Raw genomic sequence first — 41,631 nt, 5'->3', positions numbered from 1 at the left:
CTTGATGTCCGCTTTCGAACCAAGCCCTGGGGTCGCCACCCCGAGCCGGCACGCTGCGATCAGCATTGCCATTCTGGCGTTTTCAGCCTTTTTGATCGTGACCACTGAATTTCTGATCGTCGGCTTGCTGCCCGCGCTTAGCCAGGACCTGGGTATTTCCATATCGCTGGCGGGGCAGTTGGTCACCCTGTTCGCATTCACCGTGATGCTGGCCGGCCCGCTATTGACGGCGGCGTTGGCGCACCTGGACCGCAAGCGCCTGTTCATCGGCATTTTGCTGGTCTTCGCCGCAGCCAATGCGCTGGCTGCTGCCTCCGGCAGTTTCTGGGTGCTGGCCGTCGCCAGGGTGATACCGGCACTGGCGCTGCCGGTGTTCTGGGGCACCGCCAGTGAAACCGCCGGCCACCTGGCTGGGCGCGACAGGGCTGGGCAGGCCATTGCCAAGGTCTACCTGGGTATCTCGGCGGCGATGTTGCTGGGTATCCCGTTGGGGACCGTGGCAGCAACGGCGGTGGGGTGGCGCGGTGCATTCTGGATCCTGGCTGCGTTGTCGCTGCTGATGGCGCTGGCGATGTGGGTATGGATGCCGCACGTGGCGCGCACGGCGAAAGTCGACTTCACGCAGCAGGCGCGCATTTTCAAAGAGCGTTTTTTCCTGGCCAATGTGCTGCTGTCGGTGGTGGTGTTCACGGCCATGTTCACGGGCTACACCTACCTGGCCGACCTGCTGCAGCGGGTAGCGGGCGTGGCCCCGGCGCATACCGGCTGGTGGCTGATGGGCTTTGGCGCGGTCGGCTTGCTTGGCAAATGGATCGGCGGGCGGGCCGTGGACCGCTCACCGCTCAGGGCCAGCGCGCTGTTCCTGGTGCTGTTGGCCATTGGCATGACGGCGCTGGTGCCGCTGGCCCAGGGGGCCGTGCTGTTCTGCCTGGCGCTGGCGCTGTGGGGCATTGCCAACACGGCACTGTACCCAGTAAGCCAGGTACGGGTGATGAGTTCGGTCACCCATGCCCAAGCCCTGGCGGGTACCACCAATGTGTCGGCGGCCAACGCCGGTATCGGCCTGGGGGCCGTGCTGGGTGGCATGACCATCTCCCACCTGGGGGTCGGCTACGTGGGCTACGTGGCGGCTGGCATCGCCTTGCTGGCGATGGCGCTGGTGCCCGTGGTGGGCCGGCTGGCGCCTCAGCCCGGTGCGCAGGCCCGGCTGCCGTGAGGCGCCAGGCGCGGTAGCAGGTAGTCGAGCAAGGCGCGAACCTTGGGTAGCCCTTCGCGGCTTTTCAGCCACACCAGGTTCATTGGCAAGCCGTCGGTGGCCAGCGCCGGCAGTACCTCGACCAGGCGCCCCTGGTCGAGGTACTGCTGGGTCAGCCAGGTGGGTAGCTGGCCGATGCCATGGCCGGCCAGCACCGCTGCCACTTCGCCTTCGCCATCGCCCACGGCAATGCGCGGCTGCACGGTACGCCGCTCCATTTCGCCGGGGTGGCGGCCTTTGAAATACCACGGGCTGACCAGGCCGTCGGTGTGGCCATAACCCACGCAGTGGTGGTGCTCCAGGTCGCGCTCGTGTTGCGGCACGCCATGCTTTTCCAGGTAGCCAGGCGCGGCACAGAACATCAGGCGCTGGGCACCGAAGTATTGGTGGCCCAGCGCCGCCGGCCAGGCATCCGGGCCACCGATGCGCACCACGATATCGATGCCCTCGTGTACCGGGTCGACGAAACGGTCGGAGAACGACACATGCGGCTGCAGCAACGGGTGCAGGCGGATGAAGTCGAGGATCAGCGGCAGCACATGCAGGCGACCGTAAGAGGCGGGCAGTTCGATCCGCACTTTGCCATGGGGCTGGTCATCGCTGGCCGCCAGGGTGTGCTCGACTTCTTCCAGGTCGGCCAGGACCGAGGTGCAAGTGCGATAGAACACCACGCCCGCTTCACTCAGCGACAGGCTGCGCGTGGTGCGGTTGAACAGCCGGGCGCCCAGGCGGGCCTCCAGCCGGGCCACGCTCTTGCTGATGGCCGAGCTGGTCAGGTTGAGCCGCTCGGCAGCTGCCGTGAAACTGCCCAAGTCAGCGACGGCGACGAAAACGTCAATGCCTTTGAGGCGTTCGGAAGAGTACATGGGTGGCTTCTTTGATGAACTGGGTTCCCGGTTCGGGTGTGCCTATTGAAGCCTCGCACGTGGATTTCATCAATGAGTTTCGCCTGGCCTGGCCGGCAACGTGACCCGAAACGCCCGGGTAAGCCCCAGCAGTACCAGCAGGCCCATGCCCATCCAGCACAGGCCAATGCTGAACGACAGGCTGGTCAGGCTACTCCACAGCCACAGCGTGCTGAGAAAACCCAGCCCCGGTATGGCGCCGTACAGCACCACATTACCGGCACCGCGCAGCTTGCGGTCGATGAGGTAGTGCTTGACCACTGCCAGGTTCACCGCCGAAAAGGCGAACAGTGCGCCGAAACTGATCATGTTGGCCACGGTGTCGAGGGTAATGACCAGGGCAATCAGCGACAGCATGCTGACCACCAGGATGGCGGTGGCCGGTACGCGCTTTTTCGTTGCAAGCTGGCCAAACGCCCGCGGCAGCACGCCGTCTCGGCCCATCGCGAACAGCACCCGTGACACGCTGGCTTGCGACACCATGGCCGAGGCGAAGCAGCCGGCCACGTAAGTGGCGGTGAATGCGCTGACCAGCAGTTCGCCGCCTACCCGGCGCATGACGTCCACCGAGGCCGAGTCCGGGTCGGCAAAGCTGCCCCAGTCGGGGAAGACCAGTTGTGCGCAGTACGACACCACCAGGAACAGCAAGCCGCCGATCAGGGACACGGCAAGGATCGCCAGCGGAATACGGTAGGTCGGGTTGCTGGTTTCCTCGGCCATGGTCGAGACCGCATCGAAGCCCAGGAATGACAGGCACAGTACGGCCGCACCGGTCATCACCAACGGCACGCTGAAACCGTCGTGGTGGAACGGCGCCAGCAGCGAAACGGGTTCGGCCTGGCCGCTCAGCCTGAGCACGGCCAGGCCGACGAAAACCACGATGAACACCAGTTGCGTCACCACCAGGATCCAGTTGACGCGGGTGATGGACTCGATGCCGATCAGGTTGAGGAAGGTGACCAGCGCGATGGACCCCGCCACCCACACCCAGGCATGAATGGCCGGGAAGTATTCCGACATGTAGATGCCGATCAGCAGGTAGCTCAGCAGTGGCAGGAAAATGTAGTCGAGCAGCAGGGTCCAGCCGGTGATGAAACCGATGTGGCTGCCAACGGCTTTGCGGGTATAGGTGTAGACCGAGCCGGAGTAGGGGTGGGCCTGGACCATGCGGCCGTAGCTGTAGGCGGTCAGCAGCATGGCGGCGAGGGTCAGCAGGTAGGCAGTGGGCAGGTGCCCGCTGGTCATCTGGGTGACCAGCCCATAGGTGGTGAAGACCGCCAGCGGCACCATGTATGCCAGGCCGAACAGCACCAGGGCGGTCATGCTCATGGACTGGCGCAAACGCCCGCTGCTGGCGGCAGGTTGCGCGGTGGCGGGCGGGGTGGTGGGGTGAGCTGTACTTGTTGTTGTATGCATTGCTAACTCCTGGAAAGGGATGCAGGCCACCGCGGCAGGCGAGCAGGCTCGTTACCGGGGGTGTCGTGCAAGGAGGTCGAGCGCAAGGCTCGCAGCGCTGGGGCGGGTTGATGCTCCCACACCCCGCCAGCACCCGGAATCACCCTTTGGGGTGAGCCCAGGCAGCGCCCAGCCGGCTCACCCCAAAGGGTGATTCCGCAGGTTCTCCTGCCATGGGAGTATCTGCCCAACCACGCACCGCACTGGCGGCGGTGCTTTACTCCATATGGCAGGCCGACTGTGACTATCCAATTGCTTTCAGAACAGTGGTTCGAGCACCAGGCCAAGGTCACCGAGGCGATCGGCCGGCCTGGCTTTGCCGCCAACCTGTTTGCAGCACTGGGCGTGATCCGGCCGATCCAGGCCACCACGGTGTACCTGTACCCGCACCACGGCATGCCCTGCGCGCTGTTCGAGCAGGACGACAAGGCGCCCTGGCAGCCCGAGGGCAACGTCAGCCGCTACCTGTCGGGTTTCTACCTGCTCGACCCGTTCTACGGTGCTTGCGTGGAGCAGCTGGGGTCTGGCTGCTACGGCCTGTTCGAGGTGGCACCCGACCATTTTGAGGTCAGCGAGTACTACCAGTCGTTCTACCGCCACTCGCACCTGGCAGACGAACTCAACTACATCCTGCAGCTGGCCCCCGGCCAGAGCCTGGCCGTGTCGCTGGCCTTCACCGACAAGCTCGACCCGCAAACCCGTGCACTGTTCGGGCACATCACGCCCTGGGTGCTGGCGCTACTCGGCAAGCATTTTGCCGGCGTCGACAGCCGTGCTGGGCGCTTCGAGAACATCCTTGAGCAGCGCATTCACGCTGCGCTGAACAACTTCGGCAGCTCGTTGCTGACCGAGCGCGAATGCCGCATTGCCCAGCTGATCTTGCGCGGCCATTCGACCAAGTCGCTGGCCGAGCGCCTGGGCGTGTCGGAAGACACCATCAAGTCGCACCGCAAGAACGTCTACGCCAAGCTCGATATCGGCACCCAGTCCGAGCTGTTTTCCCTGTTCATCGACGCGCTGGCCAATGCCCAGGGCGTGCTGGGCAAGGACCCGCTGGAAAGCTATATGGGCAAGCGGCGCTGAGCGCCGCTGCCGTGCACCCCACCGCAAAGGAAAACCAACAATGAATGCGCCTTTCGCCCCGCAACGCCAGACCCGTGACTACCAGGCAGCCGACGCCGCGCACCACATCCATGCCTTCCTCGACCAGAAGGCGCTGAACGCCGAAGGCCCGCGGGTGATCGTCGGTGGCGAGCGCCTGCACCTGTGGGACAGCGAGGGCAAGCGTTACCTGGATGGCATGTCCGGGCTGTGGTGCACCCAGCTCGGTTACGGCCGCCGCGACCTGACCGCCGCTGCCGCCAGGCAGATGGACCAGCTGGCGTACTACAACATGTTCTTCCACACCACCCACCCGGCGGTGATCGAGCTTTCGGAGCTGCTGTTCAGCCTGCTGCCCGGGCACTACAGCCACGCGATCTACACCAACTCCGGCTCCGAGGCCAACGAGGTGCTGATCCGCACCGTGCGCCGCTACTGGCAGGTGGTCGGCCAGCCAAGCAAGACGATCATGATCGGCCGCTGGAACGGCTACCACGGCTCGACCCTGGCGGCCACGGCGCTGGGTGGCATGAAGTTCATGCACGAAATGGGCGGGCTGATCCCGGATGTGGCGCACATCGACGAGCCTTACTGGTACGCCGAAGGCGGTGAGCTGAGCCCGGCCGAGTTCGGCCGCCGCTGTGCCTTGCAGCTGGAAGAAAAAATCCTGGAGCTGGGTGCCGAAAACGTTGCCGGCTTCATTGCCGAGCCGTTCCAGGGCGCAGGCGGCATGATCTTCCCGCCGGAAAGCTACTGGCCGGAAATCCAGCGCATCTGCCGCCAGTACGATGTGCTGCTGTGTGCCGACGAGGTGATTGGTGGCTTTGGTCGTACCGGCGAATGGTTTGCCCACGAATACTTCGGCTTCCAGCCCGATACCCTGTCCATAGCCAAAGGCCTGACCAGCGGCTACGTGCCCATGGGCGGGCTGGTGCTGAGCAAGCGCATAGCCGAAGCCCTGGTGGAGCGGGGCGGGGTGTTCGCCCACGGCCTGACCTATTCCGGCCACCCGGTGGCAGCGGCGGTGGCCATCGCCAACCTGAAAGCCCTGCGTGACGAAGGCATCGTGCGCCAGGTGAAGGACGACACCGGCCCCTACCTGCAGCGCATCCTGCGTGAGGTGTTCGCCGACCACCCGCTGATTGGCCAGGTGCAGGGCGCAGGCCTGGTGGCGGCGCTGCAACTGGCAGAGCACAAGCCTACCCGCAAGCGCTTTGCCAATGAAAACGACCTGGCCTGGCAGTGCCGGACCTTCGGCTTCGAGGAGGGGGTGATCATTCGCTCCACCCTGGGGCGGATGATCATGGCGCCGGCCTTGATCGCCAACCACAGCGAGCTGGATGAGCTGGTGGAGAAAACCCGCATCGCCGTTGACCGCACGGCGCGCCTGGTTGGCAAGCTCTGACAGTCCGTCAGCACAACCGCTTGAAAGGAGTACAAATGTACACCCTCGAATTCTGGCAGCAACGCGCTGCGGACCTGTACCTGCCGGCCAGCGCCCTGATCGCTGGCAAAGCCGTGAAGGCCCAAAGTGGCGCGACCTTTGCCGCTATCAATCCCGCCACCAACCAGGTGCTGGCGCAGGTCGCCGCCTGCGCCCAGGCCGACGTCGACCTGGCCGTGGCCAGCGCACGGCAGGCCTTCGAGCACGGCCCGTGGGCGCGCATGGCCCCCGGGCAGCGCAAGCAAGTGCTGCAGCGCCTGGCCGAACTGATCATGGCCCACCGCGAAGAGCTGGCATTGCTGGACTCGCTGAACATGGGCAAACCAGTCATGGACGCCTACAACATCGATGTGCCCGGGTCGGCGCAGGTATTTGCCTGGTACGCCGAGGCGCTGGACAAGCGCTACGACCAGGTGGCGCCGACCGCCACCAATGCATTGGCCACCATCACCCGTGAGGCCCTGGGCGTGGTGGCGGCGGTGGTGCCGTGGAACTTCCCGCTGGACATGGCCGCCTGGAAGCTGGCCCCGGCCTTGGCCGCGGGCAACAGCGTGGTGCTCAAGCCGGCCGAACAGTCGCCGTTCTCGGCCTTGCGCCTGGCCGAACTGGCCCTGCAAGCCGGTTTGCCCGAAGGCGTGCTCAACGTGGTGCCGGGCCTGGGCGAGCAGGCCGGGCAGGCCCTGGGCCTGCACCCAGACGTGGATTGCCTGGTGTTCACAGGCTCCACCCAGGTGGGCAAGTACTTCATGCAATACGCGGCGCAGTCCAACCTCAAGCAGGTATGGCTGGAGTGCGGGGGCAAGAGCCCCAACCTGGTGTTCGAGCACTGCCAGGACCTGGACCTGGCTGCGGAAAAGGCGGCCTTTGGTATTTTCTTCAATCAGGGTGAGGTCTGTTCCGCCAACTCGCGGCTGTATGTGCAGCGTTCCATCCACGATGAGTTCATCGAGCGCCTGCAGGCCAAGGCCCGGCAATGGCAGCCTGGCAACCCGCTGGACCCGGCCAGCCGCGCCGGGGCGATTGTCGATGCCGGCCAGGCAGCGCGTATCCAGGCCGCCATCGACCGCGCGCGGCAAGAGGGCGCGCGGCTGGTGTGTGGCGGTCGGCGGTTGCATATCGGCGGTTCGGACAACTACATCGAGCCGACCATCTTCGCCGAGGTCGATGCCAGCATGAGCCTGGCGCAGGAAGAAGTGTTCGGGCCGGTACTGGCAGTGAGTGCCTTCGACAGTGAAGAGGAGGCGGTGCGCCTGGCCAATGACAGCATCTATGGCCTGGCGGCTTCGGTGTGGAGCGACGACTTCAACCAGGTGCACCGCGTGGCGCGGGCGCTGAAAGTCGGTACCGTGTCGGTGAACACGGTCGATGCACTGGATGTCACGGTGCCTTTCGGTGGCGGCAAACAGTCGGGGTTCGGCCGCGACCTGTCGCTGCATGCGTTCGACAAGTACACGCAGCTCAAGACCACCTGGTACCAGCTGCGCGGCTGAACCCGGGCCGGCGGCAAGCACGACCTGCCGCCGGTCGCTCACTCATACGCCTGCACCCCGGCAATATGCCGCCCGGCCACGTAGCCGAAGGTCAACGCGGGCCCCAGGTTGATGCCGCCAGACGGGTACCAGCCACCGAACACACTGGCCATGTCGGTACCTGCCGCGTACAGCCCGGTGATCGGCTGGCCGCTGGCATCCAGTACCCGTGCCTGGCCATCGGTGCGCAACCCGGCAAAGGTGCCAAAGCAACCCGGCTTCACCTTCACCGCGTAGAACGGGCCCTGTTCGATCGGCGCCACACACGGGTTGGGGCCTGGGTGTTGCGGGTCGCCCTGCTTGCGGTTGAATGCGGTGGAGCCGCGGCCGAAGGCCGGGTCCTGGCCGTGGCGTGCAGGGCTGTTGAAGGCCTCGACGGTGGCGCGCAACCCGGCCGCATCGATGCCGCAGGCAACCGCCAACGCTTCGAGTGTGGCGCCACGTTTCAGGTAGCCACTGCGCACATGCGGCCACACCGGAAGTGGCGCCGGGCGGGCATGGCCCAGGCCATAACGGCGCAGGAAACGGTGGTCACACACCAGCCACGAACACACCTCCTGGTCCGCTGGCACTGCTGCGACCATGGCTGCCACATAGTCATAGTAACCGTGCGCTTCATTGACGAAGCGCTTGCCGTTGGCCAGCACCCCGATGATGCCCGGTTTGCCCCGTTCGATGATGTGCGGGAAATGGCCGACAGTGCCATCGCCATGCGGTACCTGCGAAACCGGCGCCCAGGCCACCGGCGACTGCAGGTCGGTGGCCACCACACCACCTGCTGCCTCGCCCAGGCGCAGGCCATCGCCAGTGCAACCCTTTGGCGGCAGGGCCAGGGTGTCGTGGCCGCTGGCGTCGCGGGGGAACAGCTGCCGGCGGCGGGCAGCGTCGTGAGGGAAGCCGCCCGCTGCCAGTACCACTGCCTTGGCGCGGATACGCTGCTCGCCCTGCGGGGTCGTCACCAGCGCGCCGCACACCTGGCCCGCTTCGACCAGCAAATGCTTGGCTGGCGCCGACACCTGCAGCTGCACGCCCAGGTCCTGCGCCGACTTGGCCAGCCGCGCCACCAGTGCCACGCCGTTGACCAGGTGCATGGCCCGGCCGTGGCGCGCCAGGTGGTACAGGTGCCGGCCGAAGCGCTTGCACACGTGCAGCAAGGCCTTGGGCGAACGGGTCATGTTGAGGAACGCGGCAAGGTCGGCGCCGGCCATGATCGGCATGCCCATGAACGAGGTTTCGCGCAGGGTCTGGCGCAGGCGTGGCAGCAGTGCACCCACCTCGCGGGCATCGTACGGTGCGGCAATCACCTGATGCCCACCTTCGGCGGCGCCAGGGGTGTGGCCGTGCATGTCCGGTATCGCATTGCCGTCGGCAAACTGCAGCGCCGTATGCTTCTCGAAAAACGCCACCATGTGCGGGCAGGCTTCAAGGAAAGCGTCCACCCGTTCGGCATCGTAATGGGCACCCAGCTCATTGCGCAGGTAGGTCCGGGGCTGCTCGATGTCTTCATCGATGCCGGCGCGGCGTGCCAACGGGTTGCGCGGGACCCAGGCCCAGCCACCGGACCAGGCCGTGGCGCCGCCCAGCACTGGCTCCTTTTCTACCAGAATCACCTTTTGCCCATGCCAGGCAGCTGTTACAGCGGCAGCCAGCCCGGCGGCGCCTGAACCTATCACCAGTACATCGCATTCGGTTTCGAAGGGAGCAGGGGGCATCGCACTAATCCTGTATTGTTATTGGAACGTGGTTCCATATTCTTAATTGGCCCGCCTGAATCCGCAAGGTCACGGCTGGCCGCCCGCGCAACGAGCGGGCGATAATCGAACACTTGGCAGGGCATTGCATGTGTACGCTACCGGGAATGTGGAATCATCTTCTAGAATTCGCAAAACGTAGCAAGGACCTGTGTCATGGCTGGTAGTCAGATCGAACGCGCCTTCAATCTTGTTGAGAGCCTTGCCGGTGAGCCCCAGGGCCTGGCATTGCAAACCCTGGCCGAGCGCCTGGATATCCCTAAAAGCGCCGCGCACCGCATGCTGGCCGAGCTGATGCGGCTGGGCTACGTACGGCAGAACCGTGACAACAGCCGCTATCAGCTGTCGGCCAAGCTGGTCGCCCAAGGCTTCCGTTACCTGGCCAGCAGTGGTGCCGATGTCATTCAGCCGATTCTCGACCGCCTGGCCCAGGACAGTGGTGAGCTGGTGCGCCTTGGTGTCATCGATGGGGGGCGGCAGACCTGGATCGCCAAGTCCCAGGGCGCGCGCTCCGGGTTGCGTTACGACCCGGACATGGGGCGCGACGCGCCGCTGTTCTACACCGCTTCCGGGCACGCCTGGCTGGCCAGCCTGGACGATGAGCAGGCGCTGCAGATGGTGCTGCGCCAAGGCATCGCCGATCCGGGCCAGTTCGGCCCGAATGCGCCGCGCACCACCGATGAGTTGCTCGCCTACCTGCACCGCGCCCGCGAGCGGGGTTATGCCTGGGTCGAGCAAACCTCGGCGGTGGGCACCTCGGCGCTGGCTGCGGTGGTACGGCGCCCGCAAAGCGGCGAGGTGATTGGCGTGCTGAGCATTGCCGGGCCCAGTGCACGCCTGGCGCCAAGCCGTTTGGCCGAGCTGGCCCCTCTATTGCTGGCGGCCACCGAGGAACTGTCTGCCGCCAGCCACGCCAGCGAACTGTTTGCCTGAGGGTGCCTGAGGGATATTCCGGTCGATTACCGCACAGTCTGTTCAGCAGGCTCTTCTGAAAAGTTGAACTTGGTTCTAAATTGCTGAGGGTGAATTGTGGAACGCTGTTTCATATTCGCACCACAACAATGACAAGAGGACAGGCTGTTGAACGCACCCCTTCGTATCGCCCTGGTCGGCGCTGGCATCATGGGCCGCCAGCATTACCAGCACTTGCGCAATGTACCCCAGGCCCAGTTGTGCGCGGTGGCCGACCCCGGCCCGCAGGCCGAAGCCTTCGCCGTCGACTGTGGCGTGCCGTACTTTGCCGACCACCGGCAGATGCTGCAACGCGTGCAGCCCGAGGCGGTGATCATCGCCAACCCGAACAACCAGCACGTGGCCACTGCGCTGGATTGCGTCGAAGCCGGCGTGCCGGTACTGGTGGAAAAACCGGTGGGCGTGCAACTGCAGGAGGTGCGGGCGCTGGTCGAGGCGTCACGGCGGTGCAAGGTACCGGTATTGGTCGGCCACCATCGTCGGCACAATCCATTGATCGCCAAGGCGCACCAGGTGATCAGCGAAGGCAAGTTGGGCCGGCTGATCAATGTCACCGCACTGTGGCAGTTGCAAAAGCCCGACAGCTACTTCGACACCGCCTGGCGCCGCGAGCCGGGGGCGGGTTTTTTGCTGACCAACCTGATCCATGACCTCGACCTGCTGCGCTACTTGTGCGGCGAGGTGGAACAGGTGCAGGCCTTCACCCGCAACGACGTGCGGGGGTTCGCCAACGAAGACAGTGCCGCCGTGCTGTTGCAGTTCGCCAATGGCGCCTTGGGTAGCCTGACCGGCTCGGACGCCGTAGCGGCGCCCTGGAGCTGGGAGCTCGACTCGGGTGAAAGCCCGGTCTACCCGCGCCAGGATGGCCAGCCGTGTTATCTGCTGGCCGGCACCCAGGGCTCGCTGAGCATTCCTCAGCTCAAGCACTGGCACTACGCCGAGCCGGGTTCGGGGTGGCACACACCGTTGTTGCAGCACCAGCACAGCATACCCGCCGGTGAAGCATTGACCCTGCAGTTGCAGCACTTCGTGCGGGTCGCCCGCGGTGAACAGCCGCCTTTGGTCGATGCCGCCGACGCTGGCCGCACCCTGGCACTGATCGAAGCGATCCGCCAGGCTGCCGCCAGCGGCCGCGCCTGTGCTCCCGAGCACATTGCCTGACACCCTCTTTCTGGTGACGACGAATGACTGATCGAATATTTTCCCTCGCGGCCCTGACGGTACTCGAACTGTCCCCGCCAGACATGGTCGAGGCTGCTGCCCGCGCTGGCTACAGCCATGTTGGCCTGCGCCTGGTGCCGGCCACCGAGCAGGAACAGCACTACCCGCTGGTGGCCAATGCCGATCTGCGCAGGCAGACCCAGGCACGCTTGCGCGATACCGGCATCCAGGTGCTGGACCTGGAGATCCTGCGCCTTAAGCCGGACACCTGCGTGGCGGACTTCGAAGCCATCCTGGCGGTGGGTGCCGAGCTGGGGGGTACCGAACTGCTGGTGGCCGGCAACGACCCGGACGAAGCACGGCTCACCGAGCGCTTTGCCGCGTTGTGCGAACTGGCGGCGGGCCATGGCATCCACCCGCACTTGGAGTTCATGCCCTGGACCGACGTACGCGATTTGCGCCAGGCCATGCGCGTGGTAGCCAACGCCGATCAGGCCAATGGTTGCGTGCTGGTGGACGCGTTCCATCTCAACCGCTCCGGCTCTGCGCTGAGCGACCTGGCGCAGTTGGCACCGCAACGCATGCGCTATGCCCAATTGTGCGACGTGGCGGGGCCAGTGCCGGCCGACATGGACGAAATCCTGCGCCAGGCGCGTAACGAACGGCGCTTCCCGGGTGATGGCGATGCCGATCTGGTCGGGCTGCTGCGCGCGCTACCGGCCACCCTCCCGCTGAGCCTGGAAATCCCTACCCGGCAGTTGCTGGAACAAGGGATCAGCGGCGAACAGCGTGCGCGCATGGCGCTGGCCCACGCCAGGGCGGTATTGGCCAGGGTCTGACAGTGGCCAGTGCGGCGCGGCGCCTTCGTTGACCGGTGGCGCAAAAAAAGGGCCCGCAAGGGCCCCGTAGAGGTAACTGAGCAGCGCCTCAGGCGCTTTCGACCTGGCGCGGCGCCATGAAGTACATCCATACCAGCGCCAGGAAGTACATGGCCGGGATCATGGTGAACAGCACGGCATAGTTATTGTGGGTAGCCGTCAGCACGCTGCCGACGATCTGCGTCATGAACATCCCGCCAATGGCTGCGCACATGCTGCCGAAGCCGAACACGGTACTCACCAGGTGCTTGGGCGTGTAGTCCATCACCAGGCTCCAGATGTTCGCCGTCCAGGCCTGGTGCGCCCCCACCGCCAGCGAAATGGCCGCCACCGCGACCCAGAGGCCGCTGGCGTTGGCAGCCAACACCACGCTGACCATGGTGCAGGCGAAGACCAGCATGGACAGCAACCGCGCCGTCGTGGCGCGCACGCCGCGGCCGATCAACCATGACGACAGAATGCCACCGCCGATGCTGCCAAAATCTGCCGTCAGCCAGATGATGATCAGTGGGATACCCATCTGGGTCACATTGATGCCCAGGCTGTATTGTTGGTTGAGGAAGGGCGGCAACCAGTACAGGTAGAACCAGAACACCGGTGCGGTGATCGCATAGGCCACCGCGAACGCCCAGGTCCCGCGCAGGCGCAGAATGCGGCTGAACGGCACCCGGGTCGGCTCGGGCTCGACATCTTGCTGGATGTACTGCACCTCGCTCTGGCGCACTGTCGGGTGGTCTTCAGGGTTGTAGTACTTGAGCAGCCACAGCGCTACCCACACCAGGCCCAGGCAGCCCATGGCGATGAATGCGGCCTGCCAGCCCCACACGGCCAGAATCAGTGGCAGCAGCGCTGGGGTTACCATGGCGCCGACATTGGTACCGGCGTTGAACAAACCGGTGGCGATAGCCCGCTCGCCGGCCGGAAACCACAGGCGCACGGTTTTCACGCAAGCCGGGTAGTTGGCGGCTTCGGTCAGGCCAAGGATAAAGCGGCAAACCATGAAACCGGCAGCCGAGGTGGCCAGGCCATGGGCGCCGGTGGCCAGGCTCCAGAGCAGCACGGCAAAGAAAAAGGCCCGTTTGACGCCGACCTTGTCGATCAGCCGGCCTTGCAACAGAAAGCCGATGGCGTAACCGACCTGGAACCAGAAGTTGATGTTGGCGTAGTCCATCGCCGTCCAGCTCATTTCCTTGGCCAAGACAGGCTGCATGATGCCAAGGGCGGCGCGGTCGATGTAATTGAGGGTGGTGGCGAAGAACACCAGGGCCAGCATGCCCCAGCGGGTCTTGCCAACGCCGAAGGCGGCGCGAAGCTTGTCGCCGATCGAACCCTGGGGCATCCGGGGCGCGGCGGGGTGAGTCTTGGAGTTGTTCATGACGGCTCGTTTCTTGAAATTGTATTCAACTGCGGTGCTGCGGGTGCGTGACCATTTCCCAGGCAAGGGTGCACGCAAGGCCGGTGCATGGTGAGCAGTGCGGGCGGCAGCGTCAATTCAAGAGGCGGGCTAATGTTCGGTTACCGAACGCTTGCGAGTGCTGGCGAGGCGTCAGGGCGAGCGCTGAGCCGGCGCTGGTTATTCGCGCAGGCTGCGTGGTAGCAGGGCACCTGGTATTACCCATCTTTCCACTTCGGCGCGGCTGTACTGCCTGATCCACTGGCGCAAGGTCTTGTGCAAGGTGCTCTTGGCTTCGACGACTTCACCGGTATAGGGGTTTTGATAAAACTTGCTGAGCCGCGCCCGGAAACCGGTCGGTGAAACCAGTGCAGGGGGTTGCCGGGTGAACAGGTCGAAGGTGTGGCGCTGCTCAGGTGCCATGATGCTCAGCACCTGCCTTAAACCGAATTGATATTCGGCTAGCAGGTCGTGCAGTTTGCTTTCGAATTCCAGCTCGCGGCGAAGCTGGGGGTCAACCTTGATGAACTGAAGTTCGTCTTTCTTGTTGGCGAGTAGCCATTCGAGGGCGCGGAACTGGGCAAGATGAGACATGGGGCTTCCTCCAGTGCGTGATGGCAACAGTGTTAGCGCGCCGGTCAGAGCAACGCAAGTGGGGAAATAATTTGAGATTTTTGCAGGGCATTCTTCGTTGTTGGGTTGTACGAAAGTCCAGTTCTAAGTTGGGTTGTCAGTAACTTCCTACAGCGGTTGCCTTCAATAACTTCAATCAATGAATGCCTGGGGTTTTGCCTGTCAGGGCATCTGCTGAGGCGCTGCTGGTTGCTTGAGCCCAATGGTGTGAACGCTGGGGGGATCGGTTCTTACAAGATGTTTCATTGCAGCGAAGCGGTGAACTATCGGCGATGCGCAGGGCTCCTTTGCTAGGCGCACCCTGCGCACGGCTGATGGCCACCCCGTCAGCCTGGGTCACTGAATGAAAAGGAGGCACCGTGACCACATCCGACCACACCCTATACCGGCGCACCCCCAGCCCGCTGCACGCCCTGCTGTTGGCCGGCAGTGTGCCGTTGTTCCTGGGCGCGCTGCTGAGCGATATCGCCTACTACAACAGCTACCAGATCCAGTGGAGCAACTTCGCCGCCTGGCTGATCGCCGGGGCTTTGCTGTTCTGCGGGCTGGCGCTGCTTTTTGCCTTGGCCAACCTGATCCGCGCCGAGCGCAAAGGCGGGCGCCCGACGCTGTATTTCGTGCTGCTGCTGGTGACCTGGGTGCTTGGCCTGATCAATGCCTTCGAGCATGCCAAGGACGCCTGGGCGGTGATGCCGGCAGGGCTGGTGCTGTCGGTGGTGGTGAGCGTACTGGCGTTGGCCGCAGCCTGGACCGGCCTGAGCAACCTGCGTTCTGGAGGTGAAGCATGAAGCCCTTGCACGCGTTGAGTGTATTGAGTGTGGCGCTGCTGTTGAGTGCTTGTGGTGGCGATGGCGAGCCTACCCAGGCCCATGGCCCGGACCCGCGCTTGCCCGAGCCACAACGTGGCTTGTTGCCGAGCATGAAGATCGCTCAGCCGGTGGCCTGGGGTGAGCAGAAACCGACCGTTCCCGAAGGCTACAGTGTCACGGCCATTGCCACCGACCTGAAGATCCCGCGTCAGAGCCTGGTATTGCCCAATGGCGACATCCTGGTGGCCGAAGGCAGGGGCGGCAGCGCGGCCAAGCTCAAGCCCAAGGATGTGATTGCCAGCCAGATCAAGGCCAAGGGCAACACCCAAGTCAAAGGCGGCAACCGCCTGACCTTGCTGCGCGATGCCGACGGCGACGGCAAGTACGAGGTGCAGACGGTATTCGCGGAAAACCTCAACGCGCCGTATGGCCTGGCTTTTGCCGACGGCAAGTTGTACGTGGCCAACCAGGACGCCCTGGTGCGCTTCAACTACACCGAAGGCCAGACCAAGGCCGACGGCCCGCCGACCAAGGTCACCGACCTGCCATCGCAGATCAACCACCACTGGACCAAGGCGCTGACGATCAGCCCCGATGGGCGCTACCTGTATGTGGGCATTGGCTCGAACAGCAATATCACCGAGCGCGGCCTGGAGGTGGAGATCGACCGCGCCATGGTCTGGCAGGTGGATGCCGAAACCGGCGCGCACCGGCCTTACGCCACGGGCCTGCGCAACCCCACTGCACTGACCATTGAGCCGCAGACCGGGCAGTTGTGGACAGTGGTCAACGAGCGCGATGAGTTGGGGCCTGATTTGGTGCCTGACTACCTCACCTCGGTGCGTGACGGCGGCTTCTACGGCTGGCCCTACAGCTACTGGGGGCAGAACGTCGATGAGCGGGTAAGGCCACAGGCCCCGGACAAGGTCGCCGCGGCGATCAAACCCGACTACAGCCTGGGCTCGCACGTGGCGGCACTGGGGGTGGACTTCTCGATCCCGGCCATGGGGGAGCGTTTTGCCGACGGGGTATTCGTGGGCGAGCACGGCAGTTGGAACCGGCCAAACCCGGTGGGCTACAAGGTCATCTTCGTGCCGTTCAGCAATGGCAAGCCGGCTGGGGAACCGATTGACTTCGCGACGGGTTTCCGCGGTGAAGATGGCAAGACCCGCGGTCGCCCGGTGGGGGTGACGGTGGACCCGCGCGGTGCTTTGATCATTGCGGATGACCTGGCCAATACCGTGTGGCGGGTTACGCGCAATCGGTGAAGGTGGCCGGCTTCGCGTGCGGCCACTCATCGCGAAAGGCGGGGGCCGCGTTGCGGCCCATCGCCGGCAAGCCAGCTCCCACAGGGATCGCCTCAGGGCTGACAGATGCTGTGGCGAGCACCTGGCAACCCTGGTGCCCTTGCCAGAAACCATAGAATCCCCCTCAGGTACGGCGCATGGCTTGAGTGCTGTGCAGTAAGTGGGAGCAGGCAGCTTTGAACGGCTTAACAAATGCCCGGGCCATACGCAGCCCCGGTTGACAGTTGCGGGTATACTCGCCAACCGTTTCACTGTTATCCGAGTATTTAGATGGGTCTTTCCGCAATCGCAACCCCCGCACCGCGCCGCTTCGGCGCGCCCCTTGTCGCCTTGCTCATGCTGCTGGCCGGTGCCTGGTTCCTGAACCTCAACGCCAGCTTCAAGCAGGCCTTGCTGCTCATGGTCGGCGCCGCACTTGGCCTGACCTTGTACCACGCGGCCTTTGGTTTCACCTCAGCCTGGCGGGTGTTCATCAACGAACGCCGGGGCGCGGGCCTGCGCGCGCAGATGTTCATGCTGGCGCTGGCGGTGCTGTTGTTCTTCCCGGCGCTGTCGGCAGGTAGCCTGTTTGGCTCACCCGTGATCGGCCTTGTGGCCCCGGCCGGTGTTTCGGTGGTGTTCGGTGCGTTCATTTTCGGCATCGGCATGCAACTGGGCGGCGGTTGTGCCTCGGGCACGCTGTTCACCGTTGGCGGGGGTAATGCACGCATGCTGGTGACCTTGCTGTTCTTCATCATCGGCTCGGTCAGCGCTACCCACCACGCCGACTGGTGGTTCGCCTTACCGTCGTTCCCGGCCACCTCGATCGTGCAGGCGTGGGGCGTGGCGCCGGCGCTGCTGGTAAGCCTGGGCGTATTTGGCCTGATCGCGTGGGCCAGCGTGGTGCTGGAAAAGCGCCGGCATGGCGGATTGGAGGCGCCTGTCGGCAGTGCGCAGCGCGGCTTGCGGCGATTGCTGCGGGGCCCCTGGCCGCTGCTGTGGGGCGCCATCGCTTTGGCCGTGTTGAACTACGCGACACTGGCCCTGGCGGGGCGGCCGTGGGGCATCACCTCGGCCTTCGCCTTGTGGGGCGCCAAGGTGCTTGAAGGCCTGGGTGTAGATGTCGCCAGTTGGGTGTTCTGGCAGGCACCGGCCAACGCCAAGGCGCTGGCTTCGCCGTTGTGGCAGGACATCACCACGGTTATGGACCTGGGCATCGTGCTGGGTGCGCTGCTGGCAGCAGGGCTGGCCGGGCGTTTTGCGCCCAGCCTGAAAATTCCGCTGCCGTCATTGCTGGCTGCGGTGATTGGCGGGCTGCTGCTGGGCTATGGTTTGCGCCTGGCCTATGGCTGCAATATCGGAGCGTACTTCAGCGGTATTGCTTCGGGCAGCGTGCATGGCTGGCTGTGGCTGGTGGCGGCTTACGCCGGCAACCTGCTCGGGGTGCGCTTGCGGCCGCTGTTCTTTGCCGGGGAACGCCGCCCGGCGGTGCTGAGCGGCTGCTGATTCCGCACTGGGCGCCGTGTGGGGCTGCTTGAAGCTTGCTTCACGGCAGGGGCCCCGTGGCGGCGTTTTTCAATTCATAAAGTACTTTAGATTTGATTCATAAGTGCTTGAAATAAAAACACCTATCTTTTCGCAACTGCATGGTGCACGCACTGCTCGTAATAGGTCTGCCGGATTGCCGCAGGCTTGAGCCTGGAGCGGCTGTTATAGGTTTGTTCAGTAATGCCGAAGGCGGTCATGCGCATCCACGGTTTGGCGAACTTTCGCACCTGCAGCTTCTTGCGCGTAGCGTACAGGGTGACCCCGGCAAGCTTGGCCTGCTGGGCTTCACCGGCTATTTGCGCACCCCACTGGCAGGTGTGGCGATCATTCTGGCTGAGCGCCCTGGCCTGGGCGCCGAAAGCGAATGTGGCGAGCAGGCAGCCGGCCATCGTAGCTAGAAGTACTCGCATATTGCTGTCCTAAGCAATTGAAGGGGAACGAAGTTTGCCCTCACTTGCAAAGGTAGGGGGCCAGCAAATTGCCGTCAGCGGGCGGGCCTGTGCAATGACCCAGCAGCCGGGTTGCGCAGGCTAGCCCAGGCAAGGCAGGCGATCCACAGTACCGACACCCCGTAGTTGAGGCGCTGGTACAGGCCGAACAGCTGCCCGGTTTGTGCCGCCTGGGCCATGAGTGCGACGGTGACGATGGCAAGTATCAGGCTGGTGGCGGACAGCAGCGCGACGGCCTGGCTGCCGGCCAGACGCGTCCCGAGCCACGTCCACAGGGCGCTCGCCAGGGTCAGTGAAAGGAACATCAGCAACCCCGACAGGTTGTGCAGCAGCTGTGAGCTGGAAGGTTGCGCCGGAGCGCAGCCTGGGTCGCAAGCGAACCAGCCTGTGCCCAGGCTACCGAGGCCGTGCACCAATACCAGAGCTGCACTCGACAACGCTACCTTCGAGCCGTGCCAGCGCCGCGCCAGGCCCAAGGCAAACAAGATGAACAAGACCGCGAGAGGATAATTGTTGACCCATGGCGACCAGCGCTGCACGGGCGAGCCAACCGCGCCGAGCTGGCTCATGGCTTGTTGGAAATGGTCGTAGCCGGGGTACGCCAGTGCAGTGAGCCAGACCCCGCCCAACAGCCACAAGGGGATCAGTAAGCCGCAGCCGAGCAAAAGGCGGTCATAGGTTTTCATACTGGCAGTTCCTTCCATGGATGCGTGAGGTGGAAACGCACAGTATCCTGCAGCGCAGGCTCTGTGCCAGCACTTCCAGGTTTGTCGGGTAGGTGCAGCCCCAGGCAGGCAATGAAATCCGCACGCGGCATATGTGATCGTACAACTGCTTGCGCTATGATAAGCGCTGTCTTTCAAGGTGAAACACAGGGCGATGACAGAGCAGCAGGTACAGGCAAGGACCCGGCGCAAGCCACGCAGTCTGGCCCAGGAACTGGTTACGGTGCTGACCGAGCGTATTCGCAGCGGCCAGCTCAAGCGCGGCGACAAGCTGCCGACCGAATCGCAGATCATGGTTGAAGAGGGCGTCAGCCGCACGGTGGTGCGTGAGGCCATTTCGCGGCTGCAAGCCGCCGGGCAGGTGGAAACCCGCCACGGCATCGGTACGTTCGTGCTGGATGCGCCGGCGACCGGGGGCTTCCGGATCGACCCGGCTACCGTCGTTAACCTGCGTGAGGTGCTGGCGGTGCTGGAGTTGCGCATTGCCCTGGAGATCGAATCGGCGGGGCTTGCCGCACAACGCCGCAGCGATGACGAGCTGGCCGGCATGCGCGCGGCGCTGGATGAGCTGAACGAGGGGGCGGCCCACGCCACCGATGCCGTGTCGGCCGATTTCCAGTTTCACCTGCGCATTGCCCAGGCCAGTGGCAACCATTACTTCGCCGACATCCTCAACCACCTGGGCACCAGCATCATCCCCCGGACCCGGTTGAATTCAGCGCGGTTGGCGCGTGATGACCAGGCCCATTACATGAGCCGGCTGCGCCATGAGCATGAAGCCATCTATGAAGCCATTGCACGGCGAGACAGCGAAGGGGCCAAAATGGCCATGCGCATGCACCTGAGCAATAGCCGTGAGCGTTTGCGTCAGGTGCATGAAGAGGCTGAGGCGCAAGGGGCCTGAGGCCCGTGCCGCAAAGGGGCGTCAGATCGCCCCGTCGCGCCACTGCCCATTCACCAACCGCCGCAGCCCCAGCGGGTTGCTGTCACGCAGGGCTTCGGGCAACAGCGCCTGCGGATAGTTCTGGTAGCACACGGGGCGCAGGAAGCGGTCGATAGCCAGGGTGCCGACCGAGGTTCCGCGGGCGTCGGAAGTTGCCGGGTACGGCCCGCCGTGGACCATGGCATCGCATACCTCGACACCTGTCGGGTAACCATTGAGCAGAATCCGCCCGACTTTCTCTTCCAGCAGTGGTACCAGCCAGGCAAAGGCTTCAAAGTCCTCAGGCTCGCCGATCAGTGTGGCGGTCAGCTGGCCGCGCAGGCCAAGCACGGCAGCGCGCAACTGGTCGTTATCCTGAACTTCCACGGCCACGGTGGTGGGGCCGAACACTTCCTCCTGCAGCAATGGGTCGGACTCGACCAGCAACCGGGCATCGGCCTTGAACAACTGGGCATGGGCCTGGCTGCCGTGCTGTGCCTGGCCGGCCAAGTGCTCGATACCAGCATGGGCGTGCAGGTGCTCCAGGCCAGCGACATAACTGCGCAGGCCGCCGGCGTTGAGCATGACCTGGCCGGCCTGCTGGCCCAGGTGCTGACCCAGCTCAGCCAACAGCTGGCTGTACGGTGGCGATTGCAGCCCGATGACCAGGCCCGGGTTGGTGCAGAACTGCCCTGCGCCCAGGCACACCGAACCGGCCAGCTCACGGGCGATGGCGTCGCCACGCTTGGCCAGGGCGCCCGGCAGGATGATCACCGGGTTGATGCTGGACATCTCGGCGAACACCGGAATCGGCTGGGGGCGTTCTGCGGCCATGCGGCACAGGGCGTCGCCGCCTTTCAGCGAACCGGTGAAACCTACAGCCTGGATGGCCGGGTGCTTGACCAGCCACTCGCCCACGCCGCCACCGAACACCATGTTGAACACCCCCTGGGGCATGCCGGTACGCTCGGCTGCCCGGGTGATGGCGCAGCCGACCAGGTCGGCGGTTGCCATGTGGCCGCTGTGCGCCTTGAACACCACCGGGCAGCCGGCGGCCAGCGCCGCGGCGGTGTCGCCACCTGCGGTGGAGAACGCCAGCGGGAAGTTACTGGCGCCGAACACCGCGACCGGGCCAACGCCAATGCGCATCTGGCGCAGGTCCACGCGTGGCAGTGGCTGGCGTTCGGGCAGGGCGAGGTCGATGCGTGCGCCCAGGTAGTCGCCACGGCGCAACACCTCGGCGAACAGGCGCATCTGGCCGCTGGTACGGCCGCGCTCACCCTGGATACGTGCGGCGGGCAGTGCGGTTTCGCGGCAGACGATAGCGATGAAGGCCTCGTCCAACTCGTCCAGTTCGGCGGCGATGGCATCCAGAAATTCGGCGCGCCGCGCCGGGGCCAGTTGGCGGAATTCGGCGAAAGCGGCGGCCGCGGCTTTGGCGGCTTGGTCGACTTCGCCCTCGGTAGCCTGGGCAAAGTTGTACGGCAGGGCTTCGCCAGTGCTGGCGTCCAGGCTCTGCAGGCGCTGTGCGCCAGCGGCGCTGCGCTGGCCGGCGATGAAGTTGTGGCCGAGGATTTCAGGCATGGGGTGCTCCTGTGAGGGTGGCTGAATGAAGAGTGCTGGGCGAGCCTGCCCAGGGCATCAGGTAATTGGCGCCGGATTGAACAGGGTGATGTCGTTGTGCAAGCGGTGCTGCTCGGCCCAGGTCTGCTTGCGGCCACTGGCAACGTCGAGGTAGTAGTGGAACAGCTCCCAACCCAGTTCCTCGATGGTCGCGCGGCCGCTGGCGATGCGCCCGGCGTCGATGTCGATCAAGTCCGGCCAGCGCTGCGCCAGTTCGCTGCGGGTGCACACCTTGACTACGGGCGCCATGGCCAGGCCATACGGCGTGCCGCGGCCCGTGGTGAAGACATGAAGGTTCATGCCTGCGGCCAGTTGCAGGGTGCCACAGACAAAGTCGCTGGCCGGGGTGGCGCAAAAGATCAGGCCCTTGCCCTTGACCCGCTCGCCTGGGCCAAGCACGCCCTGTATGGCCCCGCTGCCGGACTTGACGATCGAACCCAGCGACTTTTCGACGATATTCGACAGGCCGCCTTTCTTGTTGCCGGGTGTGGTATTGGCGCTGCGGTCGGCGGCGCCTTGCTGCAGGTAGCGGTCATACCAGTCCATTTCGCTGACCAGCGCGTCGGCCACTGCCTGGTTTTGCGCGCGCGAAGTCAGCATGTAGATGGCGTCGCGAACCTCGGTCACTTCCGAGAACAGCACGGTGGCACCGGCACGTACCAACAGGTCGGCGGCATAACCCAGCGCCGGGTTGGCGGTAATGCCCGAAAAGGCGTCGCTGCCACCGCATTGCATGCCCAGGATCAGCTCGCTGGCCGGTACGCTTTCGCGTCGACGCTGGTCGAGTTTCTTCAGGCGGGTGTCGGCCAGCGCCATGATCTGCTCGATCATTTCCACAAAGCCCAGGCTGGCGTCCTGCAGGCGGTACAGCCACGGGTCGCTGAGATCTACCGACGGGTCGTTGTCGTGCATCACCTGGCCGGCCTGCAGCTTTTCGCAGCCCAGGCTGATGACCAGCGCTTCGCCGCCCAGGTTGGGGTTGCGCGCCAGGTTGCGCACGGTGCGGATCGGGATATAGGCGTCGCGGGCGTTGATGGCCACGCCGCAGCCGTAGCTGTGTGTGATGGCTACCACGTCATCGACGTTGGGGTATTGGGGCAGCAGTTCGCTGCGGATGCGCTTGACCGCGTGCTCCAGCACGCCGGTCACGCACTGCACGGTGGTGGTGATGCCAAGGATATTGCGCGTGCCCACCGTGCCGTCGGCGTTGCGGTAGCCTTCAAAGGTGAAACCTTCCAGTGGCGGCAGCGGCTGTGGCACGGCATCGCAGCGTGGCAGGCTGTCCAGTTCCGGGGCAGCGGGCATGGCCAGCTGGCTTTCCTGTACCCAGCTGCCCTGGCGCAGGTCTTCCAGCGCATAACCGATGATTTGCCCGTAGCGGCGCACCGGCTCGCCCTTGGCGATGGTCACGGTGGCGACCTTGTGGCTTTGCGGTACGCCCTCGACCAGGGTCAGGCCGTCGGCAAAACGGGCACCTTCGCCCAGGCCGCCGTCATTGACCACCACCACGACGTTGTCATCGTCGTGCAGGCGCACGTAGCGGGGCGAGTCGGAATGTTCGATCAACTGCATGTTTGGGCCCTACTTGTCAGGTTCTCAGGCTTTTTTGTACATCCGCCCGCACCGAACGAGCCGGCTCGGGCGTGTCACTCAATGGCGCGAGCTGGCCAGTTCGCCGTTGGCAGCAGGCTCAGCCTGTGGCTTCGGGGCGTCGTCGCGCAGTTCGATACGCTTGATCGGGCCAACGATCACCAGGTAGCTGAACACCGCTACCAGGGCGTTGGCGCCTACGTAGACCAGGGCCCACTTGAACGAACCCGTGGCGCTGATGATGTAGCCGATGACGATAGGCGTAGTGATCGAGGCGATGTTGCCGAAGGTGTTGAACAGGCCGCCCGACAGGCCGGCGATCTGCTTCGGCGAGGTGTCTGCCACTACCGCCCAGCCCAGCGCGCCGATGCCTTTGCCGAAGAAGGCCAGGGTCATGAAACCGACGACCATCCACTCGGCGTCTACGTAGTTGCAGAACACCATGGTGGTCGACAGCATCAGGCCGCAGACGATCGGCAGCTTGCGCGAGAAGGTCAACGAGTTGCCACGGCGCAGCAGCCAGTCCGAGATCACCCCGCCCAGCACGCCGCCGATAAAGCCGCATACCGCCGGCAGCGAGGCGATGAAGCCGGCCTTGAGGATGGTCATGCCGCGTTCCTGCACCAGGTATACCGGGAACCAGGTCAGGAAGAAGTAGGTGATGGCGTTGATGCAATACTGGCCCAGGTACACGCCCAGCAGCATGCGGCTGGTCAGCAGCTGCTTGATGTAACCCCATTTCGGGCCATCGTTGCCGCGCTTGTGGTCCATGTCGACCAGGCCGCCGTTCTGCTCGATGTGTTCGAGCTCGGCCGGGCTGATGCGTGGATGCTGGCGCGGGTTGTAGATGGTTTTCAGCCACACCATCGAGAAGATGATGCCCAGCGCCCCCATCACCACGAACACGTGCTCCCAGCCGAAGCTGAACACGATCCAGCCCATGATCGGTGCGAACAGGGCGGTGGCGAAGTACTGCGCGGAGTTGAAGATGGCCGAGGCGGTGCCGCGTTCCTGGGTCGGGAACCAGGCCGCGACGATACGGGCGTTACCCGGGAACGACGGGGCTTCGGCAAAGCCGACGAGGAAGCGCAAGGTGAACAGGGTCACGACTGCCCAGGCAACCGGCAGGCCGCCGACAAAGCCCTGCAACAGGGTGAACAGCGACCAGGTGAAGATGCTGAAGGCGTAGACGTTCTTGGAACCGAAGCGGTCGAGCAGCCAGCCACCAGGAATCTGGCCAGCCACGTAAGCCCATCCGAAGGCGGAGAAGATATAACCGAGGGTTACGGCGTCAATGCCGAGGTCTTTCTGCAGGCTGGAGCCTGCGATTGCAATGGTCGCGCGGTCGGCATAGTTGATCGTGGTCACCAGGAACAGCATGAACAGGATCAGGTAGCGCACATGCGTCTTTTTAGTCGCTTGCATGCTGGTTGTACTCCCACTAGTTATTTTTGTGCGGGCTCACGAATGGTAACCGGAGCGGGGCAGGCCCACTCCGGGCGCGGCATATGGCAGGCCGCAGGCAGCGCTTACTGCGGGCCCATCTTGTCCATCAGCGCGGCGAGCATTTCGTACTCTTCGGCAGTGAGGTCGGTCAGCGGGGTACGCACCGAGCCTGCGTCGTAACCGGCCAGCTTGGCGCCGGCCTTGACGATGCTTACGGCGTAGCCAGCCTTGCGGTTGCGGATGTCCAGGTAGGGCAGGAAGAAATCATCGATCAGCTTGGCCACGGCAGCGTGGTCGTCGCGGGCGATGGCGTTGTAGAAGTCCATCGCAGTCTTCGGCACAAAGTTGAACACTGCCGAGGAGTAGACCGGTACGCCCAGGGCCTTGTAGGCAGCAGCATACACTTCGGCGGTTGGCAGGCCGCCCAGGTAGCTGAAGCGATCACCCAGGCGGCGGCGGATCGACACCATCAGCTCGATATCGCCCAGGCCGTCCTTGTAGCCGATCAGGTTAGGGCAGCGTTCGGCCAGTTTTTCCAGCAGGTCGGCGTTCAGGCGACAGACATTGCGGTTGTACACCACCACGCCGATCTTCACCGACTTGCACACGGCTTCCACGTGGGCGGCAACACCGTCCTGGCTGGCTTCGGTCAGGTAGTGCGGCAGCAGCAGCAGGCCCTTGGCGCCCAGGCGCTCGGCTTCTTGCGCATATTCGATGGCCTGGCGGGTGGAGCCACCCACGCCGGCGAGGATCGGTACCGAAGTGGCGCAGGTATCGACTGCGGTCTTGATGACCTGGCTGTATTCGCTGGCAGCCAGGGAGAAGAACTCACCCGTACCACCGGCGGCGAACAGGGCACTGGCGCCATAAGGGGCCAGCCACTCCAGGCGCTTGATGTAGCCCGCCGGGTTGAAGTCGCCCTGGGCGTTGAAGTCGGTGACCGGGAAAGACAGCAGGCCGTGGGAGAGGATGGATTTGAGTTCTTGTGGATTCATTGTTGTTGGCATCCTGTGGCGCTTGGGTGGAGGTGTAGTTTTGCGTTGGAGGTAAGTTATCGTACAACCTTGGGGATGACCAGTGCTTTCTTGGAATTTTGTTTTCCGCGAGGGTGTACGCGTCGAGGTGCCCGCCTCGATATGTGTGGTGGGTTGCAGATCGAGCGCAGCTCGCGATGCGCCGCGCGGGCGGCGCTCGATCTCACAGGCGCTGAAAAACCGACGACCACCACCCGGTAGTCATCGTATCTCTCAAGGCCAAACGAAAAAAACGATCGCAAAGACAGGCAAAAACCCGCCGCCCGATTCCACGGCAGATATTCTGGGACCAGCAGAGGGTGACCGGGGGAGGCGGGGGCGGCCTTGCGCCGCCCCGCGATCAAAGCAGGGGAAACTGTAGGTCAGGCAGCGCGCTTGACCTGCGCCTTGCGAACCTGGGCGCGGCACGCGTCACCGAACGCCTGGAAGATCTTGATCGAGTCGGGGTTCTGCGCGGCTTGCCATTCTGGGTGCCATTGCACGGCGAACAGGAACGGCGAAATGCTTGGCGCATGAATGGCCTCGACCAGGCCGTCTTCCGCATGCGCGATGGCCTCGATGCCGGCGCCGAGCTTGTGCAGGCCCTGGCCGTGCAGCGAGTTGACGCGGATTTCGTCGCAACCCAACGTGTCGCGCAGCCAGCTGCCTGGCTTGATCTTTACGCTGTGAACCTGGGCGTACTGCACTTCGACCGGGTCTTCCGGGTTTTCCCGGTGGTCATTGAAACCCGGTTCGGCGTACACCTTCTGGTAGATGTCGCCACCCAGCGCCACGTTGATTTCCTGCATGCCCCGGCAGATGCCGAAGATGGGCAGGCCACGCTTGAGCGCCGCCTTGACCAGCGGAATGTCGAACAGGTCGCGGTTCTGGTCCTGGCCTTTGCCTGGGGTCTGGTTTTCCTGGCCGTACAGCGCCGGGTCGATGTTGCTGCCAGCGCCGGTCAGGTAAACGCCGTCGGCCATGTCCAGATAGGTCTCGAGGTCGTCAATGCCGCAGCAGGTGGGCACCAGCACCGGGACACAATCAGCGAACTCGACCAGCGGGGTGATGTATTTGTGGGTCATGACCTGGTAGTCATGGCCTTTGCGCTCTTGGCTGCCCATGGTCATCAGGACGACGGGTTTGCGCAGGGAAGGTTGCTTGTTGCCAATGTTGCTGTTGGACATATGTCACCTTGGGACAGGTTCGACCTGTCGTTGTTGTGCAGGCGCACGGCGCGGGGCTCTGAGTGGCGCCTGGAGCCCCGAGCACTGCCGGCTCGTCGAGCTGACGATGCCGGTCGGGGCCTGTAGATAGCTTGCCAGAGCCGTTCGATATGTCAAACGACTGAAAGGGGCTGCAAGGCGGGAAATGCGCCGGTTTTGGGTGGGTTGAACCGATGCGGGCCTGTGGCGGCGTGGGTTTGGCGGGAGGTTCGGTCAATAATATTTAACGACGCAGTCGGGTCTTTGCAGCCGTGCAATGAAATAGCTGGCTTGAAATCAACGCGGTCGTTGTGGGAGCGGCCTTGTGTCGCGAAAGGGCCGCATAGCGGCCCCCGGATTTCAGCACTGGTGCATACATTGCCGGGGCTGCTGTGCAGCCCTTTCGCGACACAAGGCCGCTCCTACAAGTTCAGTGACAGGTCTGCAATCAGTGCAGGATCTGCGCCAGGAACCCCTTGGCCCGCTCGGACATTTGCCGGGCAGAGCCCATTTCGTGGGTGACGCAAAGCATGGTCATGCCCGTGCCGGCCAGTTGCACCAGCACATCCGGCACTTCGGCGACCATCTCAGGGTCCAGGGGAACGCCCCGTAGTGCTTGTTCAAGCCTTCGATGCGGATCAGCACCGGGCGCGGGTCGGGTTCAGGGGTAACGGTGGCAAGGCTCAAGGGCGCGGTCATCGTGTTGTGCTCCCGCGTGGCTCAGTCGAAACGGGTTGCGCTGTAAGGCGCGGGGTCGGTGAAGGGGCGTTCCCCGGTCACCAGCTCGGCCAGCAGGCGGCCGCTGACCGGGCCCAGGGTGAGGCCGTGGTGGGCGTGGCCAAAGTTGAACCACAGCCCCGGGTGGCGTGGCGCCGGGCCAATGACCGGGCGCATGTCGGGCAGGCACGGGCGCCGCCCCAGCCACGGTGCGTCGTCCAGGCGCTCGCCCAGCGCGGGGAACAGCTTGCGCGCCAAGGCTTCGCAACGGCCCAGCTGGATCTGGTTGGCGGGCGCATTGGCGGCATCGAACTCGATACCGGTGGTCAAGCGCACGCCGCGCGCCATCGGTGCCAGCACATAACCGCCCTGGGTGTCGCAGATCGCGTGCTTCAGTTGCGCGCCGCCACGGGTGCCGTAGTGCATGTGGTAGCCGCGCTTGATCGCCAGCGGTATCCGGTAGCCCAGGCCGCTGAACAGGTCGCCCGACTGGGGGCCCAGGCAGGCGACAACCTCGTCGGCAGTGATCGGGCCACGGCGGCTGTCGACCTGCCACTTGCCGTGGTGCTGACGCAGGCTGCGCGCATCGCCATGCAGGAACTGCCCGCCGCGTTGCTGGAACAAGGCTGCATACCCACGGGTGAGGGCGCCGGGGTTGTTGACGGTTTTCGGGTCAAGCCAATGGATGCCGCCGACCACGGTGGCATCCAGCTGGTGTTCGCGAGCCTGCAACTGGCCGCATTCCAGTATTTCGAACTGCAGGCCGTAACGGCTCAGGCTTTTGGCATCGGCCTTGGCCTGGCTGAACAGCGTCGGATCGCGGAACACCTCGATCCAGCCTTTGGCCTGCACCAGCCCTTGCAGGCCGGCAGCTGCGATCAGTACGTCGTGTTCCTCCACGCAGCGCTGCACCAATGGCAGCATATCGGCGGCGGCACCTGCCAGGCGCCCGGGGGCGGACTGGCGCCAGTAGCGCCACAGCCACGGTGCCGCCTTGGGCAGATGCGCCAGGCTGTAGCGCACGTCGGGCTGGCGGTTCAGGCCATAGCGCAGCAGGGCGCCCAGTTGCCGTGGGAAGGCATAGGGGATGACGCTGGAGCGCTCGATCAGCCCGGCGTTGCCGTGGCTGGTACCGCTGCCCGGTTCGTCGCGGTCGAGCAGTACAACCTGGCGCCCGCGGGCTTGCAAGTGCAGGGCGGTGCTGACGCCGACGATGCCGGCGCCGAGGACTAAGGTCTGGCAATGCATGGAACGTATCCCTCGGTCAGTTCAGGTGCCGGCCCAGGCGGGCTTCCAGGTGTTTGCTATTGTTGTTTGCCCGCCGACCACGTGGTGTAGCCGACGAACGCGTTGTTACCGAGCAGCACGTCGGCAAAGTGCCCGGCACTGAGGTCGACCAGTTGCACCCCATCGCGCAGGTATTGCAGCAAGTGGGCCATGCACATGGCCAGGCCGCGCTAGGTCAAAATTTGACAGATCGCTGTCACTCGCGGGTAAGTTTTGCCGTTGCAACGCTGTAGCCACTCCAAAATCAACAAGGAGCTTCAGATGTCCGCACCGTCCACCGGCACCGTCGTGCGCGTGCCGTTTACCGAGCTGCAAGGCCTGCTGCAGGCTATCTTCCAGCGCCATGGCTGCAGCGACAGCGTGGCCAGGGTGCTGGCCCACAATTGTGCCAGCGCCCAGCGCGATGGTGCCCATAGCCATGGGGTGTTCCGCATGCCGGGGTATGTGTCCACGCTGAACAGCGGCTGGGTCGATGGGCGGGCCGTGGCCAAGGTCAGTGACCTTGCCGCCGGCTATGTCAGCGTCGATGCCGCTGGCGGGTTCGCCCAGCCCGCACTGGCGGCGGCACGCGACCTGTTGGTGGCCAAGGCGCGCAACGCCGGCATTGCCGTGCTGGCGATCCACAACTCGCACCATTTCGCCGCCTTGTGGCCAGACGTGGAGCCGTTCGCTGAAGAGGGCCTGGTGGCCCTCAGCGTGGTCAACAGCATGACCTGTGTGGTGCCGCATGGGGCCCGCAAGCCTCTGTTCGGCACCAACCCTATCGCCTTTGCAGCACCCTGCGCCGAGCATGACCCGATCGTCTTCGACATGGCCACCAGCGCCATGGCCCACGGCGACGTGCAGATTGCCGCGCGTGCCGGCCAGCCGCTTCCCGAAGGCATGGGTGTCGATGCCAATGGCGAACCAACCACCGAGCCCAAGGCGATTCTAGAGGGCGGTGCCTTGCTGCCATTTGGCGGGCACAAGGGCTCAGCGCTGTCGATGATGGTCGAATTGCTGGCGGCGGCGCTGACAGGCGGGCACTTCTCCTGGGAATTCGACTGGTCGGAGCACCCGGGGGCGAAAACGCCATGGACCGGGCAACTGATCATCGTCATCGACCCGAGCAAGGCCGAGGGCGAGCGCTTTGCCCAGCGCAGCCGCAATCTGGTGGAGCAGATGCAGGCGGCGGGGTTGACGCGCATGCCGGGTGAACGGCGTTACCGCGAGCGCGAGGTGGCAGACGAGGAGGGGGTGGCGCTGACCGAGCAGGAATTGCAAGGCCTGAAAGCGTTGCTTGGCTGACCCGGCCTAATCGCCGGCAAGCCAGCTCCCGCAGTGGGAGATTCTAGGGTTTCTGGCAATGGCATCAGGGTTGCCGGGTGCTTGCCACTGCCTCTTCAGCGCCTGTGACAACACCTATCAGCCCTGATGCGATCCCTGTGGGAGCTGGCTTGCCGGCGATTAGGCCATCACTGCCAGCATAAAACCCTGGCCATGCAATGTTGCATAGACAACCTTGCACATTAGTGGATGTTCCTGAGCCGTGTGTGCGGGTATGCTCAGGGCTGACTTTTCGTACTGTCCTGATCCAAGGAGCTGCACGCTGTGTTCAAACATGTCGATGCCTATGCCGGCGACCCGATCCTCTCGTTGATGGAAACTTTCAAGGCCGACCCGCGCGCCGACAAGGTCAACCTGAGCATAGGCCTGTATTACGATGAGGCCGGCGTGGTGCCGCAATTGGCGGCGGTGGATGCGGTGGAAAAGCGCATTGCCGGCCAGGACCATGAAGCGTCCCTGTACCTGCCTATGGAAGGCCTGGCCAGCTACCGTCAGGCGATTCAGGCGCTGCTGTTCGGCGCCGATCACCCGGCCGTGACGGGTGGGCGAGTGGCCACGGTGCAGACCGTGGGTGGCTCTGGCGCGTTGAAGGTCGGCGCCGACTTCCTCAAGCGCTACTTCCCGCAGTCGGAAGTCTGGGTCAGCAACCCGACCTGGGACAACCACCGCGCCATCTTCGAGGGGGCCGGCTTCAAGGTGCACACCTACCCGTACTTCGATCAGGCCACTCGCGGCGTCGACTTCGACGGCATGCTGGCCACCCTGCAAGCGCTGCCGGCCAATAGCGTGGTCCTGCTGCACCCGTGCTGCCATAACCCGACCGGTGCCGACCTGGCCCAGAACCAGTGGCAGCAGGTGGTAGAAGTGGTCAAGGCCCGCCAGTTGATCCCGTTCCTCGACATCGCCTACCAGGGCTTTGCCGAGGGCTTGGTCGAAGACGCCTACGCCATCCGCGAAATGGCCCGTGCCGGCGTACCGTGCCTGGTCAGCAACTCGTTCTCGAAAATCTTCTCGCTGTATGGCGAGCGGGTCGGTGGCTTGTCAGTGGTGTGCGACGACGCGGCCACCGCACAGAGCGTGCTGGGCCAGCTCAAGGCCACCGTGCGCCGCAACTATTCCAGCCCGCCCAACTTCGGTGCCCAACTGGTGGCTGGGGTGCTCGGCGATGCCGGCCTGAATGCCCAGTGGGCCGAGGAAGTCGAAGTGATGCGCAAGCGCATTCTGGATATGCGCCAGGCGCTGGTCGATGCCCTGGCCGTGCTGCTTCCAGGCCAGGACTTCCAGTTCTTCCTGCGCCAGCGTGGCATGTTCAGCTACACCGGCTTCAGCGTCGAGCAGGTCCGCCGCCTGCGCGACGAATTTGGCGTGTACCTGATCGATAGCGGCCGCGTGTGCATGTCCGGCCTGCGCCCGGCCAACCTTCAACGCGTAGCCGAGGCGTTTGCTGCCGTGCAGAAGTAACCGTGCATCGGGGTGCTGAGCACCCCGTTCGCGCTGCAAGGCCGCTCTTGCATCCACCGCCCAACACCCGCGATGCCTACCACTTGTAAAGACAAGTGCAACCGCCCCTCGGAAAAGGGCTTCGCAAGTGCAACCTTTCCGTGCACAATCGCGCCCCTCTTTTCCGGTTGAGTTGGGCGAACGCACTGTTTCGCCATTCTCAGCCTGTTGCAGTCTTGCGAGTGGAGCTTCACCCGGAATGAATGAGCAGGCCCCAAGCGTTGAACAACGCTTTGCAGAATCGACCCCCGCCACCCTCGGTAACTGGGCGCGGCACGACACCACCTGGATGCTGGGCCTGTTCGGCACCGCCATCGGTGCTGGCACCCTTTTCCTGCCGATCAACGCCGGCCTTGGCGGCTTCTGGCCGCTGCTGATCCTGGCCGTGCTGGCATTCCCGATGACCTATTTCGCCCACCGTGGGCTGACCCGTTTCGTGCTTTCCGGGCGCACCGGTGGTGATATCACCGAGGTGGTCAAGGAGCATTTCGGCAGCACTGCGGGCACCTCGATCACCGTGCTGTACTTCTTCGCCATCTTCCCGATCCTGCTGATCTACAGCGTGGCGCTGACCAACACCGTGTCCAGCTTCATCGAGCACCAGTTGCACCTGCAGCCACCGCCACGGGCCATGCTGTCGTTCGTGCTGATTCTTGGCCTGCTGGCCATCGTGCGCTGCGGCGAGCAGGCCACGGTCAAGGTCATGAGCCTGCTGGTGTACCCGTTCATCGTTGCCCTGGCGCTGCTGGGCCTGTACCTGGTGCCGCACTGGACTGGCGGTATCCTCGATAGCGCCACCCAGGTGCCACCGGCCTCGGCCTTCCTGCACACCTTGTGGCTGGCCATTCCGGTGATGGTGTTTTCCTTCAACCACTCGCCAATCATCTCGGCCTTCGCCGTGGACCAGAAACGCCGCTACGGCGACCACGCCGATGAGCGCAGCGGGCAGATTCTGCGCCGTGCCCACCTGTTGATGGTGGTGATGGTGCTGTTCTTCGTGTTCAGCTGCGTGCTGACCCTGAGCAGCGCGCAGCTGGCTGAAGCCAAGGCGCAGAACCTGTCGATCCTGTCGTACCTGGCCAACCACTTCAGCAACCCCACCATCGCGTTTGCCGCGCCGCTGATTGCCTTCGTGGCCATCGCCAAGTCGTTCCTCGGCCACTACATCGGTGCCAGTGAAGGCCTCAAGGGCATTATCGCCAAGACCGGCGCGCGCCCGGGCGCCAAGGCCCTGGACCGGGTGGTTGCAGGGTTGATGCTGGTAGTGTGCTGGATCGTCGCCACCCTCAACCCGAGCATCCTCGGCATGATCGAATCGCTCGGCGGCCCGATCCTTGCGGTGCTGCTGTTCCTGATGCCGATGTACGCTATCCGCCGTGTACCGTCCATGCGCAAGTACAGCGGCGCGGCGTCCAACGTATTCGTGGTAGTGGTGGGCCTGCTTGCGCTGACTTCGGTGGTGTACGGCCTGCTGGGCTGAGTCACGGCTGGCTATGAAACAAGCCCGGGTTGGCTGGCGCCGCCCGGGTTTTTTGCGCGTGAAATCAGGGTCTCACCTACATGGGATCTCATCGACCTTGGTGTAAGCAAGTAGCCACCCCCCGCACAAGCTCGCTAGCACGAACAGCAGCCCCAAGCCCCCTGGAAGCGTACGCTCGACGCCTGCTACCACACTGCTTATACCGCCAGCCCCAGCGAACAGGAATGTCGTGTTAAGCGATGCTGCAGCACCCGCCTGACATGGATAGCGTGCCAAGGCCTGCGTCGTCGCGGCCGGGCGCACCAGCGTTGTCCCTGTAGTACATATGAGCACAGCTAGCATAATGCCTGCCACAGATAGCTCCGAAAACCGTTCCCAGATAACAAGGGTTATGCCCCCGGCGCTGATGAGCAGAAAGCCCGCTTTTATTTGAGCCTGTGGGCTAACACGTCGGTTCAGATAGGTTGCAGCCGCTCCCCCGGCGATGTATGCCACTCCGTAGCCAATAAATACAATGGAAAATTGATAGGTCGTCAGCCCCAACCTGCTCATCAGGAGGAGTGGTGCTATCACGATAAAGGAAAAATGGCAGGAGAAGGCGAGACTGGTCTGCAGTGTATAGGCGAGGAAGGTCGTGTCTCGCAGCATTATACGATAACTGGAAATACCGGACGCTTTGCGTTGCAAGGCAGTTGTACTTGGTAGGAGTACATACGCCAGAAGTGAAACTATAGTAGCGATAATAGCGAAGCTTATAAAGCTTGCCTGCCAGCCAAAAGATTGCTGGAGGAGCGCACCTACCAGCGGCGATATTGAGATGAACAGCCCGCTTGAGCTGGTTAAGAGGATTCGCATGGTATTACGATGTTCATCTCTGTATAGATCCTGCACTAGCGCTTGGCCTAAGACGAGGCTGCCACACCCCAGCGCCTGTAGTAAACGGAATGCCATGAACATTTGATAGGTGGTAGAGCATGCGCAACCAAGCGCCCCTAAAATGGCTAATCCGAGCCCGCCCAGCAACAGACGTTTGCGCCCGATACTATCCGACAGAGGGCCGATGACGAGTTGCGCCATTGCAACGCCGACAGCAAAGAAACTCACCGAGTAGGCTATCTGCTCTGCACCGACCCGAAACCTATCTGCCAGCGTAGGGAATGAGGGTAGGATCACATCCAGCGGAAATACCCCTAGCAGGGATATCATAACCAGCAATGTCGAGTACAGAGGGTGGCGCAGTTTAGCTGAGTAAGCGATCATGCTACCAACCCGGAAGCTTTAAATAGCAAGAAATAATCTTTGTTGGCTAGCAATTCGGTACGCTCAATAGCTCGCAGCGTCGGTGCGCAATTAGGCATCGCTCTCGCTGGCTCATTGGGGCTTGTTGGCAAGTTTTGCGGACTCCATCTTGATAGGCTTGATATAAATATCCATCAGGTTCGTTTTATTATGGCCCCTCCGATAGTAGCGCCTCTTTTAAGATGTACAAGATATTCGCGTGGGCGAAATTTCCGATAGATTTGTAGGATTATTTACCTTGCTATCTGCGAGTGGGCGATTAGTTGGGCCGGATCGCCTCTACCACAGGCCTTGCGAGCATGTTGGAAACCAAGCTCCTTCCATTGTGCGAGCCTAAACAACAAACATTGTTATCAGGCTTTTAAAGGTGAGCGATAAGGGCGGTTGCTGTCCTGCGTTAGGGGTATCCGCTTTTATCCACATAAAAAGTCTGGCCATAGAAGAATTTCACCCGCCCCCATAGGCACTAGGCCGCCTTCATGCTTAACTCGGTGTCCTTTTCAAACCCCGCATAAGGATTTCGTCATGGCTCAAGTGACTCTCAAAGGCAACCCGGTTCAGGTCAACGGCAACCTGCCACAGGCCGGCGCCCAGGCTCCGGCTTTTTCCCTGGTGGGTGAAGGCCTGGCTGACAAGTCGCTGAAAGACTACGCCGGCAAGCGCAAGGTGCTGAACATCTTCCCGAGCGTCGACACCCCAACCTGTGCCACTTCGGTGCGCAAGTTCAACGCCCAGGCCAACGATGTAGCCAACACCGTGGTGCTGTGCATCTCCGCCGACCTGCCGTTTGCGCAGGCACGTTTCTGCGGCGCCGAGGGCTTGGAGAACGTGAAGAACCTGTCGACCCTGCGCGGCCGCGAGTTCCTCGAAAACTACGGCGTGGCCATCGCCGATGGCCCGCTGGCTGGCCTGGCGGCCCGCGCCGTGGTGGTGGTGGACGAGAACGATAAAGTGCTGCACAGCGAGCTGGTCGGCGAAATCGCTGAAGAACCGGACTACGAGGCTGCACTGGCGGTACTGAAGTAAGCAGCGCGCCTGTCGCGGAGCGCTTGCAGGTCGTGGCAGCCCTGTATAAGCAGGCTTAGCCACGAAGGGGCCGGCGCAGGCTGTGGAACCCCACAGCCCTCAGCGCGCTCCAAGCAACACCCTGTAACGGCCTGGACCACGTTCCGGGCCGTTTTCATTTAAAATTCCGCATCTTGGCAACGTCAGCCAAAGGTAAACCTCTGGTAAAGGCCCTTTGCTAAAACGATGCCAGTGCTTATCGTTCACCCTCCCCAAGCCGTCATTCCGAACAAGGTTCGTTCAACCCATGCAAGCGTCCAATTCCCGTTCCCCTCGTCGCTGGCTGCTCGGCCTGCTGATCCTGCTGCTGGTGGCTGCGCTGGCCTGGTGGCTGTGGCCTGCAGCAACGCCTGGGCATAAGGACGCCAGCGGCGGGCGTGGTGGCAAAGGCATGGGCATGGGCGGCCGCCCGGGCTTCGGTGGTTCAACCGATCCGGTGCCTGTGCGCGTCGAACCCGTGACCGTGGGTGACTTCCCGCTGTATTACAAGGCGCTGGGTACAGTGACTGCGACCAACACCGTCAACGTGCGCAGCCGCGTGGCAGGCGAGCTGGTCAAAATCCACTTCAAGGAAGGCCAGCAGGTCAAAGCCGGCGACCTGCTCGCCGAAATCGACCCGCGCACCTACCGGATCGCGCTGCAGCAGGCCGAAGGCACGCTGGCACAGAACCAGGCGCAGTTGAAGAACGCCCAGGTCGACCTGGCCCGCTACAAAGGCTTGTACGCCGAAGACAGTATCGCCAAGCAGACCCTCGACACGGCCGAGGCCCAGGTGGCGCAGTTTCAGGGCCTGGTCAAGACCAACCAGGCGCAAGTCAACGATGCCCGGCTGAACCTGGAGTTCACCCAGATCCGCGCCCCGATCAACGGCCGGGTGGGCCTGCGCCAGCTCGATCTGGGGAACCTGGTAGCGGCCAACGACACCAATGCCCTGGTGGTCATCACCCAGACCGAGCCCATCAGCGTTGCCTTCACCTTGCCGGAAACTGAACTGGACACCGTGCTGCAGCGTTACCGCAGCGGCGCCAGCCTGCCGGTCGAGGCCTGGGACCGCAGTGACAGCAAGCTGCAGTCCAAGGGGGTACTGGCCAGTATCGACAACCAGATCGACACCACCACCGGCACCCTGAAATTCAAGGGCCGCTTCGAGAACAAGGACCTGGCCCTGTTCCCCAACCAGTTCGTCAACGTGCGTTTGCTGGCCGACACCCTCAAGCAGGTGGTCATGGCCCCGGCGGCAGCCATTCAGTTCGGTAACGACGGCACGTTCGCCTACGTCGTCAACGACCAGAGCACGGTCAATGTACGTAAGCTCAAGGTCGGTGCCAGTGATGGCGAGCACAGCGTCATCCTCGATGGCCTGAAGGCCGGCGACCGCCTGGTACTGGAAGGTACCGACCGCCTGCGCGAGGGCACCAAGGTCGAGGTGGTCGAAAACAGCTCGCAGGTGCCGACGACCCCAGGCCAGAAACTGCAGGGCCAGGATGCCAAAGGGTCGACACATGCCGGTGAGGGCCAGCCAGGGCAAGCGCAGCCTGGTGCCGCAGCAGGCAAGGCGGGCGCATGAACCTCTCGCGCCTGTTCATCCTGCGGCCGGTCGCCACCACGCTGAGCATGCTGGCCATCGTGCTGGCCGGCCTGATCGCCTACAAGCTGCTGCCGGTTTCTGCCTTGCCGCAGGTGGACTACCCGACCATCCGCGTCATGACCCTGTACCCCGGCGCCAGCCCGGAGGTCATGACCAGCGCGGTGACCGCGCCACTGGAGCGCCAGTTCGGCCAGATGCCCGGGCTTGAGCAAATGGCCTCGACCAGCTCCGGCGGCGCATCGGTGCTCACCCTGCGTTTCAACCTGGACATGAACATGGACGTTGCCGAGCAGCAGGTACAGGCCGCGATCAACGCCGCCAGTAACCTGCTGCCCAGCGACCTGCCGGCGCCGCCGGTGTACAACAAGGTCAACCCGGCCGACACGCCGGTGCTGACCTTGGCCATTTCCAGCAAGACCATGCCGCTGCCCAAGCTCAACGACCTGGTCGATACCCGGGTGGCGCAGAAGCTTGCGCAGATCAGCGGCGTGGGCATGGTGAGCATCGCCGGGGGCCAGCGCCAGGCGGTGCGGATCAAGGTCAATGTCGATGCCTTGGCGGCCAATGGCCTGAACCTTGAAGATGTCCGCACGCTGATCGGCGCGTCCAACGTCAACCAGCCCAAGGGTAACTTCGACGGGCCCACCCGCGTGTCGATGCTCGACGCCAACGACCAGCTGCGCTCCCCCGAGGAATACGCCAACCTGATCCTGGCCTATAACAACGGTGCGCCGCTGCGCCTGAAGGACGTGGCCGAAATCGTCGACGGTGCCGAGAACGAGCGCCTGGCAGCCTGGGCCAACGAAAACCATGCGGTACTGCTGAACATCCAGCGCCAGCCGGGAGCCAACGTGATCGAAGTGGTAGACCGCATCAAGGCGCTGCTGCCGTCGATCACCGACAACCTGCCTGCGGGCCTGGATGTGTCGGTGCTCACCGATCGCACCCAGACCATCCGTGCCGCGGTCAAGGATGTCCAGCACGAACTGCTGATCGCCATCGTGCTGGTGGTCATGGTCACGTTCGTCTTCCTGCGCCGGGCCAGCGCCACCCTCATTCCGTCCATCGCGGTACCGCTGTCGCTGATCGGCACCTTCGGCGTGATGTACCTGGCCGGCTTCTCGGTCAACAACCTCACGCTGATGGCGCTGACCATCGCCACCGGCTTCGTGGTCGACGACGCCATCGTCATGCTGGAGAACATTTCCCGCCATATCGAAGAGGGCGAAACGCCCATGCAGGCCGCGCTCAAGGGCGCCCGGCAAATTGGCTTCACCCTGATATCGCTGACGTTCTCGCTGATTGCGGTACTGATCCCGCTGCTGTTCATGGCCGACGTGGTCGGCCGCCTGTTCCGCGAGTTCGCCATCACCCTGGCGGTGGCCATCCTGATTTCCCTGGTGGTGTCGCTGACCCTGACGCCAATGATGTGCGCGCGCCTGCTCAAACGTGAACCCAAGGAAGAAGAGCAGGGCCGGTTCTACCGTGCCAGTGGCGCCTGGATCGACTGGCTGATCAAACACTACGGCAGCGCCCTGCAATGGGTGCTCAGGCACCAGCCGCTGACCTTGCTGGTGGCGGTGGCAAGCCTGGGGTTGACGGTGTTCCTCTACATGTTGGTGCCCAAGGGCTTCTTCCCGGTGCAGGACACCGGGGTCATCCAGGGCATCTCCGAAGCGCCGCAGTCCACTTCGTTCGCCGCCATGAGCGAGCGCCAGCAGGCCTTGAGCAAGGTGATCCTGCAGGACCCGGCCGTACAAAGCCTGTCGTCCTATATTGGTGTCGATGGTGACAACGCCACGCTCAACAGCGGCCGCTTGCTGATCAACCTCAAGCCCCACGGCGAACGCGACGTCACGGCCAGCGAAGTGATCAGCCGGCTGCAGCCACAAGTCGACCGTTTGGTGGGCATTCGCCTGTTCATGCAGCCGGTGCAGGACCTGAGCATCGAAGACCGCGTCAGCCGCACCCAGTACCAGTTCAGCCTGTCGTCGCCCGATGCCGACCTGTTGGCGCAATGGAGCGGCACACTGGTGCAGGCGCTGCAACAGCGCCCCGAGCTGGCCGATGTGGCCAGTGACCTGCAGGACAAAGGCCTGCAGGTATACCTGGTCATCGACCGCGACATGGCCAGCCGTTTGGGCATCACCGTGTCGCAGGTCACCAACGCCTTGTACGACGCGTTTGGCCAGCGGCAGATCTCGACCATCTACACCCAGGCCAGCCAGTACCGCGTGGTGCTGCAGGCCAAAGATGCCGCGGTGATCGGCCCGCAGGCGCTGGAGTCGGTCCACGTCAAGGCTGCCGATGGCGGCCAGGTACGCCTGTCGGCATTGGCGCGCATCGAGCAGCGCCAGGCCCAGTTGGCGATCTCGCACATTGGCCAGTTCCCGGCCGTGACCCTGTCTTTCAACCTGGCCCATGGCGCGTCGCTGGGTGAAGCGGTGCAGGTGATCGAGCAGGTACAGCAGCACATCGGCATGCCGCTGGGGGTGCAAACCCGCTTCCAGGGGGCGGCGGAGGCCTTCCAGGCCTCGCTGTCGAGCACCTTGCTGCTGATTCTGGCAGCGGTGGTCACCATGTACATCGTGCTGGGCGTGCTGTACGAGAGCTACATCCACCCGGTGACCATCCTCTCGACGCTGCCGTCGGCGGCCGTCGGCGCCTTGCTGGCCTTGCTCATCAGCGGCAACGACCTGGGCATGATCGCGATCATCGGCATCATCCTGCTGATCGGTATCGTCAAGAAGAACGCGATCATGATGATCGATTTCGCCCTCGAAGCCGAACGCCATCAAGGCATGAGCCCCCGGGACGCCATCTACCAGGCGGCGCTGTTGCGCTTCCGGCCAATCCTGATGACCACCCTGGCGGCGCTGTTCGGGGCCGTGCCACTGATGCTGGCCACAGGCTCCGGCGCCGAGCTGCGACAGCCGCTGGGCCTGGTGATGGTCGGTGGCTTGCTGGTCAGCCAGGTGCTGACGTTGTTCACCACCCCGGTCATCTACCTGTACTTTGACCGCCTGGCGCGCCGCTGGCGCCCGGCCGATAGCGCGAAGCAGGCCGAAGCATGAATCTGTCGGGGCCGTTCATTCGTCGCCCGGTGGCGACGATGCTGCTGAGCCTGGCGATCATGCTGCTGGGTGGGGTCAGCTTCAAGCTGCTGCCGGTTGCGCCGCTGCCGGAAATGGACTTCCCGGTGATCGTGGTGTCGGCCAACCTGTCCGGTGCCAGCCCCGAGGTCATGGCCTCTACCGTGGCCACGCCACTGGAGCGCAAGCTGGGCAGCATCGCTGGGGTGACCACCCTGACCAGCAGCTCCAACCAGGGCTCGACGCGGGTGATCATCGGTTTCGAGATAGGCCGTGATATCGACGGTGCGGCGCGTGAAGTGCAGGCGGCCATCAATGCCACCCGCAACCTGCTGCCCAGCGGCATGCGCAGCATGCCTACCTACAAGAAGATCAACCCGTCGCAGGCGCCGGTCATGGTGCTTTCGCTGACCTCGGACGTGTTGCAGAAGGGGCAGTTGTACGACCTGGCCGACACCATTCTGTCGCAGAGCCTGGCCCAGGTGCCCGGGGTAGGGGAGGTGCAGATCGGCGGCAGCTCGTTGCCGGCGGTGCGCATTGCCGTCGAACCGCAATTGCTCAACCAGTACGGCCTGTCACTGGACGAAGTGCGCACCGCGGTAGCCAACGCCAACCAGCGCCGGCCCATGGGCTTTGTCGAAGACGCCGAGCGCAACTGGCAGGTGCGCGCCAATGACCAGTTGGAGAAGGCCAAGGACTACGAGCCCATCGTCATTCGCCAGCAGAACGGGACCATTCTGCGTCTGTCCGACGTGGCTGCGATTACCGACGGGGTCGAAAACCGCTACAACAGTGGCTTCTTCAATGACCAGTCGGCAGTGCTGCTGGTGGTCAACCGCCAGGCTGGCGCCAACATCATCGAGACGGTCGGGCAGATCAAGGCGCAGCTGCCGGCCCTGCAGTCGCTGCTGCCCGCCAGCGTGCAGTTGAGCGTGGCCATGGACCGGTCGCCGGTCATCAATGCCAGCCTCAAGGAGGCCGAGCACACCCTGCTGATCGCGGTGGTACTGGTGATCCTGGTGGTCTACCTGTTCCTCGGCAGCCTGCGCGCCTCGTTGATCCCCAGCCTGGCGGTGCCGGTATCGCTGGTGGGTACTTTCGCTGTCATGTACCTGTGTGGTTTTTCGCTCAACAACCTGTCATTGATGGCGCTGATCCTTGCCACCGGCCTGGTGGTGGACGAT

32 protein-coding genes and 2 pseudogenes are annotated in these 41,631 nt (G+C 63.8%); 18 read left to right on the top strand and 16 right to left on the bottom strand.

The genetic code is table 11. From position 1 onward, the window contains the following. The first annotated feature begins 4 nt into the window (after window positions 1-4). Window positions 5-1,216 carry an MFS transporter gene (locus APH30_RS09250; protein WP_082416136.1) on the top strand — a complete coding sequence of 404 codons (1,212 nt, stop codon included), beginning with the start codon at window positions 5-7 and terminating at the stop codon, window positions 1,214-1,216. On the opposite strand, the gene APH30_RS09245 is transcribed toward APH30_RS09250, so the two are convergent. Further along, on the bottom strand, window positions 1,186-2,121 hold the full coding sequence (locus APH30_RS09245) for a LysR family transcriptional regulator (RefSeq protein ID WP_009685106.1): 936 nt from the start codon (window positions 2,119-2,121) through the stop codon (window positions 1,186-1,188). The two genes, APH30_RS09250 and APH30_RS09245, sit on opposite strands and share 31 nt — an antisense overlap. A 69-nt stretch (window positions 2,122-2,190) precedes the next feature. Then, window positions 2,191-3,576 carry an APC family permease gene (locus tag APH30_RS09240; protein ID WP_054912318.1) on the bottom strand — a complete coding sequence of 462 codons (1,386 nt, stop codon included), beginning with the start codon at window positions 3,574-3,576 and terminating at the stop codon, window positions 2,191-2,193. 279 nt (window positions 3,577-3,855) lie between these two features. On the opposite strand from APH30_RS09240, the gene APH30_RS09235 reads away from it, so the two are divergent. The 3 genes from APH30_RS09235 to APH30_RS09225 are packed head-to-tail and all read left to right on the top strand — an operon-like array spanning window position 3,856 to window position 7,650. Continuing rightward, complete coding sequence (locus tag APH30_RS09235) at window positions 3,856-4,698, top strand: helix-turn-helix transcriptional regulator (protein WP_054912317.1); 843 nt, start codon at window positions 3,856-3,858, stop codon at window positions 4,696-4,698. A gap of 40 nt (window positions 4,699-4,738) precedes the next feature. Continuing rightward, window positions 4,739-6,121, top strand: a complete 1,383-nt coding sequence (locus APH30_RS09230; protein WP_009685103.1) for an aspartate aminotransferase family protein — start codon at window positions 4,739-4,741, stop codon at window positions 6,119-6,121. 35 nt (window positions 6,122-6,156) lie between these two features. Continuing rightward, window positions 6,157-7,650 (top strand): aldehyde dehydrogenase, encoded by a 1,494-nt coding sequence (locus tag APH30_RS09225; RefSeq protein WP_054912316.1) that lies wholly within the window; start codon window positions 6,157-6,159, stop codon window positions 7,648-7,650. Between the two features lie 38 nt (window positions 7,651-7,688). Here APH30_RS09225 and APH30_RS09220 read toward each other — a convergent pair whose 3' ends face one another. After that, a complete protein-coding gene (locus APH30_RS09220; protein WP_054912315.1) occupies window positions 7,689-9,401 on the bottom strand; it encodes an FAD-dependent oxidoreductase in 1,713 nt (570 codons plus the stop codon). A 195-nt stretch (window positions 9,402-9,596) separates the two neighbouring features. Here APH30_RS09220 and APH30_RS09215 point away from each other — a divergent pair, with 195 nt between their 5' ends. The 3 genes from APH30_RS09215 (at window position 9,597) to APH30_RS09205 (ending at window position 12,412) form a co-directional block, all read left to right on the top strand. Further along, entirely contained in the window at window positions 9,597-10,373 is a 777-nt protein-coding gene (locus tag APH30_RS09215) for an IclR family transcriptional regulator (RefSeq protein WP_054912314.1), read from the top strand. A 147-nt stretch (window positions 10,374-10,520) separates the two neighbouring features. Further along, entirely contained in the window at window positions 10,521-11,573 is a 1,053-nt protein-coding gene (locus tag APH30_RS09210; protein WP_082416135.1) for a Gfo/Idh/MocA family protein, read from the top strand. Between the two features lie 23 nt (window positions 11,574-11,596). Continuing rightward, window positions 11,597-12,412 carry a sugar phosphate isomerase/epimerase gene (locus APH30_RS09205; RefSeq protein ID WP_054912313.1) on the top strand — a complete coding sequence of 272 codons (816 nt, stop codon included), beginning with the start codon at window positions 11,597-11,599 and terminating at the stop codon, window positions 12,410-12,412. An 88-nt stretch (window positions 12,413-12,500) separates the two neighbouring features. On the opposite strand, the gene APH30_RS09200 is transcribed toward APH30_RS09205, so the two are convergent. Both APH30_RS09200 and APH30_RS09195 read right to left on the bottom strand, forming a co-directional pair. Beyond that, entirely contained in the window at window positions 12,501-13,790 is a 1,290-nt protein-coding gene (locus APH30_RS09200) for an MFS transporter (RefSeq protein ID WP_371262814.1), read from the bottom strand. A gap of 234 nt (window positions 13,791-14,024) precedes the next feature. Continuing rightward, window positions 14,025-14,438 carry a histone-like nucleoid-structuring protein, MvaT/MvaU family gene (locus APH30_RS09195; RefSeq protein ID WP_054912311.1) on the bottom strand — a complete coding sequence of 138 codons (414 nt, stop codon included), beginning with the start codon at window positions 14,436-14,438 and terminating at the stop codon, window positions 14,025-14,027. 398 nt (window positions 14,439-14,836) lie between these two features. On the opposite strand from APH30_RS09195, the gene APH30_RS09190 reads away from it, so the two are divergent. The 3 genes from APH30_RS09190 to APH30_RS09180 all read left to right on the top strand — a co-directional run bounded on the left by APH30_RS09190 (window position 14,837) and on the right by APH30_RS09180 (window position 18,078). After that, window positions 14,837-15,265: a DUF2231 domain-containing protein gene (locus APH30_RS09190; RefSeq protein ID WP_029885640.1), complete on the top strand. Its 429-nt coding sequence runs from the start codon at window positions 14,837-14,839 to the stop codon at window positions 15,263-15,265. Continuing rightward, complete coding sequence (locus APH30_RS09185) at window positions 15,262-16,554, top strand: sorbosone dehydrogenase family protein (RefSeq protein WP_054912310.1); 1,293 nt, start codon at window positions 15,262-15,264, stop codon at window positions 16,552-16,554. Before APH30_RS09190 ends, APH30_RS09185 begins: the two co-directional genes overlap by 4 nt. A gap of 309 nt (window positions 16,555-16,863) precedes the next feature. Continuing rightward, on the top strand, window positions 16,864-18,078 hold the full coding sequence (locus APH30_RS09180; RefSeq protein ID WP_054912309.1) for a YeeE/YedE family protein: 1,215 nt from the start codon (window positions 16,864-16,866) through the stop codon (window positions 18,076-18,078). A 122-nt stretch (window positions 18,079-18,200) separates the two neighbouring features. Here APH30_RS09180 and APH30_RS09175 read toward each other — a convergent pair whose 3' ends face one another. Further along, on the bottom strand, window positions 18,201-18,530 hold the full coding sequence (locus tag APH30_RS09175) for a hypothetical protein (protein ID WP_047149831.1): 330 nt from the start codon (window positions 18,528-18,530) through the stop codon (window positions 18,201-18,203). Window positions 18,531-18,604: 74 nt separating this feature from the next. Continuing rightward, window positions 18,605-19,255 carry a DUF998 domain-containing protein gene (locus APH30_RS09170; protein ID WP_054912308.1) on the bottom strand — a complete coding sequence of 217 codons (651 nt, stop codon included), beginning with the start codon at window positions 19,253-19,255 and terminating at the stop codon, window positions 18,605-18,607. Window positions 19,256-19,448: 193 nt separating this feature from the next. On the opposite strand from APH30_RS09170, the gene APH30_RS09165 reads away from it, so the two are divergent. Continuing rightward, window positions 19,449-20,198, top strand: coding sequence for a FadR/GntR family transcriptional regulator (locus APH30_RS09165; protein ID WP_054912307.1), 750 nt, complete (start codon window positions 19,449-19,451; stop codon window positions 20,196-20,198). Between the two features lie 21 nt (window positions 20,199-20,219). On the opposite strand, the gene APH30_RS09160 is transcribed toward APH30_RS09165, so the two are convergent. From APH30_RS09160 to APH30_RS28665, 8 genes and pseudogenes are all read right to left on the bottom strand, one after another. Further along, window positions 20,220-21,800, bottom strand: coding sequence for an aldehyde dehydrogenase (NADP(+)) (locus APH30_RS09160; RefSeq protein WP_054912306.1), 1,581 nt, complete (start codon window positions 21,798-21,800; stop codon window positions 20,220-20,222). A 57-nt stretch (window positions 21,801-21,857) separates the two neighbouring features. Further along, window positions 21,858-23,411, bottom strand: coding sequence for a galactarate dehydratase (garD, locus tag APH30_RS09155; RefSeq protein WP_054912305.1), 1,554 nt, complete (start codon window positions 23,409-23,411; stop codon window positions 21,858-21,860). A gap of 78 nt (window positions 23,412-23,489) precedes the next feature. Beyond that, window positions 23,490-24,854: an MFS transporter gene (locus APH30_RS09150; RefSeq protein WP_009687017.1), complete on the bottom strand. Its 1,365-nt coding sequence runs from the start codon at window positions 24,852-24,854 to the stop codon at window positions 23,490-23,492. Between the two features lie 104 nt (window positions 24,855-24,958). Beyond that, window positions 24,959-25,870 (bottom strand): 5-dehydro-4-deoxyglucarate dehydratase, encoded by a 912-nt coding sequence (gene kdgD / locus APH30_RS09145; protein ID WP_054912304.1) that lies wholly within the window; start codon window positions 25,868-25,870, stop codon window positions 24,959-24,961. 401 nt (window positions 25,871-26,271) lie between these two features. Then, window positions 26,272-27,075 carry a gamma-glutamyl-gamma-aminobutyrate hydrolase family protein gene (locus tag APH30_RS09140; protein ID WP_029886748.1) on the bottom strand — a complete coding sequence of 268 codons (804 nt, stop codon included), beginning with the start codon at window positions 27,073-27,075 and terminating at the stop codon, window positions 26,272-26,274. Window positions 27,076-27,541: 466 nt separating this feature from the next. Next, window positions 27,542-27,691, bottom strand: a pseudogene (gene glnQ / locus APH30_RS28670) (glutamine ABC transporter ATP-binding protein GlnQ); the annotation flags it as partial. 122 nt (window positions 27,692-27,813) lie between these two features. Then, window positions 27,814-29,058 carry an FAD-binding oxidoreductase gene (locus APH30_RS09135; RefSeq protein WP_054912303.1) on the bottom strand — a complete coding sequence of 415 codons (1,245 nt, stop codon included), beginning with the start codon at window positions 29,056-29,058 and terminating at the stop codon, window positions 27,814-27,816. Between the two features lie 107 nt (window positions 29,059-29,165). Then, window positions 29,166-29,267, bottom strand: a pseudogene (locus APH30_RS28665) (RpiR family transcriptional regulator); the annotation flags it as partial. 91 nt (window positions 29,268-29,358) lie between these two features. Here APH30_RS28665 and APH30_RS09130 point away from each other — a divergent pair. The 3 genes from APH30_RS09130 to APH30_RS09120 all read left to right on the top strand — a co-directional run bounded on the left by APH30_RS09130 (window position 29,359) and on the right by APH30_RS09120 (window position 33,403). Beyond that, entirely contained in the window at window positions 29,359-30,384 is a 1,026-nt protein-coding gene (locus APH30_RS09130) for an Ldh family oxidoreductase (protein ID WP_054912302.1), read from the top strand. A 303-nt stretch (window positions 30,385-30,687) separates the two neighbouring features. Further along, complete coding sequence (locus APH30_RS09125) at window positions 30,688-31,884, top strand: amino acid aminotransferase (protein WP_054912301.1); 1,197 nt, start codon at window positions 30,688-30,690, stop codon at window positions 31,882-31,884. 238 nt (window positions 31,885-32,122) lie between these two features. Further along, window positions 32,123-33,403, top strand: coding sequence for a serine/threonine transporter (locus tag APH30_RS09120; RefSeq protein ID WP_054912300.1), 1,281 nt, complete (start codon window positions 32,123-32,125; stop codon window positions 33,401-33,403). A 72-nt stretch (window positions 33,404-33,475) separates the two neighbouring features. Here the strand turns inward: APH30_RS09120 and APH30_RS09115 are convergent, their stop codons facing one another. Next, window positions 33,476-34,663 (bottom strand): Bcr/CflA family efflux MFS transporter, encoded by a 1,188-nt coding sequence (locus tag APH30_RS09115; protein WP_054912299.1) that lies wholly within the window; start codon window positions 34,661-34,663, stop codon window positions 33,476-33,478. Between the two features lie 564 nt (window positions 34,664-35,227). Between APH30_RS09115 and tpx the strand changes: the two genes are divergently transcribed. The 4 genes from tpx to APH30_RS09095 form a co-directional block, all read left to right on the top strand. Then, window positions 35,228-35,728, top strand: coding sequence for a thiol peroxidase (tpx, locus tag APH30_RS09110; protein ID WP_054912298.1), 501 nt, complete (start codon window positions 35,228-35,230; stop codon window positions 35,726-35,728). 286 nt (window positions 35,729-36,014) lie between these two features. Beyond that, window positions 36,015-37,334, top strand: a complete 1,320-nt coding sequence (locus APH30_RS09105) for an MdtA/MuxA family multidrug efflux RND transporter periplasmic adaptor subunit (protein ID WP_054912297.1) — start codon at window positions 36,015-36,017, stop codon at window positions 37,332-37,334. Next, the gene (locus tag APH30_RS09100) at window positions 37,331-40,429 is read left to right on the top strand and encodes an MdtB/MuxB family multidrug efflux RND transporter permease subunit (protein WP_054912296.1); all 3,099 of its coding nucleotides are present in this window, start codon (window positions 37,331-37,333) and stop codon (window positions 40,427-40,429) included. Before APH30_RS09105 ends, APH30_RS09100 begins: the two co-directional genes overlap by 4 nt. After that, a partial coding sequence (locus APH30_RS09095; RefSeq protein WP_156326399.1) for an efflux RND transporter permease subunit occupies window positions 40,426-41,631 on the top strand: 1,206 nt, incomplete at its 3' end. The genes APH30_RS09100 and APH30_RS09095, both read left to right, overlap by 4 nt.

The organism is Pseudomonas sp. NBRC 111127 (genome assembly GCF_001320345.1).
GTDB classification, from domain to species: Bacteria; Pseudomonadota; Gammaproteobacteria; order Pseudomonadales; family Pseudomonadaceae; genus Aquipseudomonas; species Aquipseudomonas juntendi.
Note: the sequence above shows the minus strand (reverse complement) of the source record. Positions and strands in the feature narration are given on the sequence as shown.

Excerpts from the sequence above, each read along its gene's own strand:
- APH30_RS09220 (WP_054912315.1), bottom strand. The coding sequence starts at position 9,401 with ATGCCCCCTGCTCCCTTCGAAACCGAATGCGATGTACTGGTGATAGGT.
- APH30_RS09130 (WP_054912302.1), top strand. The coding sequence starts at position 29,359 with ATGTCCGCACCGTCCACCGGCACCGTCGTGCGCGTGCCGTTTACCGAG.
- APH30_RS09205 (WP_054912313.1), top strand. The coding sequence starts at position 11,597 with ATGACTGATCGAATATTTTCCCTCGCGGCCCTGACGGTACTCGAACTG.
- APH30_RS09170 (WP_054912308.1), bottom strand. The coding sequence starts at position 19,255 with ATGAAAACCTATGACCGCCTTTTGCTCGGCTGCGGCTTACTGATCCCC.
- APH30_RS09165 (WP_054912307.1), top strand. The coding sequence starts at position 19,449 with ATGACAGAGCAGCAGGTACAGGCAAGGACCCGGCGCAAGCCACGCAGT.
- APH30_RS09180 (WP_054912309.1), top strand. The coding sequence starts at position 16,864 with ATGGGTCTTTCCGCAATCGCAACCCCCGCACCGCGCCGCTTCGGCGCG.
- APH30_RS09245 (WP_009685106.1), bottom strand. The coding sequence starts at position 2,121 with ATGTACTCTTCCGAACGCCTCAAAGGCATTGACGTTTTCGTCGCCGTC.
- APH30_RS09215 (WP_054912314.1), top strand. The coding sequence starts at position 9,597 with ATGGCTGGTAGTCAGATCGAACGCGCCTTCAATCTTGTTGAGAGCCTT.
- APH30_RS09200 (WP_371262814.1), bottom strand. The coding sequence starts at position 13,790 with ATGCCCCAGGGTTCGATCGGCGACAAGCTTCGCGCCGCCTTCGGCGTT.
- APH30_RS09120 (WP_054912300.1), top strand. The coding sequence starts at position 32,123 with ATGAATGAGCAGGCCCCAAGCGTTGAACAACGCTTTGCAGAATCGACC.
- APH30_RS09185 (WP_054912310.1), top strand. The coding sequence starts at position 15,262 with ATGAAGCCCTTGCACGCGTTGAGTGTATTGAGTGTGGCGCTGCTGTTG.
- APH30_RS09250 (WP_082416136.1), top strand. The coding sequence starts at position 5 with ATGTCCGCTTTCGAACCAAGCCCTGGGGTCGCCACCCCGAGCCGGCAC.
- APH30_RS09160 (WP_054912306.1), bottom strand. The coding sequence starts at position 21,800 with ATGCCTGAAATCCTCGGCCACAACTTCATCGCCGGCCAGCGCAGCGCC.
- APH30_RS09230 (WP_009685103.1), top strand. The coding sequence starts at position 4,739 with ATGAATGCGCCTTTCGCCCCGCAACGCCAGACCCGTGACTACCAGGCA.
- APH30_RS09225 (WP_054912316.1), top strand. The coding sequence starts at position 6,157 with ATGTACACCCTCGAATTCTGGCAGCAACGCGCTGCGGACCTGTACCTG.
- APH30_RS09175 (WP_047149831.1), bottom strand. The coding sequence starts at position 18,530 with ATGCGAGTACTTCTAGCTACGATGGCCGGCTGCCTGCTCGCCACATTC.
- APH30_RS09195 (WP_054912311.1), bottom strand. The coding sequence starts at position 14,438 with ATGTCTCATCTTGCCCAGTTCCGCGCCCTCGAATGGCTACTCGCCAAC.
- APH30_RS09240 (WP_054912318.1), bottom strand. The coding sequence starts at position 3,576 with ATGCATACAACAACAAGTACAGCTCACCCCACCACCCCGCCCGCCACC.
- APH30_RS09140 (WP_029886748.1), bottom strand. The coding sequence starts at position 27,075 with ATGTCCAACAGCAACATTGGCAACAAGCAACCTTCCCTGCGCAAACCC.
- garD (WP_054912305.1), bottom strand. The coding sequence starts at position 23,411 with ATGCAGTTGATCGAACATTCCGACTCGCCCCGCTACGTGCGCCTGCAC.
- APH30_RS09105 (WP_054912297.1), top strand. The coding sequence starts at position 36,015 with ATGCAAGCGTCCAATTCCCGTTCCCCTCGTCGCTGGCTGCTCGGCCTG.
- kdgD (WP_054912304.1), bottom strand. The coding sequence starts at position 25,870 with ATGAATCCACAAGAACTCAAATCCATCCTCTCCCACGGCCTGCTGTCT.
- APH30_RS09115 (WP_054912299.1), bottom strand. The coding sequence starts at position 34,663 with ATGATCGCTTACTCAGCTAAACTGCGCCACCCTCTGTACTCGACATTG.
- tpx (WP_054912298.1), top strand. The coding sequence starts at position 35,228 with ATGGCTCAAGTGACTCTCAAAGGCAACCCGGTTCAGGTCAACGGCAAC.
- APH30_RS09100 (WP_054912296.1), top strand. The coding sequence starts at position 37,331 with ATGAACCTCTCGCGCCTGTTCATCCTGCGGCCGGTCGCCACCACGCTG.
- APH30_RS09135 (WP_054912303.1), bottom strand. The coding sequence starts at position 29,058 with ATGCATTGCCAGACCTTAGTCCTCGGCGCCGGCATCGTCGGCGTCAGC.
- APH30_RS09150 (WP_009687017.1), bottom strand. The coding sequence starts at position 24,854 with ATGCAAGCGACTAAAAAGACGCATGTGCGCTACCTGATCCTGTTCATG.